The organism is Saccharopolyspora elongata, assembly GCF_004348985.1.
GTDB lineage: Bacteria > Actinomycetota > Actinomycetes > Mycobacteriales > Pseudonocardiaceae > Saccharopolyspora > Saccharopolyspora elongata.
The window spans coordinates 1-51,064 of record NZ_SMKW01000068.1 but is presented as its reverse complement, the minus strand read 5'-3'; the positions used below and the strand labels follow the sequence as shown (position 1 = coordinate 51,064).

At 68.4% G+C, this 51,064-nt stretch carries 44 protein-coding genes and 1 pseudogene; 20 read left to right on the top strand and 25 right to left on the bottom strand.

Going from position 1 to position 51,064, the window contains the following annotated elements; genetic code table 11:
* The first annotated feature begins 3 nt into the window (after window positions 1–3).
* On the top strand, window positions 4–96 hold the full coding sequence (locus tag E1288_RS50735) for a WCX domain-containing protein (RefSeq protein WP_456320517.1): 93 nt from the start codon (window positions 4–6) through the stop codon (window positions 94–96).
* A 337-nt stretch (window positions 97–433) separates the two neighbouring features.
* On the opposite strand, the gene E1288_RS49265 is transcribed toward E1288_RS50735, so the two are convergent.
* The 6 genes from E1288_RS49265 to E1288_RS35115 form a co-directional block, all read right to left on the bottom strand.
* Window positions 434–1,021 carry an MFS transporter gene (locus tag E1288_RS49265; RefSeq protein WP_328592525.1) on the bottom strand — a complete coding sequence of 196 codons (588 nt, stop codon included), beginning with the start codon at window positions 1,019–1,021 and terminating at the stop codon, window positions 434–436.
* Window positions 994–1,839, bottom strand: a complete 846-nt coding sequence (locus E1288_RS35130) for a class I SAM-dependent methyltransferase (RefSeq protein WP_132493005.1) — start codon at window positions 1,837–1,839, stop codon at window positions 994–996. Before E1288_RS35130 ends, E1288_RS49265 begins: the two co-directional genes overlap by 28 nt.
* 215 nt (window positions 1,840–2,054) lie before the next feature.
* Window positions 2,055–2,210 (bottom strand): hypothetical protein, encoded by a 156-nt coding sequence (locus tag E1288_RS47405; RefSeq protein WP_165968420.1) that lies wholly within the window; start codon window positions 2,208–2,210, stop codon window positions 2,055–2,057.
* Window positions 2,210–3,853 (bottom strand): outer membrane protein assembly factor BamB family protein, encoded by a 1,644-nt coding sequence (locus E1288_RS35125; RefSeq protein ID WP_132493004.1) that lies wholly within the window; start codon window positions 3,851–3,853, stop codon window positions 2,210–2,212. Before E1288_RS35125 ends, E1288_RS47405 begins: the two co-directional genes overlap by 1 nt.
* Before the next feature lie 367 nt (window positions 3,854–4,220).
* Window positions 4,221–4,520 carry a hypothetical protein gene (locus E1288_RS35120; RefSeq protein ID WP_132493003.1) on the bottom strand — a complete coding sequence of 100 codons (300 nt, stop codon included), beginning with the start codon at window positions 4,518–4,520 and terminating at the stop codon, window positions 4,221–4,223.
* Complete coding sequence (locus E1288_RS35115) at window positions 4,496–5,272, bottom strand: PQQ-binding-like beta-propeller repeat protein (RefSeq protein WP_132493002.1); 777 nt, start codon at window positions 5,270–5,272, stop codon at window positions 4,496–4,498. The genes E1288_RS35120 and E1288_RS35115 overlap by 25 nt, the downstream gene beginning before the upstream one ends.
* 675 nt (window positions 5,273–5,947) lie before the next feature.
* Between E1288_RS35115 and E1288_RS35110 the strand changes: the two genes are divergently transcribed.
* Complete coding sequence (locus E1288_RS35110; RefSeq protein WP_132493001.1) at window positions 5,948–6,211, top strand: hypothetical protein; 264 nt, start codon at window positions 5,948–5,950, stop codon at window positions 6,209–6,211.
* Between the two features lie 210 nt (window positions 6,212–6,421).
* Here the strand turns inward: E1288_RS35110 and E1288_RS35105 are convergent, their stop codons facing one another.
* The 3 genes from E1288_RS35105 to E1288_RS35095 form a co-directional block, all read right to left on the bottom strand.
* Complete coding sequence (locus tag E1288_RS35105; protein WP_132493000.1) at window positions 6,422–7,495, bottom strand: phosphotriesterase family protein; 1,074 nt, start codon at window positions 7,493–7,495, stop codon at window positions 6,422–6,424.
* Entirely contained in the window at window positions 7,492–8,499 is a 1,008-nt protein-coding gene (locus tag E1288_RS35100) for a DMT family transporter (protein ID WP_132492999.1), read from the bottom strand. Before E1288_RS35100 ends, E1288_RS35105 begins: the two co-directional genes overlap by 4 nt.
* A gap of 128 nt (window positions 8,500–8,627) precedes the next feature.
* A complete protein-coding gene (locus E1288_RS35095) occupies window positions 8,628–9,368 on the bottom strand; it encodes a glutamine amidotransferase (RefSeq protein ID WP_235884037.1) in 741 nt (246 codons plus the stop codon).
* A 152-nt stretch (window positions 9,369–9,520) separates the two neighbouring features.
* Here E1288_RS35095 and E1288_RS35090 point away from each other — a divergent pair, with 152 nt between their 5' ends.
* The 3 genes from E1288_RS35090 to E1288_RS35080 all read left to right on the top strand — a co-directional run bounded on the left by E1288_RS35090 (window position 9,521) and on the right by E1288_RS35080 (window position 12,487).
* Complete coding sequence (locus E1288_RS35090; protein ID WP_132492997.1) at window positions 9,521–10,531, top strand: LacI family DNA-binding transcriptional regulator; 1,011 nt, start codon at window positions 9,521–9,523, stop codon at window positions 10,529–10,531.
* Between the two features lie 13 nt (window positions 10,532–10,544).
* Complete coding sequence (locus E1288_RS35085; protein ID WP_132492996.1) at window positions 10,545–11,636, top strand: M20 family metallopeptidase; 1,092 nt, start codon at window positions 10,545–10,547, stop codon at window positions 11,634–11,636.
* Window positions 11,637–11,722: 86 nt separating this feature from the next.
* Entirely contained in the window at window positions 11,723–12,487 is a 765-nt protein-coding gene (locus E1288_RS35080; protein ID WP_132492995.1) for a mechanosensitive ion channel family protein, read from the top strand.
* 113 nt (window positions 12,488–12,600) lie between these two features.
* Here E1288_RS35080 and E1288_RS35075 read toward each other — a convergent pair whose 3' ends face one another.
* Window positions 12,601–13,572, bottom strand: a complete 972-nt coding sequence (locus E1288_RS35075) for a DUF4185 domain-containing protein (RefSeq protein WP_207954731.1) — start codon at window positions 13,570–13,572, stop codon at window positions 12,601–12,603.
* 237 nt (window positions 13,573–13,809) lie between these two features.
* Window positions 13,810–14,727: an EamA family transporter gene (locus tag E1288_RS35070; RefSeq protein WP_132492994.1), complete on the bottom strand. Its 918-nt coding sequence runs from the start codon at window positions 14,725–14,727 to the stop codon at window positions 13,810–13,812.
* 536 nt (window positions 14,728–15,263) lie between these two features.
* Between E1288_RS35070 and E1288_RS35065 the strand changes: the two genes are divergently transcribed.
* Window positions 15,264–15,776 (top strand): hypothetical protein, encoded by a 513-nt coding sequence (locus tag E1288_RS35065; protein ID WP_132492993.1) that lies wholly within the window; start codon window positions 15,264–15,266, stop codon window positions 15,774–15,776.
* A gap of 89 nt (window positions 15,777–15,865) precedes the next feature.
* Here the strand turns inward: E1288_RS35065 and E1288_RS35060 are convergent, their stop codons facing one another.
* The 9 genes and pseudogenes from E1288_RS35060 to E1288_RS35025 form a co-directional block, all read right to left on the bottom strand.
* Entirely contained in the window at window positions 15,866–16,390 is a 525-nt protein-coding gene (locus E1288_RS35060) for a nuclear transport factor 2 family protein (protein WP_207954730.1), read from the bottom strand.
* 123 nt (window positions 16,391–16,513) lie between these two features.
* Window positions 16,514–17,371: an SDR family NAD(P)-dependent oxidoreductase gene (locus E1288_RS35055; RefSeq protein WP_132492992.1), complete on the bottom strand. Its 858-nt coding sequence runs from the start codon at window positions 17,369–17,371 to the stop codon at window positions 16,514–16,516.
* On the bottom strand, window positions 17,368–17,556 hold the full coding sequence (locus E1288_RS35050; protein WP_132492991.1) for a hypothetical protein: 189 nt from the start codon (window positions 17,554–17,556) through the stop codon (window positions 17,368–17,370). The genes E1288_RS35055 and E1288_RS35050 overlap by 4 nt, the downstream gene beginning before the upstream one ends.
* A gap of 153 nt (window positions 17,557–17,709) precedes the next feature.
* A pseudogene (locus tag E1288_RS49260) lies at window positions 17,710–18,060 on the bottom strand (2-oxo-4-hydroxy-4-carboxy-5-ureidoimidazoline decarboxylase); the annotation flags it as partial.
* 11 nt (window positions 18,061–18,071) lie between these two features.
* Window positions 18,072–19,646 carry a nucleobase:cation symporter-2 family protein gene (locus E1288_RS35045; protein WP_235884033.1) on the bottom strand — a complete coding sequence of 525 codons (1,575 nt, stop codon included), beginning with the start codon at window positions 19,644–19,646 and terminating at the stop codon, window positions 18,072–18,074.
* Window positions 19,643–20,269, bottom strand: a complete 627-nt coding sequence (locus tag E1288_RS35040) for a glutathione S-transferase family protein (RefSeq protein WP_132492990.1) — start codon at window positions 20,267–20,269, stop codon at window positions 19,643–19,645. Before E1288_RS35040 ends, E1288_RS35045 begins: the two co-directional genes overlap by 4 nt.
* Before the next feature lie 12 nt (window positions 20,270–20,281).
* On the bottom strand, window positions 20,282–22,012 hold the full coding sequence (locus E1288_RS35035) for a Rieske 2Fe-2S domain-containing protein (RefSeq protein WP_132492989.1): 1,731 nt from the start codon (window positions 22,010–22,012) through the stop codon (window positions 20,282–20,284).
* Window positions 22,012–22,929 carry an aromatic ring-hydroxylating oxygenase subunit alpha gene (locus tag E1288_RS35030; RefSeq protein ID WP_132492988.1) on the bottom strand — a complete coding sequence of 306 codons (918 nt, stop codon included), beginning with the start codon at window positions 22,927–22,929 and terminating at the stop codon, window positions 22,012–22,014. Before E1288_RS35030 ends, E1288_RS35035 begins: the two co-directional genes overlap by 1 nt.
* 438 nt (window positions 22,930–23,367) lie before the next feature.
* Window positions 23,368–24,498: a TetR/AcrR family transcriptional regulator gene (locus E1288_RS35025; RefSeq protein WP_132492986.1), complete on the bottom strand. Its 1,131-nt coding sequence runs from the start codon at window positions 24,496–24,498 to the stop codon at window positions 23,368–23,370.
* A gap of 49 nt (window positions 24,499–24,547) precedes the next feature.
* Here E1288_RS35025 and E1288_RS35020 point away from each other — a divergent pair, with 49 nt between their 5' ends.
* From E1288_RS35020 to E1288_RS34980, 9 genes are all read left to right on the top strand, one after another.
* The gene (locus E1288_RS35020) at window positions 24,548–25,546 is read left to right on the top strand and encodes an ATP-binding cassette domain-containing protein (RefSeq protein ID WP_132492984.1); all 999 of its coding nucleotides are present in this window, start codon (window positions 24,548–24,550) and stop codon (window positions 25,544–25,546) included.
* Window positions 25,543–26,340: an ABC transporter permease gene (locus E1288_RS35015; RefSeq protein WP_132492982.1), complete on the top strand. Its 798-nt coding sequence runs from the start codon at window positions 25,543–25,545 to the stop codon at window positions 26,338–26,340. The genes E1288_RS35020 and E1288_RS35015 overlap by 4 nt, the downstream gene beginning before the upstream one ends.
* Before the next feature lie 385 nt (window positions 26,341–26,725).
* Window positions 26,726–27,352 (top strand): transcriptional regulator, encoded by a 627-nt coding sequence (locus E1288_RS35010; RefSeq protein ID WP_132493011.1) that lies wholly within the window; start codon window positions 26,726–26,728, stop codon window positions 27,350–27,352.
* Window positions 27,349–28,974 (top strand): pyruvate, phosphate dikinase, encoded by a 1,626-nt coding sequence (locus E1288_RS35005; protein WP_132492980.1) that lies wholly within the window; start codon window positions 27,349–27,351, stop codon window positions 28,972–28,974. The genes E1288_RS35010 and E1288_RS35005 overlap by 4 nt, the downstream gene beginning before the upstream one ends.
* A gap of 58 nt (window positions 28,975–29,032) precedes the next feature.
* Window positions 29,033–29,620, top strand: a complete 588-nt coding sequence (locus E1288_RS35000; protein ID WP_132492978.1) for a histidine phosphatase family protein — start codon at window positions 29,033–29,035, stop codon at window positions 29,618–29,620.
* A gap of 207 nt (window positions 29,621–29,827) precedes the next feature.
* The gene (locus tag E1288_RS34995) at window positions 29,828–33,202 is read left to right on the top strand and encodes an outer membrane protein assembly factor BamB family protein (protein WP_207954729.1); all 3,375 of its coding nucleotides are present in this window, start codon (window positions 29,828–29,830) and stop codon (window positions 33,200–33,202) included.
* 92 nt (window positions 33,203–33,294) lie between these two features.
* Complete coding sequence (locus E1288_RS34990) at window positions 33,295–34,605, top strand: nickel/cobalt transporter (protein ID WP_207954728.1); 1,311 nt, start codon at window positions 33,295–33,297, stop codon at window positions 34,603–34,605.
* 423 nt (window positions 34,606–35,028) lie between these two features.
* Window positions 35,029–35,271 carry a hypothetical protein gene (locus tag E1288_RS34985; RefSeq protein WP_132492976.1) on the top strand — a complete coding sequence of 81 codons (243 nt, stop codon included), beginning with the start codon at window positions 35,029–35,031 and terminating at the stop codon, window positions 35,269–35,271.
* A gap of 40 nt (window positions 35,272–35,311) precedes the next feature.
* Window positions 35,312–37,081 carry a hypothetical protein gene (locus E1288_RS34980; protein ID WP_132492974.1) on the top strand — a complete coding sequence of 590 codons (1,770 nt, stop codon included), beginning with the start codon at window positions 35,312–35,314 and terminating at the stop codon, window positions 37,079–37,081.
* A 147-nt stretch (window positions 37,082–37,228) separates the two neighbouring features.
* Here E1288_RS34980 and E1288_RS34975 read toward each other — a convergent pair whose 3' ends face one another.
* Entirely contained in the window at window positions 37,229–38,467 is a 1,239-nt protein-coding gene (locus E1288_RS34975) for a polysaccharide biosynthesis protein (RefSeq protein WP_235884031.1), read from the bottom strand.
* Window positions 38,464–39,966, bottom strand: a complete 1,503-nt coding sequence (locus E1288_RS34970; RefSeq protein ID WP_132492972.1) for a polysaccharide biosynthesis tyrosine autokinase — start codon at window positions 39,964–39,966, stop codon at window positions 38,464–38,466. Before E1288_RS34970 ends, E1288_RS34975 begins: the two co-directional genes overlap by 4 nt.
* A 295-nt stretch (window positions 39,967–40,261) precedes the next feature.
* Between E1288_RS34970 and E1288_RS34965 the strand changes: the two genes are divergently transcribed.
* The 3 genes from E1288_RS34965 to E1288_RS34955 are packed head-to-tail and all read left to right on the top strand — an operon-like array spanning window position 40,262 to window position 43,234.
* Window positions 40,262–41,029, top strand: a complete 768-nt coding sequence (locus tag E1288_RS34965) for a CDP-alcohol phosphatidyltransferase family protein (RefSeq protein ID WP_132492970.1) — start codon at window positions 40,262–40,264, stop codon at window positions 41,027–41,029.
* A 1-nt stretch (window position 41,030) separates the two neighbouring features.
* Complete coding sequence (locus E1288_RS34960) at window positions 41,031–41,483, top strand: adenylyltransferase/cytidyltransferase family protein (protein ID WP_132492968.1); 453 nt, start codon at window positions 41,031–41,033, stop codon at window positions 41,481–41,483.
* Complete coding sequence (locus E1288_RS34955; RefSeq protein WP_132492966.1) at window positions 41,480–43,234, top strand: right-handed parallel beta-helix repeat-containing protein; 1,755 nt, start codon at window positions 41,480–41,482, stop codon at window positions 43,232–43,234. The genes E1288_RS34960 and E1288_RS34955 overlap by 4 nt, the downstream gene beginning before the upstream one ends.
* Window positions 43,235–43,268: 34 nt before the next feature.
* Here the strand turns inward: E1288_RS34955 and E1288_RS34950 are convergent, their stop codons facing one another.
* Together E1288_RS34950 and E1288_RS34945 are read right to left on the bottom strand one after the other, a co-directional pair.
* Window positions 43,269–44,927 carry a PQQ-binding-like beta-propeller repeat protein gene (locus E1288_RS34950; RefSeq protein ID WP_132492964.1) on the bottom strand — a complete coding sequence of 553 codons (1,659 nt, stop codon included), beginning with the start codon at window positions 44,925–44,927 and terminating at the stop codon, window positions 43,269–43,271.
* Window positions 44,924–46,102 carry a DUF1972 domain-containing protein gene (locus E1288_RS34945; protein WP_235884030.1) on the bottom strand — a complete coding sequence of 393 codons (1,179 nt, stop codon included), beginning with the start codon at window positions 46,100–46,102 and terminating at the stop codon, window positions 44,924–44,926. The genes E1288_RS34950 and E1288_RS34945 overlap by 4 nt, the downstream gene beginning before the upstream one ends.
* Before the next feature lie 209 nt (window positions 46,103–46,311).
* Here E1288_RS34945 and E1288_RS34940 point away from each other — a divergent pair, with 209 nt between their 5' ends.
* Window positions 46,312–47,613, top strand: coding sequence for an O-antigen ligase family protein (locus tag E1288_RS34940; protein WP_235884029.1), 1,302 nt, complete (start codon window positions 46,312–46,314; stop codon window positions 47,611–47,613).
* 2 nt (window positions 47,614–47,615) lie between these two features.
* Entirely contained in the window at window positions 47,616–48,758 is a 1,143-nt protein-coding gene (locus E1288_RS34935) for a glycosyltransferase (protein ID WP_235884028.1), read from the top strand.
* Between the two features lie 15 nt (window positions 48,759–48,773).
* On the opposite strand, the gene E1288_RS34930 is transcribed toward E1288_RS34935, so the two are convergent.
* The gene (locus E1288_RS34930; RefSeq protein WP_132492960.1) at window positions 48,774–50,288 is read right to left on the bottom strand and encodes a sugar transferase; all 1,515 of its coding nucleotides are present in this window, start codon (window positions 50,286–50,288) and stop codon (window positions 48,774–48,776) included.
* Between the last annotated feature and the right edge of the window lie 776 nt (window positions 50,289–51,064).

Sequence of the window (51,064 nt, the reverse complement as noted above, 5' to 3'; positions counted from 1 at the left end):
GGTGTGTATAAGAGACGGGTGGAGGTGCTCGCACCGCCGGAGCTTCGGGAGCGCATCGCCGCATCGGCACGGACCATGGCGACGCTCCACGACTGAAGGTGATCTCGCCCGTGCGTGCGGCAAGTGGCGCACTCAGCCACACCCGGACGAACCGTCAGCATTGGGAATCACTCGTCCAGTCCGGATCGTGCGAGACATCAAACGCTCCTCGGGCACGGCGAGACCGTGGCGTCGCAGTCATCGGGCGCGCCCGATGACTGCGGACTATCCGGGCCGTGGTCAGGCTCCCCGAACAGCGCCGCCGCACTCGCTGCGGTGGACTTGGCCCATGATCCAGTGCTGAGCAGGGCCAACAGCAGGACGCCCAGGCCGAGGCAGAGCACCATCCACCACACGCCCTGCGCTAGTTCGGTGTAGCTGGCCGGCCCAGCCGTCAGGGCTGGGCCGACGATCGTGCCGGCGATCGCGACGTCCAGAGTGGTGCCGGTTTGCCGGCCGGCGGATGCCAGCGATCCGGCCACCCCGGCCATCGACCGGGCATTCCAGCGACAGCCGTGTTGGTGATGGGTGGGTTGACCATGCCCAGGAAGATGCCGATCAGCAGGCAGACCGCGAGTACGAATGGCAGCGGCGTCTCGGGTGACAGCCACATCGATGCCCCTCCGCCCAAGGCAAGGGCCGCTCCAGCGATCACGAGCGGGATCCGCGAACCACGTGCCCCGACCAGCCGTCCGGTGAAGGGCGAGAGCACCACGACCAGGGCCCCGACCGGAACCAGGCACAGTCCCGCTGACAACGCCGACATACCACGCACGTCCTGGAAATACAGGGTGGTCACGAACAGGAAGGCGCTGAACCCGCACAGAGCGAAGACCGCCATGAGGATCGCCGCGCTGAACGGCACACTGCGGAACAGGCGCAACTCCAGCAGCGGGTCGGTCCGACGCGGTCCGTAGAAGACGATGCCCAGAGCACTCACGATGGCGACTTCGTTCAGGTGCGCCGGGCTTGGACAAGCCAGTGTGCTGCGCCGTACAGCACACCTCGGTCGGTGAGGTGGTCGGCGATGTTGCCCCTGAGGGTGTCGAGGGCGCGGGATTCGTCGTCGAGTTGTCCAAAGGCCGAGGCAAAATGGTTGGCGATGAAGTCGAATGCGTCATCGACGTCACGACCGTAGTACATGGGGATGGTCAGGCCTGTCATCTCGATGTCGACGAAGCCTGCTCCGCGCAGCAGCTGACGCACTCGGTCAGGGTCGCTCAGCGAGAATGGCGTTGGAGCCTCGGGTGGTGGCGGTGGCAGTTCACGACCGCCGGACGCGATGGTGCGGAACGTGCTGATGCTCTCGTTGCGGTCGAGCGCTTGCCAAGTCAGCTGCACGAATCGGCCGCCTGGCCGGATGGCGCGCGCGATGTTGGCGAACGCCGCCTGACGATCGCCGAAGAACATCGTGCCGTGCCGGCCGACGGCGATGTCGAAGCGCGACTCACCGAAGTCGTGGACTTGCGCATCTGCTTGGACGAACGTCGCGTTGTACAGCTGGTCCTTCACGGCCAGTGTGCGTGCGAGGTCCAGCAGCGTTGACGACAAGTCGACACCCAGCGCCGAACCTTCGTGGGCGATGCGGGCCGCGTCGCGAGTGACCTGGCCACTGCCGCATCCGATGTCCAGTACCAGCGAATCCTGCTGGATGTCGGCTGCATTCAACAGCTCACCGTGGTAGCCGGAAATGCCCTGATCGAAGCGTTGGGCACGCTCGGTCCAGAATGCTCCACTGCCGCCGTCCCAGGAGCGGAACTGATCGGTGTTGGACGAGTCGACTTTCGGAGTATCGCTCACGGTCTCTCTCCTCGAGTATCGGCGGCCTAGTTCATCTGGCCGCAGTTGCGATCGTGTCGATGATGTTGCTGCCGGCCTCAGAAGGCCCAGTCATACCCGCGCAGTTCGAGGACGCAGATCCCGGCGTACATCAGCAATCCGATTGCACCCCCGATGCGGATCCGCCCGAGCTCTCCGTCACTGGGCCAGTCGACATCTGCGTTGCGGGTCTTCCACTACCACCATGAGAACGGGCTCAATGCCGCGAACGCCGCGGGAGGCACGAAGAACACGCCGTAGATGATCGTGAAGGAATCCATGCCAGTTCCCCTTTCCCCGCCGGCGATGACAGGCGGAGCCGACCACTGCCGCAGGTGCTTCGTCGTGATCATCAGCGGAAGCCGGTGATGGTGGTGCTGTCGAATCTGTCGGCGAACTGTGCGGCGACAAGGCTGCCTGGTGCCGCCACCGGGGCGAGTTGCCACGGCTCCCAATGTGAGCGGTTCCAGTCGTCGAGTTCAGGGGTGGGCAGAACGGTGCCGGTGGCGCGGTCGAGCAGCAGGAGGTCGCCGTCGGCGTAGCCGTCACCTGCCGCGATCGCGGCGATGGCGTCCGGAAGGAAGGCGAAGGGCAAGCCACGAGTGTCTGCCAACTCGAGGGTTTCGTTCGTCCAGCGCACGGAGCCGTTGACATCAACGAGATGCCACGGCCCTTGCGATTCCAACCGGTTCAGAGTCCTCTGGTCTGCTCGTTGGTCGCCGACGAGCACGTCTGAGCCGTGCGGATCCGAGTAGCCGGCTCCCAAGCGGGGTGGGCCGCTGATCTCGATCCCGGTTCGCGCGTCGAGTGCACGCAGCTCGCCCTGCGGGGTTTGGACCCCGATGAACCCGTTTTCCGTTCCTGTGAGCACCTTGTCGCCGGGAGCTGTCAGCCGCCATAGTTCGCGGCCGTCCCGGGCATCGACCGCGACGGCGTCGCAACGCATCACGACCACATCGGAGGTCGTCACCGGGTACTCACCGTTCTGGCACGACCTGACAGTGCCCGGTCGCTGCCACAACAGCGCGTTCGTGCGCGGATCACGGGCCTCGACACTGGTTGGCTCGGCATTGTTCACACGGGCGACGATGAGCGCCTGTGCGGTCTCGGTCGTCGTGATGCGTTTTTCCATGCCGTATACGGGGTCAGTGGATTGCCAGAGCCGTTCGCCGGTGAAGGCGTCGAAGGCCACGAGAGAATGGTGGTACGCGGGTCGATCGTAGGGCTCGTCGTCCACCACGCCGGTGTACGTCGTGAAGCCGAATACCACCGTTCGGCCGGAATCGAAAACGTGCACACCGGTGACGGAATCGATGTCATCGCGTCGGTACTGCCAGCGTTCGCCGCCGGTTGTGCCGTCCAGCGCGACAATTCCGGATTCAAGCCAGACGACGACACCGGCGCCGGCAGCACGAATCTCGTACTCCTCCTCGCCTGGAAATGTTCGTTGCCATGCGGGTCGCAGGCGGGATGTCGGCAGGGCGGCGGGCGCAGCAGGTGCAGCGGTGGTCGCGTCAACATGCCGGGAGTCCCCGATGCGGACATCCACCAGCACTCCGGCGGCGATCACAACCACGAGCCCGGCGACCGGCAAAGTCATGCTGGACACCGGGTGCGGCCGAGCGCTGTGGGCACCGATCCCCACCAGCACGGTGCCCACGCCCGCACCGATCAAAGCGGGAAGCGCCAGCGCGACCTGATTGCCCGGCGCATAACCAGGCTCGGGATGACCGGAGACCAGCAGCACCACCAGCACGGCAGGGACACAGACCACGCCTCCAACAGCGGTGACGGCAAGAAGGCGCGACCACCGCCACAGTGCGACGGCCACGAGCACCGCCAGCAGCGGCACCAGCACCCACCCTGCCAGCAGCGCCGCGGACGGAGCAGCGAGATCGGCCGGAAGGCCGGAACCGGTGGTGCTCAGACGCCCGCCCGGATCGCGACCCAGCCACGCGAACAGCATGAGCCCAGCCGCGCCGATCAACAGCCCCACACCAACCAGCGCTAGCCATCCCCGCACCCGGCTCCCAGAAGTGCGTCGGGCCGAGGACTCGCAGGCCCTTGTCGTTGGTTTGGTCGTATCCGTCACGAACAAGCTCCCGCATCAGCCGGATTCATCGCCGGGTCTGACGCAGGAACACCACACTCTGGTTCCTCCTCATCGTGAAGCCGAAGAATCCCACCGCCTGCTCGACGGCGTCGCCAACTTCTTCAACGCTCGCCTCGAAGAATCGCTGGGATACGACACGACCTGCACCGTCCACATCAGACCTTCACGAGGTCGGGGGCCCACCCTCGTGTGCTCGACGGTCTGCTGTCGTGCTCGATGGATTCCGTCGCCCGCCGCTGCGGGCTCGCGCTCATCCGAATCCGATGAGCTCGGTCGTGCCGGGAGTGGGGCTCGCGTGGGGGGATCTCATAACGATCAGCGTTCCGGGGGCGGCTACGACGCTGAGCTGAATCTCATTCGCCGTGCTCCCCTCCACGTCGTACCACGGAGTGCTGTGCAGCTCGCGTAGTTCCGCGCCGGTGTTTCGATCGAGCAGCACCAGCCGCTCACGGGACTGCCCTCCGGATTCGTCGTTGCCCGGTGCGAATTCGTGGTCGACCAAGGCGACTGCATCCGGCAGGAATGTCAGAGCCTGCTGGCCTTCGGACACGGACACCATGTCGAACCGCGAGCCGTCGACCTTCCACCGCAAGCCCTCGCCGGGCTGGACTGCCACAGCTCCTGGCCGGTAAAGGCGTCGAATGCGCGGTGCTGGTCGACGTGCTCGTCCCCCGATTCGAGCCGGAGCGTCACGACGATGGTGCGGCCGTGGTCCAATGCGAGGACCTGGTAGACGACGTCGAGGTCGTCACGGCGGTAGTGCCATCTCTCGGCGCCGGTGGCTCCGTCCAGCGCGGTGATCCCGGAATCGGTCACGAGCACTGGTCCGGCCCCGGCCGACACCACGCCGTAGAGCCTGTCCCCGGTTCGCCAACGCCACTTCTCAGTCAGGTGCGAGGTGGGCAGCGGCGCGGCGACCCCGGGCTCGGCGGTGGTCGCGTCGACGTGCTTCACCTCGGACAGCAGAATCCCCACCGAGCTCGCGGCGATCGCCACCGCCAAGAGCCCGTCGGCGACGGACACCGCCGCTCGCCGCGTTCGGAGATCGATCCTCGGCGCTCGGACACCTTGCGTGGCCAGGAACGTTCCCACGGCGGCCGCAATGGCCGCGACCAGTGTCAGGAACGACTGGTCTCCTGGGCGCCCTGCCCGGTAGAGCCCGGAAACCGCCAGCAACACGAGCAGCACGACCAAGCAGCCGAGCCCGGCCAGGCCCACAGCGCCGACTCGACGCCCACCGCCCGCCGGCGTACTCGCACGGCCCGCCCGCCACTGGACATACGCCAGCAGCGCGGTCCACACCGGAATGAAAATCCAAGCCAGGACCACGATCAACGGTGGGGCGAAGCGGCCCCCGCCGGGCACCCCACCCGGATCGCACCCCCGGGCTGAGTTCCCGATCGACGCAGTCCCGGCCATGCTCAAGCCGGGCAGATACCGCACTGCCACCGCCGCGGTGCGGGCTTTGATCGCTATTGAATCGCTGTGCGGTACGTGCGGCGGCAAGCGTCCAGGTGACTGTGAACGTTCGGATCTTGCCTGCTCGCGCAGCGGCTGTTTCGCCGATCCGAGGTTTCGGCCAAGATCCGCAGGTGGGCGCGACCGCCAAGCCCGAGCCGCGAGGAATTCACGAGTGCGGCTGGAAGCTGCCCAGCGGTGTCCGGGTGGACGTGTCGTTCGATGTCGGATCCAGGGACCCCAGCGGGCTGCCCGCGGATGTCGGCGGGAAGCCCGCGTCGCTCATCCCGGACCCCCCGGATGCCTCCTGCCAGATCGAGTGGGAACACCGGCCGCAGCCGGACGAAAGCAGGTTCCCGACCGAGAAGGTCGTGGTGGTCGCGACCAATCTCAATCCGACCCAGATCGACCCCTGTGCGAGCGCGGTCGGCTTCGCGCAGCAGGTGAAGGCCAAGCTGCCACCCACCCGACGCCGCGGACGACCCGGCCGAGGTCGCGAACCTCCTGAACCAGGGCAACATGGACACGCTCGTCAAGAGCATGCAGCCCGACACGGCCCGGCAGGCCTTCACAGACGTGGCCGGTGCCGCGTACACCGGAGCCCTGCACACCGTGTTGTGGATCCTCTTCGCCATGTTCGCCATGTTCGCCATCGCCGTACCGGTCGTAGCACTGCTGCTGCGTGACCGGCGCAGGCCCGCCATGGAGAGCAGCGTCGGCGATCCATCGATGCCCCAACCGAACGCAGAGGCCCAGCAGGCTCCAGTGAGTGCCCTCTCATGACCCACGCCGAACGACGCCAATCCCGCATCCGTGCACAAGGTCCTCTGACCGGCCCCCCGACGCCCACAGCCCGGGCAAACCCCGCAGGGCCTTGCCCGGGCTTGGACTTTCAGCGCCAATGGACTCAACAGTCCACAAGGGATGATCTTCGGAGAGAACCGTCAGGACACGTTCATCGACGAAGAGGTCCGCTACTCCTTCGCGGTGAGCTCACGAGCGGTACCCAGTGGGGTCGGCCTGTTCTTGCCCGCTGAGCATGCGGGCAGGATTGGTCCGGGTGAGCGTCTCGATCCAGTCGTCGCCGACTCCGAGCACCCGCAGCATCTCGGCGAAAACCGTTGGCACGAATGCGAATCCGTTCCCGCCGTGGCGAGTCCACATCTGCTTCAGGAAGACGTCGTGGCTGAGCAGCACCCGATGGCCGTGGCCGGCCTCGACGAGCCCCGCGACGGCCGCCGCGCTCACCCGGCTCGCCGGGGCCTCGCCCTCCTTCGGGAACGTGATGTCCATGCCGATCATGTCGAACTCCAGCCAGACCCCGCGATCGGCGATGCCGGCCTGGTAGGCGGTGTCCGCTGCCGACGGGTCCATGTGCGACAGCACCACCCGGCCGGGGTCGACGCCGATCTCGTCGAGCACGATGTCGAGCACCTCGTGCCCGCGGCGCTGCCAGCCGGGCAGGTGGATCATGAGCGCCACCTCGGGGTGCTCGCGCTGGGCGAGCGCGGCAGCCCGCAACGAGGCCGACTCCGCCGGGGTGAAGTCCGGGGAGACACCGATCTCGCCGATGATCCCCGGCCGGGCCCGGTGCTCGCCGACGCCGCGGGCGAGCTCGTCGCCGATGCTCGCGGCCTGCGCCTCGACCGAGTTCGCCGTGATGCGTTCGCCCTCGAACTTCTCCAGGTAGGCGCCGCAGCCCATGACGATGTTCAGGCCGGTGCGGCGGGCCGCCTCCACCAGCTTGTCGGGGTCGCGGCCGATGGCCGCGCTGCACGTGGCGTCGACGATGGTCCGACCGCCGACCGCCTGGAAGGCCGCGACTTCGTCGACCACGCCGTCGACCGGTTTGGCGGCCAGGTTGTCCGCGCAGCAGTACGGGTCCTGCCGGAGCGCCCACGCCGCCGATGCGTCGACGGCGCGATCGGCCAGGAACTCGGTGAACCGGTAGCTCGGCGGGTCGAGCACCCCGGACAGGTCGTTGAAGAGGTGCTCGTGCGGCAGGACGAGCCCCAGTTCGCCCGCGGGCACCGGGCCCGTGACGGTCTGCACGAGCCCGCCGGTCACCGCGCGGCTCCCGGTTCACCGGCCTGGCGGGAGGGGATCATCCCGATCCCGGCGGCGACCAGCGCGAGCACGGTGCCGATCACGGTGACGAGGTGGATGGGGTGGCCGACCGCGGGCACGACGAGGTCGAGCAGCAGCGAACCGACGAGCTGCCCGGCCACCGAACCCAGCCCGAGCAGGAGCAGGCCGAGACCGCGCACCAGCAGCGCCATGAATCCGATCGACAGCAGGCCCAGCACCCCGCCGGTGTACATCCACCAGGTCGGCGGCAGCGAGAAGTGCGCCGTCCCGATCGCCAGCCGGACCAGCAGACCCGCCAGCAGGACGACGAAGCCGACCAGGAAGTTGAACGTGATCGACACCAGCATCGAGCCGCTCTCCCGCGCCACCGCCGCGTTGCCCGCCGGCTGCCACCCGGCGAGCAGCCCGGCGACGAACGGCAGGACGGCGAGCGCGATCGCGTGCGGCACGTGGAAGTTCGGCGAGATCGTGACCGCGGTGGCGGCGACGGCCAGCGCGGCGCCGAGCCCGCGGGCGACCGAGATCGGCTGCTTGACCGTGGCGGTGACGCCGATCCGGTCGCAGATGACGCCGGAGATGATCAGACCCGCGATCAGGGTGATCTGGAAGACTGCCACCCCGAGCACCCCGACCGAGACGCCCTCGGAGAGCACCACCGCGCCGCCGCAGAGACCGGCGAGGTAGTTCCACCAGCCGATGCGGCGGCTGCGGATCAGGCGCGGGATGCCCAGCGCCTGCCGGCGGGTGCCGGGCCGCGCGAACACGATGACGAGCATCAGCACCAAGCCGCTGCCGAACGAGATCACGGCCGCGCTGTTGCCGTCGCCGACGGTCTCGCCGAGCGCGCCGTTGACCGCTGACTGCAGCGGGCTGAGCATGCCGGCCAGCACCGTGGCGATGACCAGGGCGGTCGTGGTGACGCCGCGGGCCGCCCGGCCGGACGTCGCCGGCGGGGCCACCGGAGGAGCGGGTGTATTGGTCATGGCGGTGCGCACTCCCTAGTTTTCCGTGGTGCACCGGATGGGGTGAGACGGGGGCAAGGCTTGGACGTCGATGTCGCGCCGAGGCACACCGCGGGTGACGTGGGCAGCCCGGCGGGGCGCGGACCGGGCTACCGGTCGCCGGCCAACCAGGTGACCGCCTGGTGGAACAGCCGACGGTACCCCTGCCACTCCATGAACTCGGTGGGTGCCCAGTGCGGCGAGATGTCCGAGGCGAAGGCGAGGGTCCGGCCGGCTCCTTCGGCGCGCACGGCCAGCAGCGGCCGGGATTCGACCGTGGCGAGCACGGCCGCGTCGGGCTTGGCGATCAGCCGCTGGTAACCGAGCAGGATCGGCCACTGCGCGTCCAGGCCCTCGGTGACCGGGTGCGCGGTTCCGGTGAGCTCACCGGCGACGCCTTCGGGGCATTCCACCCGGTCGTCGTAGGGCAGGATCTCGACCGGCAGCACGTCCTCGATCGGCGTGCCGTGGAAGTTCGCCTTGGCCTGGAACCCCTGGAAGCTCAGGTAGCCGCCGGCCATGGCCAGCCCGCCGCCGCCCCGCACCCACTCGGCCAGCAGCTTGAGCCGGTTCGGGAAGGGGCGTCCCTGGTTGAACACCTGCGGGTGCAGCAGCAGCGAGTTCGCGCCGATGTCCGACAGGATCACCACGTCGTATTTGTCCAGTTCCGCCGTCGACGCGGGGAAATCGGTCGCCACGGCGTGCGACGGCAGGTGCACCACCTCGTGCCCCTCGGCGCGCAACGCCGCGAGCAACGCCTCGGCACCGATCTCGAGCTGGGCCCGGTCGATGGCATCGAAGCCCTTGACGTCGGTCGTTCGAGCGACCCAGGACTCCCCGGCCAACAGCACCCGACTCAATTCCGCCTCCTGGTGAACGTACGTTGCGCAAATTTTGCGCTCGATGTTGCGCAAACATAAGCGGACCCGTTCGGCGCGTCAAGAGCCATCCCCCGGAGACCTGCCGATACACTGCGATCGAGCACTCGACGAAAGGGGCGGCGATGACGTTGACGCGCGTTGCGCAACTTGCGCAAGTGTCGACCTCGACGGCGTCGCGCTACCTGCGCGGCCAGCTGAAGGTGCAGTCCGAAACCGCTGCCCGGATCGACGCCGCCGTCCGGGAACTGCACTACGAGGTGCGCCCGTCGGCATCCCCGGATGGCGCGCGCGACCACGGCCCGGTAATCGCGCTGATCGTCCCGGAACTGGTCAACCCGTTCTTCGCGGCGCTGGCCGAGGAGATCGCCACGGCCGCCGCGGTCAGCGGCGCCTCGCTCGTCATCGGCGTGACCGGGCGACAGGCGCAGCGGGAAGCCAAGGTGAGCGATTTCGTCGCCGGCGCCGAGGAAATCGACGGGATGATCTACGTCGGGATGCACCGGGAGAACCCGCGACTGCTCCAGGCCATCGCCGACGGGCTGCCGGTGGTCGTGCTCGACGAGGAGATCGCCGACACCGCCGGGGTGGACACCATCGGGGTCGACAACTACGGCGGCGCCTACCAGGCAACGGCGTACCTGGCGCAGCTGGGACACCGGCGCATCGCGCACATAGCCGGACCGCGGGAGCTCTCCACCACCCGCGACCGCCTCCGCGGATACCGCGACGCGATGCTGCACGCCGGCCTGGAGGTCGACGAGGACCTGATCCTGCACGGCCCCTACACCGAGCAGTTCGGCGCGAGCACCTTCCCGTACCTCACCGGCGCCGCGCAGCCGCCCACCGCCGTGTTCGTAGGCAGCGACATCGCCGCGGTCGGCGTCCTCGGCGCCGCCGAACTGCACGGCCTGCGCATCCCGGAGGACCTGTCGGTGATCGGCTGCGACGGCATCCGGGTCGGCGAATGGCTGCGCCCGAAGCTCACGACCCTGCAGCAGCCCGTCGCCGACCTGGCCCACGGGGCCCTGGAACTGGTCCACGCCCGAATCGCCGAACCGGAGACCGACACCGTGCGGCGGACCCTCCCGCTGCAACTGGTCATCCGCGGTTCCGCGACCCCACCCCAGCACTGACCACGGAGGACCCGTGACCGATCCGATCGCGCTCGCCCAGCAGCTCGTCCGACTCGACACCCGCGCGGCCGGCGAGAAGGCCGCCGCCGACCTGCTCGCCCCGATGCTGAGGTCGGCCGGTTTCGAGGTCGCGGTCGACGAACCGCGCCCCGACCGCGCCAACCTGGTCGCCAGGTTCGGCACCGGCACCCCGATCACCCTCACCGGACACCTCGACACGGTGCCCGCCGACCCGACGACGTGGTCGTTCGACCCGCACAGCGGCGAGATCCACGGCGACCGGCTGCGCGGCCGCGGCAGCAGCGACATGAAGGCCGGCGTGGCGGCGATCGCCGCCGCCGCGATGCACTGCGCCCGCACCAGCCCCGACGACCTGGCCGTGCAGCTGGTGTTCACCTTCGGCGAGGAAACCGGCTGCGAAGGCGCGGCACTGCTCCCCGAGCTCGCGCCCAGCCCCGCGCTGCTGGTCGCCGAGCCGACCGCCAACCGGATCGTGCTCGGGCACAAGGGAGTCCTGTGGCTGCGGCTGACCGCGCACGGCCGCAGCGCCCACGGGTCCCGCCCGGAACTCGGCGAGAACGCCCTCGCCGCACTAGCCGAAACCGCCGTGCGCATCCACCGGCACGCGGACTGGCCGACCAGCCCGACGCACGGCCCCGCCACGGTCAACGTCGGCGCGTTCCACTCCGGTGTGCAGCCGAACCTGGTCCCGGACCGGGCCGAGCTGGTGCTCGACATCCGCACCACGCCGGAGTTCACCGCCGCCGAAGCACGTGCCGCGATCGGCGAGCTCGCGCTGCCCGGTACGGACTTCGCCACCGAGCTGGACCTGCCCGGCGTCACCACCGACCCCGAGAACCCGTTGGCGCGCACCATCATCGACGCCTTGAGCCCGGCGGATGCCGACCGGCGACCCGAGTACGCCACGTACTTCACCGACGCCTCGGTGCTGGCCACTGCCCTCGGCTCGCCCGCGGTCGTCATCTACGGCCCGGGCGACCCCGATCAGGCGCACGTCACGGACGAGACGTGCTCCGTCACGGCGATCCACGAAGCGACCGAGGCGCTGACCCGACTGCTCACCACGTGGCGGTCGGGCCAGTAGGGCTTGCTCGCTCTGGGATGTCGATTCCGCAATCCAAGGCGGCCGGCCCCTTGATCTTGTGGCTGACTCCCTGAGAATCGAAACACATGGACTCCCCGAACAGCGACCCCGACATCGGTAACCGCAGCCGGCGGCGGAACATCCGGCTGGCCCTGAAGCCACGACAGCTCACCGCCGACACGAAGCGCGGCGTGGGCGCGACGTTTTTCGCCGTGGTGATGCTGGTGGCGGCAGCCCTGATCGATCCTGCCGCGTGGTTCCGCAACGGCCAGCCCCTGTACAAAGCCGCTGCGATCGGGGGCGCGATCGTGTTCGTCGCGCTGGGATCGGTCGCCGTGCAGAGCCTCGCGAGGGAAGCGGGCCGCCGCGCCAGGGTTCGGCTCAGCGCAAGCCATGCCGGGGCGATCCGATTGGTCATCTCCCTGGCCGGTTATGCCCTCGTCGCGGTCCTGACGCTGGGAGAGCTGGGCGTGCGCGTGGACCAACTCCTCCTCGGCGGCGCCGTCACCGGAGTGATCATCGGCATTGCGGCACAGCAGTCGCTCGGCAACGTGTTCGCCGGCCTGATGCTCGCCACCGCGCGCCCTTTCAACCTCGGCGACCACCTGATCGTTCACTCGGGGACTCTCGGTGGGCCTTTGGAAGGCCGCGTAGCCGAAGTGGGCCTCGTCTACCTGACGTTGGAAAGCGACGACGGCATGATCAAGCTGCCCAACACCGCCGTCCTCAACTCCGCCATCGCGCCCAACAACGGGATCAATGCGCCGCAAACCGACCGGCCGAACGCCTCCACCGACACCGAACGAGGCGCAAGCAGATCGAAACCGTGCCAATGCGGGGAGTCGTCGTGATCGGCGAGGGCTGAAGAAGCCGGAGTTGTCGTCACTGGCGCAAATCGCGACGTCGGTCCGTTGCGTCCAGAGCGCATCTCCTACCCGACGCCGGCGGGCGACTCGGCACACTGCTAACTCATGCGGCGCAGGACGAGGTCATGAGCTGCCCTCAGGATCCGGCGACCAGTACTACTGCCCGTTTCCGCCGCCCCGGGGAGCGGGCGAGCCCCAGGGCGGGGAGCGCTACCCGCGAACTGCATCGCCCGGTACGGCCAGTTCTGCTCGGTGTTCCACTGGCTGACGACCAGGTGCAGGTCGTCCAGCGTCGAGCCGGGCACGATGTACCCGCCGTAGAGCTGCGCGACATGCCCGCTGCCGTGGTTCTCGCCGTGCCACGAGCAGCCGTGCAGCACAGCACTGCGGACCGCTTCGTACAGATTCGACGTCGGCCCGTCGAGGTTCATCACGTCGATGCGGTAGTTGCCGGCATCGAAGAACGACAACAACCAACGATCGTCGACACGGCGCAGGCACAGTTCACCGTAGGCACCGGTGAGCGCGATGGTAGGCGGATTTCCCCACGCCCAGACGCCACCGCGGAAACCCCAGCCCTCCCACGCACGGGGATCGGTGAGGCGGTCGGCCGGGACGCGTTGCAGGACCAGGCCCTTGTCCCGCTGGAACCCGGTCGAGAAGGCGTAGACGTAGCCGTCGTCGCCCAGTTCCCAGGTCAACATCTGGAACAGACCGCCGTGGTGGTCGCCGGGCCACCACGCACCGGTGTGCTCCCAGGACTCACCGTTATCGGTCGAGCGGTGCACCTCGGTCCAGTGGACGTCGCCGAGCCCCGCGCACACCATCACGTGCAGGTACATCTCGAGGATCTTCATTGCCGACCGGTAGGACTCGTGCGGAAACAGGCACAAGACCAGCGTGAAGTAGAACATCAGCCGGGCGGGCAGTGCGCGGGTCCGCTGTTCCCTACGCCAGTACTGATCAATAACTCGATCGACCAATTCCACAGGGAACGTTCGGGCCAGCACGCCGACGGCGGCCCGATCGGCCACGCTGACACCCGCGCCCGCACCTGCCTCAAGATCCACAAGCACGCAGGCTACCGGCCACGCGACAACCTAAACGACCGGCATTGCGGCTAGGCGGTCCTGATGCGCGGTCAATGGAAGGCCACCTCGACGCCGTCGAAGCCAGCGCCACCACCGCCCGGCTGCTCGCTGTGGAGAAAGAGCGCCCGCTCGTGTGCGTGACGCAGACTTGCCCGTCCGACCGCGGAAGCGTGCTCCTGCACACCGAGGTGTACCCGAAACCGGGACCGAGGAGGCTCATCTCCCGCGCAGCTCGAGTGCGACCGCGCCAAGCACCAACGCGCCCCCGATAAACGCACCAGCCCAGAGCGACTCGCCGAACACGGTCGCGCCGATCGCGGCGCCGACAAGCGGCGTGACGTAGGCGTAGGTACTGACCAGCGACGCCGGCGCGCTCTCCAACAGGCGCGTGTAGAGCATGAAGCCGACGAGCGAGTCGAAAACGAGCAGAAACACCACCGCCCCAGCCGAGGCCCAGCTGACGTCCGACCACCGAATCGGGGCGAATTCACCGAGCGACAACGCAACCAGCAGCAACACGGTCCCACCGGCAAGCAACTGAACCGCGCTGGCGACCACTCGATCGACCGTCCCGGCGACGTTCGCCATCAACAGGCTCCCCGCAGCCCACAGGATCGGCGCAACGCAGAAAGCCGCGACCGCCCACGGCGCCCCGCCGATCGCACTACCCGGCGCCGTCAGAACCACGACCACGATGCCACCGAACCCCGCCACGAGGCGCACCCGCGACGCGACCGGTACACGGGTTCCGATCAACCCGCTCAGGAGTACCACCCACAGCGGGATCGCCGCAGCGAGGATCGCCCCGAGACTGGCCGTAACCGCGGTCAGCGCGACCGTGGCGAGCCCTTGCCCGCCCACCAGCAGCAGCACGCCGGCAACCGCCAGGTGCCGCACTTGCACCCGCGTAGGCCGGGGACGCCCACGCGCGACAACAGCAAGCACGACCCCGCCGAGCAAGAAGATCAGCGCCGCCCCACCGAGCGGCGGCACGCTGTCGACCATCAGCTTCATCGCCGGAATCGCCGAACCCCAGCACGCATAAAGCGCGAACAGCAGGAACACAGTGCGATCAGGAGGCGCCACGCCCGTCCGCCCACCACCCCGGCGCTGCACAATTCTGCCGATGATCACCGCGAAACTCCTCACGATCCGTCAGTCCACACCATTCGTCGGTTTGGACGCCCACATCGCTTCATCGACCGAACAGGTGATCACGGCTCCTTCGGCATTCGGCAGGCGTTCCGGCCGGCCGCGACCTGCCAGGGTGCCGTTGGCCAGGCGTGGGCGAACCTTGGCGATGCCGACCTGAGCCGCGGCACCAGCGGCCTTCGTCGCTCAGAGCGACCTCGGCCTGCTGATGGATTCGGCGGTTCTGTAACGATTGCCGGAAATCAGTAGGCGTGGTTCGGCGACGTTCTTACTGTTCATTCGTGACATTGCCACCTGTTCAAGGGCAAGGCGGACAGCCCCAGGAGGGGCTTCCCCAGCCGGAATCATCCGACCAGGGCGGGCAGCCGCACGTCCAGGGCAGCGAGTCGCCGCATCCGCAGACCGGCTTCCTGGACGCGCAGCACGGTTATCCGCAAGCGCCGTACGGGAATCCGTTCGCGGCTCCACCGGTGCCCGCACAAGAATTGGCCGAACCGCGTCGGCCGCGAACGATCGAGATGGCGTTCTGGATCGCAATGGTCGTACCACTGCTGGTCAGCCTGCTGGACACCGTCTTCGTCCACCTGACGAATGACGTGGTCACCTCGGGTCTCAACGCCGCCTTGGAGCAGTACGGCGTAGAACCGGTACCAGCCCAGGACACGGACTGGATTTTCACCGCAGTCATGTACGCCGTTCTGGTCGCGCTGTGGATCGCATTCGGATTCCAGTTGCGGGCGGGCCGAAACTGGGCTCGGGTGACACTCATCGTGCTCGCTGCGGTCTGGCTGTGCTTCGAGCTGTTGGGCGGCCTCCTGGCACCCGTCTTTTACATGGCGCTCGGGATGCCGTGGGATCTCGGACTTCCGATTGGGATGGTCGTCTTGGCCTGGCTCGTCCGCGCACTGGCCCTGACCGGCACCATCACGTTCATCGTCCTGGTCTGCCGCAAGCCCTCGAAGCAGTACATCCAGGAAACCCGCTACTTCCAGATGGCCCAGTGGCGCGCCCAAGCGGCCCCCTGGCAGTGACGTCGATCGTGCGGCAGGCCTTCCCGACACCCATCGCCCCCACCAAGCCCGCGACCAACGGGCACCCTCGACGACCCGAACGTCCCGCATCATTGCGGCACCGCGGGCCCCGGAGCGACGTTCGCTCCTTCCGGGATCGGGAAGTTCACCCCCGTCAGGGGAGTGACGTGCGAACTCTGGATCTTCCACTTCCCATCTTCGACCAGGTACCGGTCGCGATATTCCAATGACGCCTGCTCGACGACGCCGTCGGCGAGGTTGACCCTCATGAACCAGAAGGTCCAGCTGCCGACAGCGGTGTTCGCGTCGATCAGTTCGATGTCCGGGTGCATGCCATGGTGGATGTCGTTGTAGAGCCAGCGGTCGCCGTCGCGGCGCAAGGCCAGCTTGCTGTACAGCTCGACGAGCTTCTCGCGATCGTCGAAGCCGCCGAGGCCGGGGCCGTAGTCGATGTCGGCGCCCTCGCTCACGAAGCACTCCCGGAAGGCATCGGGATCCTTGCTGTCGCATGCTCGCCAGTACCGGTACTTCAGGCGTTCGATCTCCTGGATCGCCTCCAGGCGCGCGACCCTACGAGCGAGGTCACGCACATCCACGTCGCCGTCATCGAACACTTCCGCCTCCTCGTTCGCCAGACTCGCCAACAGCCATCCCACGTTCGGCGGTTCAGTACGTCAACGGCGGGGTCCCGACCGAGGCCCGGAACCATCAGGCGACGAACGTCGATCGCGCTCCCGTCAATCCACAATGGAGGTGCTGAACTCGACCGGGGCGCCGAGGAACTCCCGGTGCGACGCCGGGGAGGTGCCGTCGACGTCGACCACGCCCAGTTCCTCGCCGACCTCGGCTCCGACCAGCACCCGCCCGGTCCACCGCATCCGATCGGGGTGCTCGGCGAGCGCGGCGATGACCCGTCCGGTGAACTCCGGCGACTCGGCCATCGCGGTCAGCTCGCCGTAGCGCTCGGGATCCGTGTTCAGCACCGCCTCGGTCCGCTCGGTGCGCAGCAGTCCCATCCAGATCGACACGGCCGCCACGTCGAACGGTTCGAGGTCCACCGCCATGTCGTGCGCCATCTTGTCCACACCTGACTTCACCGCACCGTAGGCGGGCCCGTGCATGTAGCAGGTGGCGCCGAAGGACGAGGTGTTGACCAGCAGGCCGCCACCGGTGCTGACGAGCAGCGGCGCACCGTAGTAGCTGGACACGTAACTGGAACGCAGCCCGACCTCGAACATCTCCTGCAACGCCAGCGGCTTGGACCAGAACGGCCCCTTGGTCGCGAGCTGGTCCGGCACGATGAACGCGTTGTTCACCAGGATGTCCAGCCGGCCGTGATCGGCGCGCACCCGCTCGAACAGTGCCGCGACCTGGGTGTCATCGCGGTGATCGCAGACAACGGGAACTCCGGTGCCGCCCCTGCGGTCGATCTCCTCGGCGGTGGCGAAGACCGTGCCCGGTAGCGACGCCTCGCCCTCCCGCCGAGTCCGGCCGGTGACGTAGACCGTGGCGCCGGTTTGACCGAGCGCGAGCCCGATTCCCTTGCCCGCACCCCGGCTCGCGCCGGTGACCACCGCGACCCGTTCGCCGCTCACAGCTCGCCCGCCATGCCGAGCGGCCCACCGCACGAGACGACCGCGAGATCGTCGACATCCGAGCGGAGAACCGCTTTTGCCGAAGACACCGGCTTGCGGTGCCTGGCCCGTCCCCTGATCCCGATGATCACCGCCGGGCGAAGACTGCTCGGCACCTCCCGCTCGGACGTTCGTCCATCGGCCATGTACCCGCTCCCGGTCCCTGACGCACGGTTCGACTGCGACAACGAAAAACCAAACGCTTGCTTGAGCGTATCGAAGGCGGTCGGCAAGTCAAGCCCCGATAGCGGATCGCCGGGCACGCCGTGCCCCGTGCGCGACCAGGGCGTCGTAGAGCATCACCTGGTCTGCGCATCAGGTGATGAAGGGGAAGACACCGAATTCCGCCTCAGCGCCTCGTCTTTGGGCCGCGCCTCGGTTGCCACCAGATCGCCGAACCGGTATTCGGCGATTCGGGCGACCTCCAAGGCAGCGGCGTGGCATTCGTAGGCGGGAGCGTTGTGGAGCCGCTGCGCCCCGTGGTCCAGAACTGCTTGGAGATGTGGGCGCTCACGCAGGCACATGATGAGCGGGAAGCCGAAGCGGTCCCGGTAGGCGTTGGTGAGTTCGTCCAGTTGTTCCTGCTCCTGATCGGCCAGCTTGGTCAGCCCGGGAACGGAGTGGTCGCGGAGGGACATTCCGTCGCTGTCCCCGGGTCCCCCTAGGTCCGGTAGAACGACAACAGCCGCCGCATTTCGTCCTCGCTGGAGTCGAAGAACGCCGTCAGGAGGGCCGTCCTGAGGTCGGTCACGTCAGCGAACGGTCGCTTCTCGCACGCTCGATCGATGGCCCGCGTCGGACCTTGGAACAGAGGCTCGAAGGCGGCTTTGAACTCCTGGGCGGTCATGTCGTTGATCTGCTCCAGCGGAAGTCGGGCGGCACTCGACTCCTCGTCGTTCGTGGCCTTGCGCCGTCTGCCGAAGTGGTGGAAGACCAGGTTCAGGAGGATCGCCGTGATGGCGCCGATCGTGGTCCCGCTGCCGCCGAAGATCTGCGCCCAATCCGGGACGGCGTCCTTCACCTCGGGCACCATCGTGACGTACATGGCCATCCCGATGCTGGCTGCGACGATCACGGAGTTGCGGTGATCGCGGAAGTCGACCCGCGACAGGATCTGCAGCCCCACCACGGCGACCATGGCAAACATGGCCAGGGAAGCGCCGCCGAGCACAGGTGCGGGGATCGCCGTGACGACGGCCGCGAACTTCGGCACCAAGCCGAGCGTGATCATGAAAAGCCCGGCCACGCTGATCACCCACCGGCTCTTCACCCCGGTGAGCCGCACCAGGCCCACGTTCTCGCTGAAGCAGGTGTACGGGAACGAGTTCAGGGTCCCGCCGATCACCCCCGAGAGCCCGTCCGCCCGCATCGCGCGGGTGATGTCGTCGCCCCGCACCCGCCTGTCGACGATCTCCGAGACCCCGGTCACCGCGCCGGTGGTCTCGATCGCCGTGATCATCATGACCACCATCATCGAGACGACCCCGCCTATCGAAACCATCGGACTGCCGAACTGGAACGGGGTCGTCAACCCCACCCAGGAGGCATGTCCCACCTCGTCGAAGTCGGTGTCTCCCAGCGACCAGGCCGCGAACGTGCCGAGCACCAGTCCGAGCAGCACGCCCACTGTGGACAGAAATCCTCGCGACACCTTGTGCACCAGCACGATGACGGCGAACGTGCCGAGAGCATAGGCCATGTTCCGGCCGCTTTCGGGATGGAACGCGGAACCTTCACCTCCGGCCGCGCTCGTCGCCGCGACCGACAGCAGGCTCAACCCGATGATGGCGATGACCGACCCCGTCACGACCGGCGGGAAGTACCGCATCATGCGCCCGAAGACAGGTGCGATCACGAAGGTGATCAGCCCGGCCACGATCACGGCGCCGTAGACCATCCGCAGCCCCTCCGCGCCACCGCCCGCACCCAGCCCGATGGCGACCATCGGCGCCACCGCCACCGCCGACACCCCCTGGAGCAACGGGAGCCGCACTCCCACCTTCCAGAACCCGACCGACTGGATGATGGAGGCGATACCGCAGGTCAGCAGGCACGCGTTGATGAGATGCACGAGCTGACCGCCGTCCAACCCCAGGGACGACGCCAGCAGGGTCGGGATGACGATCGCCCCACCGGCGAAGAACGCCAGCACGTGCTGGAACCCGAAGATGGCCAGTTTCGCCACCGACGGCACCTCGTCCACGGGGTGGCGGCGAGGCCGCGCGTCGCCGCTCATGACGGACGTCCCGCGGCGACGCGGAAGATCCCGGGCATCAAGGGCATTCCCGGCACCCGCTGGACCCGATCGCACCAGCGCCGCACGGCGGGATAGTCCTGGCGGGATATGCCGCCTTCCTCGCAGAGCGCGACATCTCCGAAACAAGCGATGTCGCCGAGCGAGAACGCGCCCACCAGGAAGTCTTCGCCCTGCCGTTCCATGAACCACAGGTGGCGGTCCAACACGCGCAGCAGCCGATGCGCCTCTGCCTGAACCTGCGGAAGATCCGTCGGCTCACCGAAGGCTTCGTGCCTCCGCGCCGCGCCCGCGGAAGCGGTCAGTGCACGCCCGAACGCCAGCCAGTCCAGCATCGCTGCGTGACCGGCAGGATCCTCACCGCGCACGAGCGCGCCCTCGCTGTCGTAGACCCGAGCCAGGTACAGCACGGCCGACTCGGCATGATGCGCAACCGCCGCGGGGTCCACCTGTTCGTCGACGAGCACCAGAGCCGGCCGACGAGCGTCCGGGGCGAACTCGTACTCCTCCAAGGCCACCGAACGGAATTCCAACCCGAGGACGCCCAGCAACGCGCGGACCTGGTAGCACTCCGCGGACGTCTCGTCGTCGTAGAGGACGATCATGGCGCGAACTCCTCACAGGTCCAGAGTCAGCTGGGCGGTGAGCGACCGGGAGACGCACGTCATGATCGAGTCTCCGGCCGCCCGCTCGGCATCGTCGAGGTAGACGTCCTGGTGGTCCGGCTCGCCGTCGATGACCGCGACCCGGCACGTGCCGCAGGCCCCCTGCTCGCACGAGGACGGAACCGTCACCCCGGCCTCGCGCACGGTTTCCAAGATGCTGCGCCCGGGCTCCACCGTCAGGTTCATGACCGACCGGGCGAGGACGATCTCGAAACGACTGCTCTCGTCGATCTTCTGGTCATTGCGGAAGTACTCGAAGTGCACGGCATCGCGCGGCCGGCCGGTCCGGTGAGCGACATCCCTGGCGACGTCGAGCATCGGCGGGGGTCCGCAGATGTAGACCTGGCAATCCGCATCGTCCGTGGCGCCGAGGATCCGCTCCAGCTCGGCCCTGGTCTCCTCCGGATCCAGGCCGATGATGGTCCGGACGTTGCCGAGCCGCGACAGGCGGTCGCCGAAGGACACGTCGGCTTCGCGCGCGGCGAAGTAGTGCAGCTCGTAGTGGAGACCTTGGTGCTCCAATGCCTGCGCCATCGCGAGCAGCGGTGTGATCCCGATTCCGCCGGCGACCAGCAGCGTGCCTTCGCGGTCTTGCCGCAGCGGAAAACCGTTGCGCGGTAGGGACACCGCGAGCACGTCACCTTTCCGCACCCGCTCGTGCACGGATATCGATCCGCCTGCGGAGTCGGAGGTCAGCTTCACGCCGATCACGTAATGCCCGGTCTCACCGGGCCCGTTCACCAGGGAGTACTGCCGGACCAGGCCACCGGGCAGGGCGACGTCGAGGTGAGCACCCGGCTGGCCGCTGGGGAGCGGACTGTCGCCCACCGGACCCAGCTCCAGGCCGCGGACGCCGGTGCCCGCCTCCCACACCCGTACCACCCGGACCCGCGTCGGCAGCTCGTGGTGGCCACTGCGGGCGGGCATCGACGCCAAGTGCTTCGGGACCGGCTCGTAGCGGGGCAAGAGCGGTTCAGGTGCGGGTTCCTCCGCAGCCCGATCCTGGGCGAACTCACGAAGCCGGGTCAGGGCGAGGTCGAAGTGCCGAAGCAGCCGCAGCCGCCCGCCCACCGGTGCGGGGCTGCTCAGCACTCCCCGGATGATCGCACGGCCGGCATCGGTGGGCTGCACCGCGAAGAAACCAACCCCCTCCAGCTCGACGACGAAGTCCCCGTGTCGTCTCGTCGCCGGCGGCTCGGTGTTCGGGAGCGCGGGTGGCTGCTCCAAGAGCAGGGTCAACACGTCCTCTGGTTTCGCCCGCACCGGCATGGGGCGGAGCACGAGACCCGCATCGAGTTCCGGTGGTTCGTCAGGCGGCTCCGCCAACGCGGTCCACACCAGCCCGCCGCTGGTGCGTACCGGGTAGGTGCGATTGGTGATGGTCCGCGCGGGCGCATCGGCGGGATGGGCCGGGATGTACGTGCAGGACGCGGTTCGGTTGGCGTAGCGCCAGCCGTGGTACTGGCATTTCAGCTCGCGGCCGTCGTTCATCGCGATCGACAACCGGACACCGCGGTGCAGGCACCGGTTCTCCCAGACGTTGACGTAGTCGTCGTCAGCCCGCCACACGGCCAGTTCCTGTCCTAGCAGTTGGCCGTGAAACACGTGCCGGTAGACCAGATCGCTTTCGGACGCGACCGGGTGCCAACTCTTCTCCGCGCGCAGCAACAGGTCCTCACGCATCACGCGGCTCCCGGGATGACGCCGTAACGGACCCCCAACTGGCTCAGCCACCTGCGGTAGGCGACCCCGGACTTGTCGGCCCGGATCGGTGTCTCCGCTCTCGGGTCGAGCGGCAGGCGGCGCGGCAACTGGTTCTCCAGGATGGGCTTGTCCTGGCCGAAGATCGATACCTGGAACCGGCGCAGGGCCCAGTCGGGCTGGTCGTCGTCCAGCAGGCACAGCCACATGTGGGCGCGGATGCGTTCCTGGTCGAGGGCCTGCACGAACAGACCGATGACGTCGAACCGGCCCTCGGCCCCCGGGCTCGACTTGTACAGCACGGAGCAGTGCGGATGCGGAACCCGGAAGACGTAGTCGACCTCCGCCCCACCCTGGCTGGAGAGAGCCGCTCGAGGCTGGTAGAACACGCAATCCGTGGCGAGGATCTCCCCGTCGGCGACGGAGACCTCGACGTTGTAGTCCTTGACCTCGGTGTGCGGCTCATCGCCGAGGACGGAGGTGTGGACGAACGGAAAGTGCCCCATGTCGAGGAAGTTCTCGATGCCGCGGGGCGCGGATGTGCGGGCCGTGACCGAGATGGCGTGCAGCACACGTCGATTGCTCTCGTCCGCCTCCGGAATTTCGAACAACGGGCGTGGCGTGCCCAGCGACGTCCACAGGTAGCCGTACCGCTCGATCACCGGCAGGGTCGAAGCGGGAGGCCCTTCAGCGGGCCATGCCGCCGACTCGGGATCATCGTCCTGTCGCCTCCACACGGCGAGCCTGCCCTCGGACGATCTGCTCAGCGTCAGCGGCACACCGAGCAGCCGGTCTTTCCAGGTACGGTTTCGGGGCATCGTCTCGACGGCACCCAGCGGATGCCAGAGGTCGAGCAGAACCTCGTCTTCGCAGGGTTGTTCCAGGATTTCGGGAGCCATGGATGGCCTCCTTGCACAGACGGTCGGGAGGGGAGGGGTACGGCCGAAAACGCCATCCCGCTCCGGAGGTCGACGACGCGACCACGGATCCGGCGAAGATCACTCCCGAACTGGTGCCAGCCAGCAAGCTAGCACCATCCGACCGAAAAATAAACAAACTGTTGCAAGCTGTCCAAGGCTCGACCCCGTCAAAGGCCTGCCTCGACCGGCCGTTTCCGCGGGAAGACGGGTCCCGCTACGTCATTGGGATGACTCGTGCTTGCGGCGCCCCACCTCCGTGGGGCGCCGCAGTGATACGCGGGATTGTGCAGCGAGATCGCGATCCCAAGTGGACTCTTTGCGTCAACGAAGATCTTGTACGGCTCGGCGAAGTACTCCCGCGCGGCGTGGTACTCGCGTAGTGCGGGGCATCAGATGGCCGGGCCGGGCGTCGATCATTTACGCCTCGCCCGCAGGTTTCCTCGGATTCACACCGTCACGCTGCCCACGACGTTCATGGGCGCTGCAGCTGGCCACGGCGTGGCCGGCGCCGCGTCCGTCCGCGCGTGCCACGATCATCCCGTCATGCACCCGGATCGCGACCTCGGTGCAGTCGTCGATCGAGTTCCAGCCGATGGCCGCAGGAACCGTGCCGCCGTCATCGAACACGATGCGCGGCCGCGGTAGCTCCTCGGCCACGAACACCCGCCGCAGACAGCCGATGAGATCGACGATCCGAAGCCGGGCCAGTCGACCGATCTCGGCAGGATCGCTTGTCACGACGACGAACGTCACCTCGTCGCGTAGCCGCGCCGAGCGAACCGCCTCCGCGGCCGCGGACAGACGCCCCACGCCCAACACGACGACCACACCATCGGCACCGAGGTCGACCTGGCGGCCGGTGATCTCGTCGCGTAGTCCGCGGGGTGCCGCCCACTGGTCTTTCGCCGACTGCGCCGGAGCGACGAAGGGCAGGTGCGCCGGCTCCGCGTCGTCGATGAAGGCGATGCCCGCCAGGTGCTCGGCGGCGCGGGCCAGGTCGAACGGATCGCCGACCCCGGGGGCGTTCTCCGCGAGACCGGCCGCGCCGTGCAGCAGCGTCAGCGCCAGTTCGGCCAGTCGCACCGTCCGGGTGCGCACCGCGGTGCGCGGCTCGAGTGCCAGAGCGAGCAGCAGGGCTTCGAACCGGACGAGTTCGGCCAGCGCGGCCCGGGCCGACTCGGTATCGAGCACTCCGGACACCGAGCGCAGCTGAAGATGCCCGCTCGCCGGTGTGTCGCCGACGAGGGGCAGTCGTTCGAGCCAGACCCGGGCGAACGCGCCGAGTGCTCGCCCGACGGAGCCGGGCGATTCCGCCGGCGATTCGGCAGCGACTCGAGCCCGTTCCGCGGCGTCGGCGAGCACTGCGAGGTAGAGCGCACGCTTGCCGGTGAAGTTGGAGTAGACCGCTCCCCTGGTCAGTTCGGCTCGCTCGGCGATCCGGTCGATCTTGGCCTCGACGTAGCCGTACTCGGTGAACTCCTGCCGGGCCGCGACCAGCACCGCCGCACGGGTTCGTTTCTGCTGCTGCGCGCGGGTCAGCCTCGCCATCGTGTCCCCTTCCGCTCCTGTGCCGTGTCATGATACAACCAACATCCAGATGTTGAGAACATCTGAAAATCGCGAACATCGGAGATTGATCGTGGGTGACAAGGGATTCGAGATCGACGGCCTGGTCAAGAGATTCGGCCGGACGACCGCGGTCGACGGGGTGAGCCTCTCGGCTCCCCAAGGGCATGTGCTGGGCCTGTTGGGGCCCAACGGCGCCGGCAAGACGACCGTCGTCCGCGTGCTGGCGACCCTGCTGCGCCCCGACGCGGGCCAGGTACGCGTGGCCGGGATCGACGTTCGGCGAGACCCGGCTCAGGTCCGCCGGCGCATTGCGCTGTCGGGGCAGCACACGAGCGTCGACGACGAGCTGTCCGGGCGGTCCAACCTGGTCATGATCGGCCGGCTTCTCGACCTCGGAGGGCATGACGCCCGCCGGCGGGCCGACGAGTTGCTGTCCCGCTTCGGCCTCGACGATGCGGCCGACCGGCCCGTCGGCACCTCCTCGGGCGGGATGCGACGCCGACTCGACCTCGCCGCCAGCCTGGTGGGGCGGCCCGAGGTCATGTTCCTCGACGAGCCCTCGACCGGGTTGGATCCCGGAAAGCGCGAGGAGTTGTGGCAGATGATCCGCGGGCTCGCCCTTGACGGTGTCACGGTCCTGCTCACGACGCAGTACCTCGAAGAGGCCGACGCCCTCGCCGACGACATCACCGTCATCGGCCACGGACGAGTGATCGCGTCCGGCACACCCGCCGATCTCAAGCGCGAGGTCGGCGGGCACACGATCGTTCTTCGACCGGCCGATGTCAACGACCTCGACCCCGCCGCCGCGATCGTCGCCCGAGTCGCGGGGCGGGAGCCCGACCGATCACGCCGCCACGAACTCATCGTGCCGGTCGCAGGCGACGCGGAGTTCTTCGAGATCACCGCCCAGCTCCGGAATCACGGCATCGAGGTCAGCGAGCTCGCGTTCCGCCTTCCCAGCCTCGACGAGGTCTTCCTGTCCCTGACCGGCACCTCCACCACCGACGCCAAGGATGCTGCATGACCACGACCCTCTCCGGAACCGCCCGGCCCCGACGCCTCGCCACGCTCCGGCACAGTGTGGTTCTCGCCAAGCGCAGCCTCGTCAAGACCACCCGGAACCCGGGCCCGATCATGAACGGCGTCGTCACCCCCGCACTGTTCATGATCCTGTTCCTCTACCTGTTCGGTCGCCCGGTCGCCGGTTCCACCGCCGGATATCTGCAATACCTGTTCCCCGGAATCCTCGTCATGGGTGCCGGGTTGGCCGGCATGGTCTCCACCGGGTCGGCCATCAACCTCGACTTGAAGAACGGCGTCACCGACCGGTTCCGCAGCCTTCCGATCAGCCGCACGGCGCCGCTGCTCGGCTCCGTGATGGCCGACATCCTCCGTTACCTGATCGCCGTGGCGATCCTGTTCGCCATTGGCGCACTGCTCGGGTTTCGGGTCCGGGGAAGCGTCCTCGCCGCGCTGGGAGCGGCTGGACTCGCAATCCTGTTCGGGTTCTGCCTCAGCTGGCTCACGGTCTTCATCGGCGTCCTCGTCAAGAGCGCCGACGCCGTGCTGGCGTTCAGCTTCATCGCCTTCCTGCCACTCCAACTGGGCAGCAGCCTGGCCGCCCCGACCGACACCCTGCCCGGATGGCTGCGCGCCTGGGCGGACATCAACCCCGTCACCCACGTGATGAACGCCTGCCGCGCTTTGCTGAACGGGACACCGGACGCCGGAAGCATCAGCCTCACCCTGCTGTGGTCGGCCATCCTGTTCGTCATCTTCTGCCCACTCGCGGTCCGCGCCTACGGCCGCCCGGAATGACGATGCCGATCGACGGCACGCAGCCGGAGCACACCAGTTCCGCGCAGCCGCGAAGTCCGGATCGCCGGTGTCGCGCGACGACCAGCCGACCACCCGCCCCGGCGTCGGCATCCCTCGGACAACTGATTTCCGGAATCGTTTCGCAGAACCCGGAAGCGTCCGAGATCAAGCACGTCGCCACGGCGGCCGCACTCGCATCAGCCCTGAACCACACCGCTGGACAACTCGTCGAGCACTTCGTTGAGAATGCGCGCCGCGAAGGAAGGTCATGGAGCGAAATCGCGGCAGCCCTGGACGTGTCAAAGCAAGCCGCGCACAAAAGATTCGTGCCGCGAGTCGCAGACACGCTTCCCGCAAACCGAACCGCACACCGAGGGGACACGACATGACCTGGCCCGAAACTCACGGGACGGACACCAACCTGTTGGTGCTGCACGCCCTGCGCTGCGTCGGCGCCACCAGCCCCGCCCGTCTCCATTCGGTCACGGGCCTCGACGAGTCCGATATCGAGTCCGAGCTCATCGATCTCGGGGCCGACGGTCTTGTCACGCGAACGTCCGGCGACATGCCCGGTTGGTGGCTCACGGACGCCGGCCGCGCCGCAGACGCCGAGCGAATCACCCACGAGCTCGAGTCGGCCAATGCCCGCGGGGCCGTGCGGGCGGCATTCGATCGGTTCCTCGTTCTCAACCCGGAGCTGCTCGACCTCTGCACGGCATGGCAACTCCGGAACATCGACGGCATCATGCGCGCCAACGATCACGGCGACCCTGCCTACGACTCCCGAGTCCTCGACCGATTCGCCGATTTCGACCGACGCGCTGCCGTCGTCTGCGCTGAGCTGTCCGCGGCACTGCCCCGATTCGGTCGTTACCGCGACCGCCTCGCCGGAGCCCTCGATCGCGCCGCCTCCGGCGCGCTGGAGTACGTGACCGACAGCACCGCGTCTTACCACACCGTGTGGGCAGAGCTGCACGAAGACCTGCTCGCCACGCTCGGGATGCAGCGATGAGATGGATTCGCACGATCTCCGCCCAGGTCGAGGAGCCGGCGGAGACGCTGGGCAGCAAGGCACGTGGCCTCGTCCTCCTTCACCGTCTCGGGTTGCGAGTGCCGGCCGGATTCGTCGTCACCACAGCGGCATGCCGCGCTTTCTTGCGGGAAGGACGTCTTCCCGACGGACTCGACGACGAGCTCGCGACGGCCATCGCCGACCTCGAGATCGCCACCGAGCGCGCCTTCGGCGGACCGCAGAGGCCGCTGGCAGTGTCTGTTCGCTCAGGGGCCAGCGTGTCGATGCCCGGCATGATGAGCACGATCCTCAACCTCGGCCTCACGACCGAAGCCACTGCGGGCCTGGCCGTCGAGACGGGCGACCGGCCATTCGCATTGAATTCGCGGCTGCGGTTCCTGTCGAACTTCGCCTCCGCGGTCGCGAACGCGGACGGGGCGAGCACCATCCACAAAGGACTTTTTGAGCGAGGAACCGCGGACGAGGAAGCGCGCCTCACCGATGCGATAAAGGCAGTCGAGAACTTCGTTCGAACGCGAGGCGATCAACCGATTCCGGACGACGCGACCCGCCAGTTGGAGTTGGCGGTCGAGGCCGTGTTCTCGTCCTGGGACGCACCACGCGCACGGACCTATCGTGCGGTGAACGACATCCCGCACGACCTCGGCACAGCTGTGATCGTCCAGACGATGGTGTTCGGCAACCGCGACGACCACAGCGGCACCGGAGTCGCGTTCAGCCGCAATCCCAACACCGGCGAGAACATCCCGTTCGGCGAAGTCCTGTTCGAGCACCAGGGGGAAGACGTCGTCTCCGGTAGATCGATGACCCGGCCTCTGCGCGAACTCGCCGAGCGGGCGCCGACAGTGTGGACAGAGCTGCTCGACGCCCTGAGCCGGATCGAAGGACACTACCGCGACGCCTGCTACGCCGAGTTCACGTTCCAGGCCGGCGAGCTTTGGATCTTGCAGGTCCGGCCTGGCCGGTTCGTCGGAGGTGCTGCGGTCCGCGTGGCCACCGAACTCGTCGACGAGCGGGTCATCGGGCGTCACGAAGCGCTGCTCAGGGTCTCATCGCAGCATCTCCGGCACGTCCGCACGCCACGCATGGCGTCATCCGAGGAGGCCGACATCTTCGCCCGGGGGCTCGGCGCCTGTCCTGGTGTCGCAGTCGGCAAAGTGGCGACCACGGCGGACGGAGCAGTCCGAATGGCCCGGGACGCCCCGGTCATCTTGGTACGCCCGGAGACCTCCCCAAACGACATGCATGGCCTTGCTGCCGCCACCGGAATCGTCACCGCTCGTGGCGGGCCGGCCAGCCACGCCGCGGTCGTCGCGCGAGCGATGGGAAAGCCCGCGGTCGTGGGCGTCGCCGATCTCACCGTCGACGTCGGCACCGAATCTGCAACAGTCGGCGGTCGCACCGTCAGGGACGGCACCCTCGTCACCATCGACGGGACCAGTGGTGAGGTTGCTCTCGGCAGCCCCCGCGTCGTCGCGAACGCAGCCGATGACCACCTCCACCGACTGCTCGAATGGGCCGACGACATCTCGGGCGACCACTCCGAACGCGATGAATCCGAGCGCCTCGCTGCGGCCCATGCCGCACTGCACCACCGCTGATGCGGAGCGAGCCGCACGGATCGATCATCACGAGCCAGGCCTGAAAGGGGAATCGGCGATGGCAACTCGGCACGTGTACTTGGTACGGCACGGAGCGGCGGACCCGTTCGGCGAACTGACCGACGTCGGGCAGCGGCAGTCGGAACTGGTCGGGCAGCGCCTGGCTGGGCTTCCGATCGACGTGGTGTGGCATTCGCCCCTTCCCAGGGCGGTGCGATCCGCGCAGATCGTCGGCACATACCTGCCGAACGCCGCCGTGCGGGAAGCGGCCGAGCTTGTTGATCACGTGCCGCACGTACCGGACAACGCGCCGCCGGCATGGGCGGCGTTCTTCGACGGGTACGGCGCCGAGGAAGCCGCAGAGGCTGAACGCTGCGCCGATGCCCTTGCCGACAGGTTCGCACGCCCCGCCGAAACCGAGACCCACGAGGTCCTGATCACCCATGCCTATCCGGTCGCCTGGCTGGTCCGGCACGCACTCGATGCCCCACCCATGCGATGGCTCGGTCTGAATTGCGGGAACACGGCGCTGACGGTGATCGAGTACCGCGACGGCACGGCGCCGACAGTGCTGCTGTACAACGACATGGGTCACCTTCCGACCGATCTGCGGTGGACGGGGTTCGGGGCCGCCGTGCGGCCATGAGCGATGGTGCAGCAGGAAGCCGTCAGTTCGACCATTGCGGTCTGTTTCCAACCACGACGCGTACGGCAGGAGATGCGGCCCGCGGACCAGGGTTACACAGGTGATATCTCGATTCGATAACAGGTCTGGTCGTATTCGTGGCCAGCGGATGAAGGCTTGTCCGCAGCCATTCCCCCTGATGGTCGCCCGTCAATAGCGTCCCGCGCTGTGAACAGACTCCTACGCGCAGCGGCGAGCATCTGCCTCGCGTCGCTGTTGGCGGTCTTCGGTCTGGGTGCCGCACCGGCCGGTGCCCATGTTTCTCCACAACACGGTGAACTCATCGTCGCCGGCCACGGCGACACCACCAGCGGTCGGCTGATCGTGCACCGCGACATCGTCTCGGCGCCGGACGCCGGCGGGTGGGCGCAAAGCCTGCTGGCCGCCCCCTGTGCCATGACCGGTTCGGGCGTGCCAGGCGACAACGGCGGCGTCCCCGAAGGCGTTGTCGTCGAGCTGGCCTGGAACTGTCCCGTCGAGCAGCTCGATCTAGCTCCGTTGCTGGAGAAAGCCGGGTTGTCGCAGGTCGTCGTGCAGTTCAACGGCACTACCGTGAACGCGACGCCGGAGCTGCCGGTCGTGGATGCGACGGGCGCTCACGAACCGCCGCAGTTCCCGCTGCTCGCCGTGCTGCTCGCCGCCGGGTTGCTGCTCGCTGCCGTCGGGATCCGCCAGTACGGACCACGGCTCCGCGACATGGCGGCGCGCACCCGCCGTCCCTTGCGCGTGGCGGTCGCGAGCGTGCTGGCCACCGCGTCGCTGACACCCGCGGTCGCTTCGGCGGCTCCAGCGAATCCGGCGACCTTGCCCGTTGAGGGCACGGTGTTCGCCGACGCCAACGGAAATGGCGCGCGGGACCCCGGTGAAGCTCCGCTGCCGGGTGTGTCGGTGACCGATGGTGCGGTGTGGGCCACGAGCGGCCCCGACGGTTCCTACCGCATCGACATCGACCCGGCGCGGCGCGAGACCGATCTCGTCAACGTCGTCTCCCCCAATGGCTACACCCCAGCGCTACGCGCCGACTTCGTGCCGCAGTTCTTCCGCGAAGTGCGGTCCGACGCGCACACCGGCATCGATTTCGCACTCGTACCCGACGCGAACGCGGCCAACCCCACCGAGAAGTGGCTGATGGTCTCCGACACCGAGGTCGGCAACCGCACCGACCAGGAAGCCACCACCGCGCTGCCGCGATGGACCGGCCAGGTCAACGCGATGTCCGAAGTGGACGGTGCGACGATGACGATCACCACCGGTGATCTCACGGTCACCGACTATGCCGCGGAACCTCGCCGGCAGGGCGGCTACGACCTGCTGCGCAAGGGTCTGACCGACGGCGCGTTGGGCCACCCGTTCTACCCCGTCATCGGCAACCACGATTTCGGTGGCACGGCCACCTCGGTGGGCTACGGCGGCAGTGTTGAGTACTGGCGCCGCAACGTGGGCCCGGAGTGGTACAGCTTCGACCGCAACGGCCGCCACATCGTCGTACTGGAGGACAACTACGACGCGAGCGGCCTGGCACCGCAACTGGAGTGGCTTCGCGAGGACCTCAAGCGGCACGCCGCCGGCAAGCAGGTCTTCGTCTTCGCCCACCGGTCGCTGCTCACCCGCTGGGGTCCCGGAGCAGGGATGCAGCCGATCGTCGACGAGCTGGCCCGCTACGACGTGCGGATGTTCGCCGCCGGGCACAACCAGCAGGCCGAGTTCCGCCGCGGCGCTTTCCAGCGATCGGTCGAGGTCAACAACCAGGGCACCTACGGAATCGACGGCGCCCGCCCGGATTACAAGATCCTCGACTTCGCCGGCATCACCGACGACCCCACCACCAAGATCAACGAGGACACCGGTCACGTCACCGGCACGCATCGGCAGTTCGACGTGGACGACGACACCGCACTGGTCAGCCCGGCGCAGGGCAGCATCCACCCGGCCAAGCGCGAAATACCGGTCGAGCTCTACGCCGAGGACAACGGCAGGACCCCGGCCGGCGCGACGCTGACCATCCGCGACGAGCGCGGCAAGACTGTCCGCGAGGAACGCGACCTGCGGTTCGGCGCCGAGGTCGGCCGGCAAGGCATCGCGAACTGCTACACCGCACCCGGTGGCACGGCAGAACCGTGCCCGGAGGCCAGAACGTCGTGGACACGGGTGAGCCACCGCATCAAGGGTCTGCAACCCGGCACCTACACCGCCGAGATGACCGCCGCCGACACGACCGGCAAGGCCTTTCCTGCGGCGCGAACCACGTTCCAGGTCGTGCGCGAGGACGACGTGAACAAGCCCGAGACCGGCCAGGACTGGATTCGTCAAGGCGGCGACGAACGCGGTCGATCCGCCAGCGCCGACGACCCGGGCCCCCAGCTCGACCTGCGCTGGGCGGCCAACACCGGCGAGCAGTTCCACCTCAACGGTGCCGCCATCGTCGACGGCAAGGCAATCGTTGCATCGCAAGCCTTCGACTCGCCGTACAACATGGTCCTCGCCTATGACCTGAAGTCCGGGCGGGAGCTGTGGCGGACCTATGTGGACGGCGACGCCGAGTCCTTCCCGACCGTCCACGGCGGCCGGGTGTACCTGACGACCGGCGTGGGCCGGGTCTACGCGCTGGACGCCAACGACGGCAAGGTCGTCTGGGAAACGATCGACGCCGAGGAGCAGCACGGCGACACCATCCGCCGCTACGGCCGCGCGGGCGGCCCGGTGAGCGTGTTCGACCTGCCCGCCGAGAACCGCTCGGTGGCCGTCTACCACGAGTGGGACGGCGTGGTCTGCCGCGACGCAGGGAACGGCCAACGCCTCCCCGGCGGTTTCGCAGCCCCAGGCGGCTGGGGTGAATTCCACAGCACCGCGGTCCGCCGGCCCGGCTCGGACACCGCATACCTGCACTCCGGATCCAGCCAATCGCTCATCGCGATGGACCTGCGCACCTGCACCCGCACGGCGGAGGTGAACACCCAAGGCGACATCTTCAGCCACTCCTCGCCGGCCTTCACCGACCCGGCCCAGGGCGAACCCAAGCTGGTCACGGCGACGCAGTCCGGGGTGCGCGGGCACGACCCGGCGGCGAACCTGGCGGTGGCCTGGCACGCGAAGGCTGCTCCGCGCAACGGCGCCTGCGAGCCCGGTCCCCCGCCGGTGACCAGCCCGGCCGTGTGGGGCGATATCACTTACGTCGCGAGCATCGACGGCGTGATCCGGGCCTACGACACCCGCGCTGCCGATCCCACCAGGCCATTGTGGGAGACACCGGTCGGTTACCTGCCCGGGGAGAACCCGCTGGAGGACGAGTGGCGCGTCGGCTACGGGTGCACCACCGCGCCCACCGGTTCGCCGGCCATGCACGCACTGGCCACCGAAACCGCGGTTTACGCGGGCACCTGGGACGGACGCCTGCTCGTCCTGGATCGCGCCACCGGCAAGCTGCTGGCCGAGCACAACCTCGGCGGTGGTGTCGCGTCGGCGCTGTCGGTCAGTGGTGACTGGCTGTACGCCCTGACCGACGACGGCACGATCCACGCCTTCGCCGCACGCCGCACCCCGTAACAACACCCCCCGGGCCTCACGAGCCGCGCGCGCCGCGGCTCGTGAGGCCCTGTCCCCCGTTCCGACCGATTCTTCGCACCAGGAGTTCGACCGTGCAATCTCGCAACGCGCCGTGGAGGCCGCTCCGCGCAGCCGCCATCGGCCTGCTCGCCGTCGCAGCACTGCTCGGCTTTGCGAGCCAGGCCACCGCACACCCGCTGGGCACACCGGCGGTGGCCAAAGTCGAAGCGCGCGGTGCCGTCGTCGAGCTCAGCTGGTCAGCCGCTGCCGATGATCTCGTCGCGCTCGGCCGCAAGACCGGGGTCCTGCCGCCCTCGGACGTCTCGACCGATGACGCGGCGCAGGCCCAGCGGCTGTCCGGATCGACCACCGTAGTCGCCTACCTGAGTTCGCACATCGGCGTCAACCAGAACGGTGTTCCCTGCCGCGAGGACGCAGTGGACACCAGCAGCATCGCGCAGCAGGGCGCCCAGCTGCGCTATGCGTGCCCGGAAACCGTTGGCGCGGTGGAGATCACCATCACCGCCTTGACCGACATCGACCCCGCCTATCGCACGATGTCGGTGACCGAAAAGGGAAACGGTGGCCTGCACACCGCCACCGCACCGAGCCGGACGCTCGTCCTCGCAGGTTCCTCAGATGCCGCGCCCACCGATCGAACCGAACAGTCGATCTGGACCACCGATCTGACCCAGTTGCTGGACAGCGGTGTCTTCCTGCCGTTGGCCCTGCTCATCGCGGCATTCGTGGGCGCCTTCCACGCCTTCGCCCCCGGCCACGGGAAAACACTCGCCGCAGGGTTCCTCGTCGGCGGACGCGGCCGGATCCGGGACGCCCTGGTGCTGGCAGCCATCGTCGCCCTGATGCACACGGTGTCCGTGACAGCGCTCGGCATCGGGTGGTGGATCGCCGCCGAACACGTTCCGGACATCGCAGCCGTGACACGGTGGCTGCAGCTGATCGGCGCGCTCCTCGTCGTCGGAGTGGGCGTGGCGCTCCTGCGCCGCCACCTGAGCACCCGACACCACGGGCACGGGCACGGGCACGGGCACGGTCTCCCGACCGAATCGCTGCTGACCTGGCGGGGAATCGTGCTGCTCGGCGCATCAGGCGGACTGCTGCCCTCGCCTTCGGCATTCCTCGTTCTCCTCAGCGGCCTGCTCGCCGGCCGAGCCGGTGCCGCAATGCTCATGGTTGCTGCCTTCGGCATCGGAATGGCAGCGGCACTCGCCACTGTCAGTCTGGCGGTGCTCCGCGGCCGCGACGCACTTCTCACGCGTGCGTCGACGTCTCCCCACCTGCGAACGTGGAGCCGCCGCCTGCCACTGGCAGCCGCGACGATGGTGACGATCAGCGGCGCAGCGGCAGCCGTAGTAGCCGCAGGCGGCATTCTCGCCCCCTGAGATCAACCACCTGGACCAGGAAGCCGAACCTGTGGTGGAAGCCGGCGTGGCTGCGGGGCTCGCGCCGGACTACCAGCGTCGGCATGTTCTCGCTCGACACCGGCAACGTGATCACCCCAGCGGCGAACCGTTACCCGGAAAGGCTCACTCAGCCAATCTCCGCAAGACACATTCCGCAACTGACGGGTCTATTTCTGCTTTACAGAAGCTGAACAATTGACGACGACAGTCAGCAGCAATGTTAGGACGATCACCCATTCTTCCTTTCGCTTGCGCCACAACGATCTTCTCCAGGAACCTTTTTCGGGTATGGCAGTCGTCAGACCGCGACGCGCATGAGGAGGCAGCAGATTGGACCGCGTTTCGGCGGACTCCGGACACATCGCGAGGACAGCGAAGGCTCTCCGCGAGGTAGCCGAAGGTATGCGCAGTTCGGGCGATCAGTTCGCGGGCAGCTTCCAGGGAAACGGATACGGGAACCTGCCCGAATCCGACGAGGCCACAGCGCAGACCCGGGCGGTCGTGCAGGCCGTCCTCGATGGGGTGCGCGGGCAGGTGAACGAGTTGCTGAGGCACGCGGACGCGCTGGAGCGGCAGTCCTCGGATTACCGGTCAGCCGAGAACCATGCCGAGCAGGCCGCCACCAGACTGAACCTCGGCCAATGAGTTCGGCAGGCGAGCAGAACGCGGTCAACGGAGAGGGTTCATGACCTACGACGCGGCGGCGAAGACCGGCGACCCCGCCGTGCTCGGAGCGCAGGCGCAGGCCTGGAGCACGCTCGCCGCAGCCCTGCGCAGCCACGAGGCGGACCTTCAGTCCCGGCTTGCCCATTCGCAGACGGGCGGCGGCTGGACCGGCCCCGCAGCGGACGCCTTTCACAACGCGACCGACGGCCTCACCGGGCGCATCGACGCGCTGTCCACCTTCTGCGAAGAAATGGCGCAAGCGCTGGGCCACCACGCGCAGCAGCAAAAACAGATTTCGGAGATTCTCAAAGAAATCGCAATTCAGATCGCGGCACTGGTCGCCTACATTGCGGCGGCGGCATTCTTTCCGGCGCTGATTGCGACTGCGGAAGCATACATCGCGACCCTGGTCGCACAGTCGAACCGCATGCTTGCCCTGCTCGCCCAGATACTCGCCACACTCACCCGTTGGCTCGCCTCGGTGCGAGCCGCCGTTCAGCGGCTTGCGGCGGCGAGCTGGCGGGGGGAGAGCTTCAGCTTCGGTTATGGTCGTGCACTGGTCGAGGGTTTCCGCGACTTCGCCATCGACATCGCCGCCAGTAGCACGGCGGCGGGGATCACAGGCAAGAACATCAACCCGGAGCACCTGTTCACCAACGCGGCGATCAGCTTCGGCGTCGGAGGCGTCTTCGGCGGAGTAACCGCCAGTGGACTGAAGAGGAAGCTCGACAGTTCGGGCGAGATCTTGCGCGCGCCGGACGGGCGGCCTGATTTCGTGCCTTTCAGCGGTCAGATCGACGCCGTTGTGCAATCGCTGCGGTGGAACCCGTCGGGTCGGCGACAGGCCACAACGCCGCCGGAACCGAACTCGCCTGTCCCGCGCCCACACCGAGAACAGGCAATCCGGAGGCTCGACGATGCCCGGGCCAACGCCCGCGAGCTTGGCTTGCGGGGAAACCCGCGCGAACACCGCCATCTCAGCGGCGAGGCGGACGCCGCGCACGAACGTGCCTCCGACGCCCGCGAGAAGCTCTCCGCCGCACAATCTGCGCTGCAGCGCGCGGAAATCAGCGGGGCAGAAGCCCACACGGCGTTGCAAGCAGCGCGGAGCCGCGTCGACCACGCCGAACAGCGACTGTGGCGTGCGGAAAGCCTCCTCGCCGTCTACCAGCGATCGGGAAACCAGCGCTGGCAGGACGATGCGGAGAATTTCGTCCGGGAGGCCAGAACGGAGCACCACGCCGCCACCCAACACGTGACCGCAGTGCGTGAACAGCACGACCGAGCGGTGCAGGCGCTCGACAAGGCACGTGACTCGACAGGGGTGGCGCTTCGCGAGGTGGAGCAGACCGAGGACGTTGTCAACGAGCTTCGGCGGATGCTGGCCGCGTCGAACGAAGTCAGGGCGGCGGCGATCCAGTTCAACATGCATGGCACCTTCGACGACAAGCTGCGAGAGGTGTGGCGGCACAACGACTGGCGGGACTCCTTCGGCACCGCCAAGCCCTGGCAGTCGATCGTCTTTCACGAAAGCGTGCGCGACATCGCCAAGGGTGCGTCCGGCTCCGCCGCACAGTCGGCCGCTGGAATCGCGAACGGCAGCCGGGACCCGGGCACCACTGGGCGTGACGTTCTTATCGGTGCGCTTGCCGGCGGCGTGCGCGGGGTTGCCGTTGGCTCCGCCGGCAACCGAGCTTTTCCCGACATGGGCCTCGAAGAAGGGCTCTTCCGAATCGGTTTGAAGTCCACCGAAAGTTTCACCCGTGAACAAATCAACGGGCCACGATAAGCCCTCTCGCCGCGCCCCGAGCTGACCGCGGAGGCCAGCAGCGAGCTCTCGGGTGTTCGCAGCTGCAGCAGGACGATTACCGGACTGGCAGGATTTGCACGCGCGCCCCCTTGCCCCCGACCCCTGATCGTCCGCGCTCCAGTCCGGTCAGGCGGTTCGTGCTTCGCGTCGTGAGCGGATCGCGAGGCGTCGCACGTGCCATGCCGAGTAGATTCCTCCGCACGTCATGAGCCACGGGACGGCGATCACCGAGCCCGACAGGACTGTTACGACCGCGACCAGCACGATGCCCAGCGCCGAATCCGCAAGCCGGACGAGGAAGACGTGGCGCGACATGCGCCGGGCGACCACCTCGGTGACATGGGGCAGTCCCGCTGCCCAGACCATCAAGTACGCGACCCACCCGAGCACCAGCAGGGGGTCCACGGCTTGACCGGTCAGCAAGGTGCCCAGGGGGTTGGCGAGCAACGTCAGCGCGACGCCGCCGACTCCGGTGCCGGTGATCAGCAGCCACGTCGCGCGGTGGACGAGCCGCTGTGCGGCGACGGCGTCCTGCCTCACCTTGGCGACGAAGTTCGACAGCAGGAAACTGCCCGCGCCGTTGATCACGACCTGCAGCGGTGCGACGACGAGGCGACCGGCTTCGAGCATTCCCACCGCGGCCGTGGACACCAGCAGCGCGACCAGGGCGCGTGAACCGAGGAGTGCGGCCGGACGCAACGCGGCCTGCAAGGATCTCCAGGCGGCGAACGACATCACCGCGGGCAGATTGGCGGCTCCGGCCCGCAGCTGCCGCAATTCCGCTGCGGGCAGCTGCACAACGCCCACGAACACCGCTGCGGCCGCTCCGACGGCCATCGACAGGAACAGTGCCGGCAGCGAGACCCCGGCCACCGCTGCTGGTACGAGCGCGAGCACCGTCCCGGTGACGTGCACGATGTCGTTGCCTACGAGGTGCCAGAACTGCAATCTGGCCATGAGCAACCGCCGCACCGTTTCCGCGGCCAGTCGCAGCACTGCCATCGTCCCGAAGGCCAGTGCGGTAGCCGGTTCGCCGTCGCGCAGCAGCAGGGCCGTGCCGACTGCGGCGGCGAAGCACAGCATCCAGCCTGCGAGGGCGCTGGTGACGATGCCGGCCCGGGTGCGGGGTTCGTGGCGGTCGAGGACCGCTAGCGAGTCACCCACCCAGCCCGTGTACAGCGCGATCGCCGTCACCAGCAACGCCAGCAGCAGCACGAAGGATCCGAACTCGGCGAGCCCCAGCGTGCGGGCGGCCAGCACTTGGAGCACCAGGCTCGTGCCCGCGGTGATGCCCTGCGACAACACCGGGGCGGCGACCTTCGCGACGAGGCGCCGTTTCGGCGCTCGCGCGCCGGTCGTGGTCATCGGGATGGTTGCGGGGCGGGAGATTCGCCGGCGCGCCAGGCCGGGGCCGCCCCGGCGAAGGTCAGCACGTACCCGGTGATCGTCCCGCCGAACAGCTGCAGCTGCTCGCGCAACCTGCGCAGCGAACCGAGATCGCCGTCCCGCCGCACCGTCACCACCACCCCGTCAGACGCGCTGATCAGCGACGTCGTCTCCGGCTGGGTCATCAGCGGCGGCAGGTCCACCAGCACCAGGTCGTAGCGCGACCGCATCTCCGCGATCACCTGCTGCAGCAGTCCGGAACGCAGCTGCTCCCGGGAGTAGGGCTGTCCGTGCCCCGCGGGCACCACGCTGAACCCGACCCCGTTGCCCAGGTGCACCGGGTGCGCCGACTGGGCCAGCGAGGCGGTCCCGGTGGCGATCGAGGTCAGCCCGGGCCAGTCCGCCAGCCCCAGCATCTGCGACAAGTCGCGGGAACGGAACGCGGCGTCGACCACCAGCACCTGCAAGCCGTCCCGGGCGGCGGCGCCGGCGATCTGCAGCGTGGTCGTCGTCGCTCCCTCGCCGCCAGACGGGCCCGTGACGAGTACGACTCCCCGGCCCACCGTCGACCGCAGACCGGAGGCCACCAGCTGGTAGGAACGCAGCGGCGGGACGCCCGGTCTGCGCAGCGCCAGGATGCCCTGGGCGGGCAACGTCTCGATCTCGCCGAGCACCGGTTCGTCGACGACGCGGGTGAGGTCGTCGGCATCGCGCACCCGGTGATCGCGATCGGCGCGGAACCAGGCCAGCGCGGCCGCGAGCATCAGGCCGACGGCCGTTCCGATGGCGAAATCGCGCAGGACCCCGCGCCAAGGGCTCGTGCCGTCCGGCGACGCGACATCCACGAACGACACCCCGTCGGCGAACTGGGCCGCCACCACCCGGATCCGGGTGATCTGCTTGTCCAGATCGCTGAGCGTCGAGCCGGCGGCCGAACCGACGGGGCTGCCCGGCGAGACCGTGCCGGCATCGGCCACGATCGCCGCGCGTTGCGCGTTCAGCGTCTCCAATGCCTTGTCCGTGGTGGCGACCACCTCTGCCCTGGACCGCTCCTGGTAGGCGGCGATGACAGCGTTGGCGATCAGCACGGAACGCTCGAAGCCCGGCCCGTCGACGTTGATCTCGATGGACTCACCGCTCGAGGAGGCGTCCGCGGTGATGGCGGCGCGCAGCTGCAGCACGGTCTCGTCGCCGCCGAGCCGGGCACGCGCGTCGTCGAGCACTTCGTCGGAGGTGACGAACAAGGCCCGCTGCTTCACGTATCGGAGGAAGCTCGACTCGCTGGCCATCTCGATCCCGAGCACGCCGGTCTGGTCGGGTGCCTTGAGCACGATACGTGCGTGGGCGCTGCGGCCGTCGCCCGCCACCAGCGGGACCAACAGGCTCGTCAGCACCGCTGCTGCCACGATCCCCAACGAGATCCAGCGATACCGCCACAACGAACCGAAGATCGTCGGTGCCGGGTGGGCGTCGTACATCGACCGTCATTCCGCTCTGTGTGCCAAAAGGGGGATTCCTCCGGGCAGGCCGACGCTCATCGGTAACGCACCGGGCCCCTGCGGCGAATACCGCGTGAGCGCAGTGATCGGAAACCGCTAGGAAGATCGCGGCTGATGAGGCAAGTCGACCGGTCGGGCTACCCGAGAGGAGAACTACCGATATTTTCAGTATTCAGACGATGGTGATCGCCTGTCAAGTTCCTCCTCCCGGCGGCGCCGCCCCTTGGCCTACCCAGTGATTTCCGCGCGTGTCGCGCAGGAACGAAAGGCTTCGATGACCAGCACCGACATGCCGAAATCCGGCTTCGCGGCGGCGTTGCGCCGGTTGCCGTCCGCGCAGAAGTCGGCCAAGGGGGCGCCGGCCTACTCGCGGTTCGTCAACCGCAGAGCGGGTGGCTACCTCGCGGCGGCCGCCTTCCTGCTCAAGGCGACCCCGAACCAGGTCACCGCCGTCAGCGCGCTGTTCACCTTCGCCGGCATCACCGCCGTTGCCACCGCCGCACCGTCGTGGCCGCTGGGCATCGCGGTGGGCCTGGCGCTGGTCGTCGGGTACGCGCTGGACTCGGCCGATGGGCAACTCGCCCGGTTGCGGGGCACCAGCAGCATCGCGGGCGAGTGGCTGGACCACGTGATCGACAGCGCGAAGATCGCCACCCTGCACCTGGCCGTGCTCGTCTGCGCGTTCCGGTTCTTCGGCCTCCCCAGCGGTTTCCTGCTGGTCCCGCTCGGTTACGCCGCCGTCGAGACCGTCATGTTCTTCGCGATGATCCTCAACGACCAGTTGCGCCGCGGCCGTCATTCCGATTCCCGCGCGCCGGCGCCCGCCGGGGGGCCACCTTCGATCCTGCGGTCGTTGCTGGTCCTGCCGACCGACTACGGGGTGCTGTGCCTGGCTTTCCTGCTGCTGGGATCCCCGATGGCGTTCTCCGCGGTCTACGGCGCGCTCTTCCTGCTCAACACCGCCTTCCTCGCCGCGGCGCTGCCGAAGTGGTTCCGCGACATGGCACGCCTCGACGGCGCCGCTGCGAAACAGGTGCGGTGAGATGCCCACCATCGGATACGCGCCCGGCGCCTTCGACATGTTCCACATCGGACACCTCAACATCCTGCGGCGAGCCAGCAAGGAATGCGACCACCTGGTGGCGGGTGTGGTGACCGACGACGTCCTGCTGAAGGTGAAGGGCCGCAAGCCGGTCATCCCCTTCGAGGAGCGGTTGGAGATCGTGCGCAACATCCGGTGCGTCGCCGAGGCCATCACCGACCGGTACGAGGACAAGTTCCGCATGTGGGAACACCTCCGGTTCGACGTGCTGTTCAAGGGCAGCGACTGGCGCGGCACGGCACGCGCCGACGCGTTGGAGCGCAAGCTGTCCGCCGTCGGGGCGCGGATCCGCTACTTCAGCTACACCACCCACACGTCCAGCACCTTGCTGCGGCAACGAATCTCGCTCCCCTCGCCCAGCATGCTCGGCGAGCTGGAGCCCGGGCCGACATGAACCGCCCGCGTCGCCGCGGCCGGCTCGTGCCCGCAATCGCCATCGTGACCGCGCTGCTGGCGGCCTGCACCGCGAACGACAACGACACAACCGCAGCACATCCCATCGACGCGACGATCACCACGACTGACTATCCGGTGCCCGCCGGCGCGCTCTTCGTCGCCACCAACGGGAAAGACTCCGCGCCGGGCGATGAAGCGCGACCACTGCGCAGTCTCGGCGAGGCGGTGCGCCGAGCGCAGCCCGGCGCCACGATCGTCCTGCGAGAAGGGACGTACCGGGAGACCGTCGGCATCATCGGCAAGAAGTTGTCCATCCAGCCGTATCCGCGTGAGCGCGTCTGGCTCAAGGGCAGCCGGGTGGTCGCGCAGTGGTCCCGCGACGGCGATGTGTGGCGGCACGCGGGCTGGAACGCATCGCTGTGCCGGACCTGCTTCCTGCCTGAGATCATCGACCCGGCGCATCCGCTGGCCGGGCTTCCGGACATGGTTTTCGTCGACGGCAGGCCACTTCGGCAGGTGGGCGAGCGGAGATCGGTCACCGACGGCACGTTCTACGTCGACGTCGCGCGCGAGGAGTTGGTGATCGGCGAGGACCCGGCCGGGCGGTTCGTCGAGGCGACCGAATTCGCCTGGCTGCTGCAGTTCGACGGCGCGGGAGCCGCGGGCAGTTCGATGCGCGGGATCGGGATCGCGCACTACGGCTCGAACCAGAAGTACGGCCAGCGCGGCGCGATGGTCGTGGTGAACGCGCCGTCGGTGGTGTTGGAGAACAACACCTTCGCCGCTTCCGCATCCAGCGGCGCAGCGGTCTTCCAACCCGATGCGAACGTGATCGGCAACCAGTTCGTCGACAACGGTCTGGTCGGCTTGATGGCCAACCGGGCCGACGGGCTCCGGCTGACCTCGAACACTTTCGCGCGCAACAACAACGAGCGCTTCGCCTTGACCGGCGAGGCCATCGGAGCGGCGGGTGCGAAGGTGACGCGCACGAAGCGGGCGTGGGTGTCCGACAACACGTTCGCCGACAACATCGGCACCGGCTGGTGGTGCGACCTGGGGTGCACCGACGCCGTGGTGGTCCGCAACATCGCGCGGGGCAATGCCGTGAACGGCCTGTACTACGAGGTTTCGGCGAGAGCGCTGATCGCGTCGAACGTCGTGGTTGCCAACGGCGGGCGCGGCATCAAGGTCTCCAGTTCCGACCACGTCCGGCTCGTGCACAACACGTTCGTCGACAACGAGATCGAGCTCGGGCTGTACAACGACAAGCGGTCTGCGAGTTCGGACCCCTACAGCGCGGAACTGGGCCTGTCCTGGATCACGTCCAACACCGAACTGGTGAACAACTTCCTGATCAGGCAGCACGACACCGAGCCGTTCATCGAGTCCGCCGACTACAAACCGCACCCCAAACCGGCGTCACCGTTCCTCTCCGTCAGCGACGGCAACGCCTTCCTGCGGGCGGTGGGCTCGGCACCGCTGGGCACGTGGTCGCTCGGCTCGGGTGACGTCCTCACGATCCACACGCTGCGTCAGTTGCGGGAGCGGACGGGACTCGACCTGCACAGCCTCGCGGTAGCACCGCCACCCGCCCCGTTCCGCGATCCAGACCGGGGCGACTACTCGCTCCGCCCGTCCACGCCGGGTGTCCGCGCCGGTCAGGCCCTGCCGCCGGATGTCGCCCGGATCGTCGGCATTCCACCGCTGGACCACCCCGACATCGGCGTGCTCACCGGCCCACGCGGGTGAGCGCGGGGACGCCTGCTCCGACGTCCCCGCTGGATCAGCCGATGCTGCTGCGCGGGGTGCTGAGCACCGCGCCGTCGGCGTCGACCGCTCTGACCCAGTACTCGTTCCTGCCCTGGGGCGCTTGGTCGTCGGTGAAGTTCATCGACGTCACCGACCACGGCCAGGCGCTGCTGGTGGTGGTGTAGATCGGGTTCGCGGTTCCGCCGCGCATCACCTCGTAGCGGATCTCCCGGTTCTGCGCGTCCCAAGTTCCCGTCCACCTGATGGAGATTCCGCCGAACAGCTGCCGGTTGAGCTCCGGGGCGGGGAAGGGCACCTGCGGCCCGTTGTTGACAGCGCCGGGCACACCCCGGGCGGCGAACCGGGTCAGCGACTGCTGGGCGCTGCCGTTGACCACCGTGAACTCGCCGCCGACCACCACGTAGCGACCGTCGGCGTCCACTGCCCACGGCCCGTTCAACCACGGGCTGCCGGCGGGGCCGCCGTTGGTGTTGGGCAGCCACGGCAGCAATTCCGGAACCGGGTCGCCGAAGCGCACGTGGTTCACGTTGCGCTGGGCCGTTCTGGTGGCGATCGTCGTTTCGGCGAGCAGCCGGTGGTAGTCGATCGGTCCGTTCTCGGGGACGGCGTCGATGGCCTCGCAGTTGTGGGCGTGCGAGGCGCTGTAGAGCACACCCCCTGCTACCGCGACGCTTTGGGTGTCGCCGTAGCAGCCGTCCAACCAGCGCGGCTTGCCGGTGGCGATGTCGATGGCGCCTCTGCCCTCCAAGCGGGGATTCCCGCCGCGCCAGTTGTAGGAACCGAGGTAGACCGTCCCCGTGCCGTCGGTGACCAGGTCCGTGATCGTGTCATCGGGCGAGGGCGTGACCCATTCCCACGGCACGAGGGCACCGCTGGCCGCGTCGACCGCGGTGAGTCCGTGCCGGTAAGTGCCGTTGACGTTGTCGAAGGCTCCCCCGATCACCGTGCGCCCCTGGGCCGGGGCGGCCAGGACCGCGAAGACCTCCCGGTCCGCGGTCGGAGCCCAGGGCAGCAGCGCACCATTGCCGGTGGACACCGCGGCGAGCCGGGTGCGCGGCACGCCGTCGACGGCGTTGAAACCGCCGCCGAGGTAGACGGTGTCGGCGGTGATCGACAGGCCGCGGACCCGGCCGGCCACGCGGGGCTTGAAGTTCGGATCCAGCGCGCCGGTCGCGGCGTCGAAGGCGGCCACGCGCGAGCGCCACTGACCGTCGACCTTGTCGAAGTCGCCGCCGACGTAGACCTTCTTCCCGTCCGGGGAAACCTCGATCCGGAACACAGTGTCGCAGATCCAACGCCCGGCGTCGGCGGGCTTGCAGAACGGCCCCGGGTCCGCGCCGGAGAAGACGCTGCCGCTGACCACCGGTGCCCACGGCAGGAGCTCGCCGCTGGTCACGTCGAAGGCCAGCAGGTTGTTGCGGGTGACCTCACCTGGTCCCCCCGGCGCCACGCCGGCCGGGCGCGCCTTGCTGAACCTCCCGCCGGCGATGGCGGTGTTGCCCGCGATGGCCACCGCGAAGACGACACCGTCGGTCTGCGGCGTCGGCAGCGCCCCGGCGGTGACCGGCTGCGGCAACTCCGCGGCGATCGCTACCGGCCCCGGCACCACCGATGCCGACAACGCGGCGACGGCCACTGCGGCGACGCACGACAGCTTCCGCGCGCGATTCATCGGACCTCCTTGGTTTCCGGCATGGACACGGCCGCTGTGACGGCAGCCCGCGCGCCGGGCAGCCCGCGCGGCGTGGGTCTGCGCCTGTCCACGAGCAGGACACGGGCGGCCAGTTCTTCGTACTTCTGCGCTACCCCGTCCCACGTGTAGCGGTCGAGCGAGGCCACCTGCTCTTGTCCGCGCAACAAGGTGCCCGACGGGTCGGCTTCCGCCGCGTCGCACAACGCCGCGAGATCGCCAGGATCGCGGAAGTAGCGGCCGAACGAGCCGAGGACTTCGCGGTTGAACCGCACGTCGAAGGCGGAAGTCGGGGCGGCGGCGCCCATCGCGCGCAGCAGCGAGGGGTTGGTGCCGCCGACGGAATGACCGTGGATGTAGGTCAAGGCGTTGCCGTAGAGCTGGTCCAGCAGCCGCTGGTCCCACACCGCGCCGAGCAGCCGCACGCGGGGATCGCCCTTCGCCGCTCGCGCGATGCTCGCGGTGTATTCGTCGGCGTAGGGCGCCGACCCCACCACGACCAGCGGGTGGCGGGCGTTGCTGCGGAGGTAGCCCTCGACTGCCACGTGCACGTGGTTCTCCGGTTCGAACCTGGCCACGACCAGGTGGTAGCGGCGGGGGCTCAGCCCGAGTCCGGTGATGCCGTCGGTCCCGACCTCGGTGAGAACCGGTGCCCCGTAAGGGATGTATTCGGTCTCGGTGTTGAAGCGATCGCGGTAGTAGTCCTGGATCCCAAGGGCGTCGGCGATCAGCGCGTCGGACCACCGGACGGCGAGCGCTTCGGCGCGGCGGTAGTAGGCCGACCCCGCAGGTCCCCACTTGGCCCGCTTCCACTCCAGGCCGTCGACGTGGGTGATCGTGGGAATTCCGCGGAGCCCCAGCAGGGGCAGCAGCGGCGCGTTGGCGGCGTTGAACACCACCGCCACCTCCGGCGGCCGCACCACCGCGTGCAACGCCGAAAGGGCAGTGTGGCTCAGCGTTTCCAGTGTCTTGCGCCGCAGTGCGGGAAGATGCACCAGGCGCATCCCGAGGTGGCGCTCGGGGCGGGGGCCGCGCCCGCCGAGGTTGCGGCAGTACACCGTGACCTCGTGCCCGCGCTGGACCAGTCGTCTCCCCACCTCCTCGACGCACGTCTCGAAGCCGCCGTAGCGCGCGGGCACGCCGCGGGTTCCGATCATCGAAATCCGCATGTTTCGTTCTACCGTTTCGTCGAAGTGCAGCCATCGGATCACGACGGGCGGCCCTGAAGCCGCACAGCTGTTTTCGTACGGCTCACTCGATTCGGCGCCCAGCTTGTAATATGTCGACGGCGGGCAGTCGTTACATCGATTCCGCAACCCGCCTTCGGCGCATTCGCGCCCGAACCCACCTGATCCGAGGACCGGCCGTGAGCTGGAATGCCCTTCGACGCCGCTATGGCGTCGCGCGTCGCCGGGCCTTCGACGCCGAGCGCTGGCCGGTCGTGTGCGTGCTCGCACTGATCGTGGCCAGCGAATACAAGTTCCGCGTTCGCGCCGACGACCAGTCGGTGTCCGGCTCGCCCGACCTGTTCGTGCTGGCCGAAATCGCCGTCTACGCGGCCGTGGCGTGCTTCCTGTTCCTGCGCTTCCGCCCCACGTCCCAGGTGCAGCGCGCCGACTGGATCACCTGTTCGGCCTATGCCTACGCGGCGCTCCTGGTGCTTTCGGCGCTGTACTCGCCGTACCGCGAACTGGCCCTCGTGCGGGCCTGCCAGGTCGTGGTCGTACTGGCGCTGAGCCGTTCGATCGCCCGCCATTGCGCCCGGGATGCGTTGCACCGCATCGCCCACGCCTTCGCGGTCCTGGTCAGCGCCTCGGTCGTCTTCGGCGTGGTCGTGCCGTTCCCCCGGCTTCCGACGCAGCCCGACAGGTTCACCTGGCTGCACCTGCATCCGGTGGACGCGGGTCAGTTCCTCGCGCTCGCGGTGGTGATCCTGGTGGCGTACGCCTTCGGCCACCGGTTGGCCCGGCCCGGCCCGCACTGGCCGCTGCCCGTCTACCTCGTGCTGCTGGCGATCTGCGCCGCCGGGTTGATCGGGAGCAACACCCGGGGGGCCGCGTTCGGGGCGATCGTGGGTTGCCTGGTGATCGCGGGATTGCGATGGCGCGGCCGCCGGCGGCTGGAGATCGCGGTGGCGTTGACAATCTTCCTGATCACGGCGTGGCTCGCCGCGGGGTCGCTGGTCGAGGCTTTCTTCGTCCGCGGTGAGTCCGCCGAGCGGCTCGCGTCTTTGAACTCGCGAACGGACCTGTGGGCCTACGCGTTCGACGCGTTCCTCGAACGCCCGCTGTACGGCCACGGTCTCACCGCCTCGCAGGGTTTGTTCCTCGACGAGATCGGGTTGGGCGGCGGGCACAACGGGCTGGTGAACCTGCTCGTCGACGCCGGACTGCTCGGCACGGTGGTGTGGCTCGTGCTGCTCGGCTGCATCTTCACCGCTGCGGTCGCGCTGCGGAACCTCCGGCCCGAGCCGCGACTGGATCGCATCCTGATCCTCGCGGCGTTGTCGGGCTTGCTCGCCAACTCGATGTTCACCGAAGGGCTCGGTGCTCCGGCGAACGTCGCCTGCGTCTGGCTTTTCCTGCTGGCTGCGTGGACGAGCATGGCGAGTACGCGGAACTCAGCCTCGGTGCTGCCATCCCACATCCCCGTCGAAGAGGTGGAGTGACGTTGGTCCGACGAACCGCGCTGATGGTCCATCCCGGTGCCGAGCTGTACGGATCCGACCGCATATTCCTGGAATCGGTTATCGCGTTGACCGAGGCGGGCTGGCGGGTGGTGGTCGCGCTGCCGGAGCGCGGGCCGCTTGCCGACCGCCTGCGCGACCGGGGCGCGGACGTGGTCCTGTGCCCGACCCCGGTGCTGCGGAAGGCGGCGTTGCGCCCAGCCGGGTTCCTGCGGCTGCTGCTGGATGGCCTGCGAGCAGTGGCACCGACTTTGCGCTTGCTGCGGAGGACCCGCCCCGACGTCGTGTACGTCAACACCGTGACCGTGCCGCTGTGGCTCCTGCTCGCCCGCTCGATCCGGCGATCGGTGATCGCCCACGTGCACGAGGCTGAAGACAGCGCACCGCGCCTGATCAGGACCGCGCTCGCCGCTCCCCTGCTGTGCGCTGGCTCGGTCGTGGTGAACAGCGAGGCCACGGCTCGCGTGATCACGCGAGCGCTGCCCTGGCTGCGTCGCCGGGTCCGCTTGGTCTACAACGGTGTTGCCGGGCCGGTGCATGCCGCGGCCCGTGGCGGTGAGCGACCCGATCCGGTCCGGATCGTGCTGGTCGGTCGACTGTCACCGCGCAAGGGCACCGACGTCGCGGTGCGCTCGATCGCCCGCTTGCGCGCCGATGGGCACGACGTCGTCCTCGAATTGCTGGGGTCCGCGTTCACCGGCTACGAGTGGTACGAGCGGCAGCTGGAGGACCTCGTACGGCGTCACGGCCTGGCCGGGGTGGTCGCCATCCGCGGTTTCCGCGCGGACGTGTGGGATGCCTACCGGGACGCCGACATCGCGCTGGTCCCGTCGCGGTTCGAGCCTTTCGGCAACACCGCCGTGGAGGCGCAGCTGGCCGGAACCCCGGTGATCGTGACCGATGCGCAGGGCTTGCCCGAGACCGTCGCGCAGGGGCGCTACGGCCGCGTCGTGCCCGCCGACGACCCCGACGCGCTCGCCGAAGCGATCAGCGATGCGCTTGCCGATTGGCAAGGAACTCTCGACACCGCGGCGCAGGCTCGCGAGCACGCCCAGGAGGTGTTCTCACCGCAGCGCTACCGCGACGACATCGCCGCGATAGCAACCGACGTCGCCCGCTGCCGCTGACGGACCCAACGGCCGTCAGTACGCGCCCTGTTTGGTCAGCACCGCGCGCACGGTCTTCCAGAGGATCACGGCGTCCATCGCCAGCGACCAGTTCTCCACGTACCGCAGGTCGAGCCGGACGCTTTCGGCCCACGACAGGTCACTGCGGCCACTGACCTGCCAGAGCCCGGTGAGCCCCGGCTTGACCAGCAAGCGGCGCCCCACCTCGTAGTCGTAGGTCGCGGTCTCCTCCGGCAGTGGCGGCCTCGGACCGACCAGCGACATGTGCCCGGCGAGGACGTTGAACAGCTGCGGCAGCTCGTCGAGCGAGTACCGGCGCAGCAAGCCACCGACCTTGGTCACCCTCGGATCGCGGCGCAGTTTGAACAACGGCCCTTCCGCATCGTTGACCGGGCGCAACGCGGTTCGCATCGCGTCCGCGCCCACCACCATCGTGCGGAACTTCAGCATCGTGAACGTGGTGCCGCCTCGCCCGGTCCGGCGCTGCCGGTAGATCACCGGTCCACCATCGGACAACTTGACGGCGAGGGCGATCACCAGCATCGCCGGCCCGATCAGGCCCAGCAGGAGCAGCGCGCTCACCCAGTCGGCGAGAGCCTTCACGACTCGGCGACCACCGGTGAAGGAGGGTTCGCTCACCTTCAGCATCGGCATCCCCAGCACCGACGACACGTGCAGCCGGGGACCGGTTATCTCCATCAGCACCGGGGCGACGACCATCTCGGCGGAGGTGTCCTCGATCTTCCACGCCAGTTCCTGCAGGCGACGTGGAGTCCAGTAGGAATCGGCGGTGATGGCGACCACCCGGTACCCGCCGCGCCGGACGTGCTCTGCGAGCTCGTCGACATCACCGATCACCGGAACGCCGTCCACCTCGCAGATCAGTCCCTCGCCGGCCTCGGGACGAAGGCAGAGCGCTTGGATCTGCCATCCGACATGCGGCTGCCGGCGGGTGCGGGCGATGAGGTCGCGCAGCGTGCACGTACTGCCCGCCGCGATCACCGGTAGCAGGCACCTGCCGCCGCTGCGGGCGCTGTGCAAGTAGCGGCGCAGCACGTACCGCTGCGCGAGCACCAGAAGCGCAAGCGCGGGTAGGACACCGAAAACCCATGGCCGCACGTCCAACGGCGGTACCGCGAGCCCCGCGACCGCCAGGACGACGCCAGCGGAGAAGATCCCTCGCCCCAGGCGCCGGTACTCCTCGTGTCCTTGCCCCAGGACCCTGACGTTCCAGGAACCGACCAGGGCCGACAACACGGCCACCGCGGTGAGCAACGCCAACACCGGCGGAGGGAGAACCGCGATGTCCAGCACTGCCACCCAGACCGCCCCGGCCGCCGACATCATCGCTGTTGCGATGGCATCGCTGGCGATCACAGCGAGCCGGTATCGCCGTTCCCACGCCATCTCGGGAAGTGCGGGGAGCAGGTGGGCTGGGGGCGCCGTCGCGTTCAACCGCGGAGCCCGGACCATTCCGGCCGACCCCACCCCGTCCGGCAATGACATCGGTGCGCGCATCGGCTCCTGCATCGGACCCCTCTCCAGTTGGCAGAAACGTCCGCGCGGCGGAGGCGATCGGACGTCAGAGCTATCGGGGCCATCACGAATCCGTTACACGTTCCCCGACGAGAGGTGAACGGCCGTGCGGACTGGAAAAGCTTCGTGCCGCGGCTACGTTCGGCCGGGGCGCGGACTCGTCTGCCTCATCGACGGCCCGCTCCGCCCTGGCGTGCCCATCTTCGCCGCCGCGCTGCCGGCCAGTTCGCACGCGGCGCCGTTGGCGGGCCAGCATCAGCATGGGCTCGTCGCGCGGTGGAGAAGTACACGCGCCACCTACCAGAACCCGGCCTCGCTGGACATCACCGTGACGGTCGATGTCGCGCTCTGCCGCGAATACTCCGGAAGTCCTAAAAGGACTAGGCGAGTTCCGGACACGAACCTCGGCCCACGGTTCTCCATCCGCGGTAGCGGGCAGCGGTGACGACCGAACGCGCCGTCAGGGGTCATTTCAGAATGGTGCGTGGGCATGCGGCCGGCTGGGGTGCAGGGCGCCGTTTTCGCGCGAAATCGCCGCTCCTCGTGAGGGCCGGATGGCGATTTCGCGCGAAATCGCCATCCGGCGTCAGGCACCGGCGCCTTCGGCCTCAGCCGGGCGGAGCCATTCTGAAACGACCTCTTACTTAGCCTGGATGCACCGAGGAATTGTTCTTGGATAGCAACGTTTAATGAGTGAAGGTGCCTCCTGACCTGCGATGATCAGAGTTGCTGAAGCACTGATGTCGCATGGATCGGGAGGCACTTTCGGT

Bases quoted from the DNA above. Each gene is read 5' to 3' on its own strand.
- E1288_RS47405 (WP_165968420.1), bottom strand. From the start codon at position 2,210: ATGATCACGACGAAGCACCTGCGGCAGTGGTCGGCTCCGCCTGTCATC.
- E1288_RS35110 (WP_132493001.1), top strand. From the start codon at position 5,948: ATGGACACGCTCGTCAAGAGCATGCAGCCCGACACGGCCCGGCAGGCC.
- E1288_RS35100 (WP_132492999.1), bottom strand. From the start codon at position 8,499: ATGACCAATACACCCGCTCCTCCGGTGGCCCCGCCGGCGACGTCCGGC.
- E1288_RS35090 (WP_132492997.1), top strand. From the start codon at position 9,521: ATGACGTTGACGCGCGTTGCGCAACTTGCGCAAGTGTCGACCTCGACG.
- E1288_RS35080 (WP_132492995.1), top strand. From the start codon at position 11,723: ATGGACTCCCCGAACAGCGACCCCGACATCGGTAACCGCAGCCGGCGG.
- E1288_RS35065 (WP_132492993.1), top strand. From the start codon at position 15,264: ATGGCGTTCTGGATCGCAATGGTCGTACCACTGCTGGTCAGCCTGCTG.
- E1288_RS35050 (WP_132492991.1), bottom strand. From the start codon at position 17,556: ATGGCCGATGGACGAACGTCCGAGCGGGAGGTGCCGAGCAGTCTTCGC.
- E1288_RS35045 (WP_235884033.1), bottom strand. From the start codon at position 19,646: ATGAGCGGCGACGCGCGGCCTCGCCGCCACCCCGTGGACGAGGTGCCG.
- E1288_RS35040 (WP_132492990.1), bottom strand. From the start codon at position 20,269: ATGATCGTCCTCTACGACGACGAGACGTCCGCGGAGTGCTACCAGGTC.
- E1288_RS35035 (WP_132492989.1), bottom strand. From the start codon at position 22,012: ATGCGTGAGGACCTGTTGCTGCGCGCGGAGAAGAGTTGGCACCCGGTC.
- E1288_RS35030 (WP_132492988.1), bottom strand. From the start codon at position 22,929: ATGGCTCCCGAAATCCTGGAACAACCCTGCGAAGACGAGGTTCTGCTC.
- E1288_RS35025 (WP_132492986.1), bottom strand. From the start codon at position 24,498: ATGGCGAGGCTGACCCGCGCGCAGCAGCAGAAACGAACCCGTGCGGCG.
- E1288_RS35020 (WP_132492984.1), top strand. From the start codon at position 24,548: ATGTTGAGAACATCTGAAAATCGCGAACATCGGAGATTGATCGTGGGT.
- E1288_RS35015 (WP_132492982.1), top strand. From the start codon at position 25,543: ATGACCACGACCCTCTCCGGAACCGCCCGGCCCCGACGCCTCGCCACG.
- E1288_RS35010 (WP_132493011.1), top strand. From the start codon at position 26,726: ATGACCTGGCCCGAAACTCACGGGACGGACACCAACCTGTTGGTGCTG.
- E1288_RS35005 (WP_132492980.1), top strand. From the start codon at position 27,349: ATGAGATGGATTCGCACGATCTCCGCCCAGGTCGAGGAGCCGGCGGAG.
- E1288_RS35000 (WP_132492978.1), top strand. From the start codon at position 29,033: ATGGCAACTCGGCACGTGTACTTGGTACGGCACGGAGCGGCGGACCCG.
- E1288_RS34985 (WP_132492976.1), top strand. From the start codon at position 35,029: ATGCGCAGTTCGGGCGATCAGTTCGCGGGCAGCTTCCAGGGAAACGGA.
- E1288_RS34980 (WP_132492974.1), top strand. From the start codon at position 35,312: ATGACCTACGACGCGGCGGCGAAGACCGGCGACCCCGCCGTGCTCGGA.
- E1288_RS34975 (WP_235884031.1), bottom strand. From the start codon at position 38,467: ATGACCACGACCGGCGCGCGAGCGCCGAAACGGCGCCTCGTCGCGAAG.
- E1288_RS34970 (WP_132492972.1), bottom strand. From the start codon at position 39,966: ATGTACGACGCCCACCCGGCACCGACGATCTTCGGTTCGTTGTGGCGG.
- E1288_RS34965 (WP_132492970.1), top strand. From the start codon at position 40,262: ATGACCAGCACCGACATGCCGAAATCCGGCTTCGCGGCGGCGTTGCGC.
- E1288_RS34960 (WP_132492968.1), top strand. From the start codon at position 41,031: ATGCCCACCATCGGATACGCGCCCGGCGCCTTCGACATGTTCCACATC.
- E1288_RS34955 (WP_132492966.1), top strand. From the start codon at position 41,480: ATGAACCGCCCGCGTCGCCGCGGCCGGCTCGTGCCCGCAATCGCCATC.
- E1288_RS34950 (WP_132492964.1), bottom strand. From the start codon at position 44,927: ATGAATCGCGCGCGGAAGCTGTCGTGCGTCGCCGCAGTGGCCGTCGCC.
- E1288_RS34945 (WP_235884030.1), bottom strand. From the start codon at position 46,102: ATGATCGGAACCCGCGGCGTGCCCGCGCGCTACGGCGGCTTCGAGACG.
- E1288_RS34930 (WP_132492960.1), bottom strand. From the start codon at position 50,288: ATGCAGGAGCCGATGCGCGCACCGATGTCATTGCCGGACGGGGTGGGG.